At 61.2% G+C, this 57,351-nt stretch carries 49 protein-coding genes and 2 pseudogenes (1 of these 51 only partly in view); 24 read left to right on the forward strand and 27 right to left on the reverse strand.

Annotated features, from left to right (window positions below; translation table 11 throughout):
• Nucleotides 1-139: pseudogene (locus OKC30_RS00005) on the forward strand (IS630 family transposase); the annotation flags it as partial.
• Between the two features lie 78 nt (nucleotides 140-217).
• Nucleotides 218-1,144: a GGDEF domain-containing protein gene (locus OKC30_RS00010; RefSeq protein ID WP_160839279.1), complete on the forward strand. Its 927-nt coding sequence runs from the start codon at nucleotides 218-220 to the stop codon at nucleotides 1,142-1,144.
• Between the two features lie 42 nt (nucleotides 1,145-1,186).
• Here the strand turns inward: OKC30_RS00010 and tilS are convergent, their stop codons facing one another.
• Nucleotides 1,187-2,521, reverse strand: a complete 1,335-nt coding sequence (gene tilS, locus OKC30_RS00015; protein WP_160839281.1) for a tRNA lysidine(34) synthetase TilS — start codon at nucleotides 2,519-2,521, stop codon at nucleotides 1,187-1,189.
• Nucleotides 2,522-2,650: 129 nt separating this feature from the next.
• Between tilS and OKC30_RS00020 the strand changes: the two genes are divergently transcribed.
• From OKC30_RS00020 to OKC30_RS00035, 4 genes and pseudogenes are all read left to right on the forward strand, one after another.
• Nucleotides 2,651-4,681, forward strand: coding sequence for a M13 family metallopeptidase (locus OKC30_RS00020; protein ID WP_160839283.1), 2,031 nt, complete (start codon nucleotides 2,651-2,653; stop codon nucleotides 4,679-4,681).
• Nucleotides 4,682-4,793: 112 nt separating this feature from the next.
• Nucleotides 4,794-5,222, forward strand: a pseudogene (locus OKC30_RS00025) (PliI family lysozyme inhibitor of I-type lysozyme); the annotation flags it as partial.
• 360 nt (nucleotides 5,223-5,582) lie between these two features.
• Nucleotides 5,583-7,310 carry an ABC-F family ATP-binding cassette domain-containing protein gene (locus OKC30_RS00030; protein ID WP_270809507.1) on the forward strand — a complete coding sequence of 576 codons (1,728 nt, stop codon included), beginning with the start codon at nucleotides 5,583-5,585 and terminating at the stop codon, nucleotides 7,308-7,310.
• A 72-nt stretch (nucleotides 7,311-7,382) separates the two neighbouring features.
• Nucleotides 7,383-7,919, forward strand: coding sequence for a GNAT family N-acetyltransferase (locus OKC30_RS00035; protein WP_160839287.1), 537 nt, complete (start codon nucleotides 7,383-7,385; stop codon nucleotides 7,917-7,919).
• Nucleotides 7,920-8,177: 258 nt separating this feature from the next.
• Here OKC30_RS00035 and yjeH read toward each other — a convergent pair whose 3' ends face one another.
• Entirely contained in the window at nucleotides 8,178-9,458 is a 1,281-nt protein-coding gene (gene yjeH, locus OKC30_RS00040; protein WP_041211297.1) for an L-methionine/branched-chain amino acid transporter, read from the reverse strand.
• 342 nt (nucleotides 9,459-9,800) lie between these two features.
• Nucleotides 9,801-11,093 (reverse strand): HAAAP family serine/threonine permease, encoded by a 1,293-nt coding sequence (locus tag OKC30_RS00045; protein WP_049636279.1) that lies wholly within the window; start codon nucleotides 11,091-11,093, stop codon nucleotides 9,801-9,803.
• A gap of 496 nt (nucleotides 11,094-11,589) precedes the next feature.
• Between OKC30_RS00045 and OKC30_RS00050 the strand changes: the two genes are divergently transcribed.
• Both OKC30_RS00050 and OKC30_RS00055 read left to right on the forward strand, forming a co-directional pair.
• Nucleotides 11,590-12,495 carry a LysR family transcriptional regulator gene (locus OKC30_RS00050; RefSeq protein WP_160837542.1) on the forward strand — a complete coding sequence of 302 codons (906 nt, stop codon included), beginning with the start codon at nucleotides 11,590-11,592 and terminating at the stop codon, nucleotides 12,493-12,495.
• 106 nt (nucleotides 12,496-12,601) lie between these two features.
• Nucleotides 12,602-13,993, forward strand: coding sequence for an MATE family efflux transporter (locus tag OKC30_RS00055; protein ID WP_069785586.1), 1,392 nt, complete (start codon nucleotides 12,602-12,604; stop codon nucleotides 13,991-13,993).
• Between the two features lie 300 nt (nucleotides 13,994-14,293).
• Here the strand turns inward: OKC30_RS00055 and accA are convergent, their stop codons facing one another.
• The 17 genes from accA to rpsB form a co-directional block, all read right to left on the reverse strand.
• Nucleotides 14,294-15,244: an acetyl-CoA carboxylase carboxyl transferase subunit alpha gene (gene accA / locus OKC30_RS00060; RefSeq protein WP_270661494.1), complete on the reverse strand. Its 951-nt coding sequence runs from the start codon at nucleotides 15,242-15,244 to the stop codon at nucleotides 14,294-14,296.
• A gap of 16 nt (nucleotides 15,245-15,260) precedes the next feature.
• Nucleotides 15,261-18,740: a DNA polymerase III subunit alpha gene (dnaE, locus tag OKC30_RS00065; protein ID WP_102949240.1), complete on the reverse strand. Its 3,480-nt coding sequence runs from the start codon at nucleotides 18,738-18,740 to the stop codon at nucleotides 15,261-15,263.
• 53 nt (nucleotides 18,741-18,793) lie between these two features.
• Complete coding sequence (rnhB, locus tag OKC30_RS00070; RefSeq protein ID WP_039039433.1) at nucleotides 18,794-19,384, reverse strand: ribonuclease HII; 591 nt, start codon at nucleotides 19,382-19,384, stop codon at nucleotides 18,794-18,796.
• 78 nt (nucleotides 19,385-19,462) lie between these two features.
• Nucleotides 19,463-20,602, reverse strand: coding sequence for a lipid-A-disaccharide synthase (gene lpxB / locus OKC30_RS00075; protein ID WP_039039432.1), 1,140 nt, complete (start codon nucleotides 20,600-20,602; stop codon nucleotides 19,463-19,465).
• Nucleotides 20,595-21,386, reverse strand: a complete 792-nt coding sequence (lpxA, locus tag OKC30_RS00080) for an acyl-ACP--UDP-N-acetylglucosamine O-acyltransferase (protein WP_010673415.1) — start codon at nucleotides 21,384-21,386, stop codon at nucleotides 20,595-20,597. The genes lpxB and lpxA overlap by 8 nt, the downstream gene beginning before the upstream one ends.
• Nucleotides 21,387-21,388: 2 nt before the next feature.
• A complete protein-coding gene (fabZ, locus tag OKC30_RS00085) occupies nucleotides 21,389-21,850 on the reverse strand; it encodes a 3-hydroxyacyl-ACP dehydratase FabZ (protein WP_010673414.1) in 462 nt (153 codons plus the stop codon).
• 24 nt (nucleotides 21,851-21,874) lie between these two features.
• A complete protein-coding gene (gene lpxD, locus OKC30_RS00090) occupies nucleotides 21,875-22,894 on the reverse strand; it encodes a UDP-3-O-(3-hydroxymyristoyl)glucosamine N-acyltransferase (RefSeq protein WP_039039449.1) in 1,020 nt (339 codons plus the stop codon).
• 3 nt (nucleotides 22,895-22,897) lie between these two features.
• Nucleotides 22,898-23,410, reverse strand: a complete 513-nt coding sequence (locus OKC30_RS00095; RefSeq protein WP_029313943.1) for an OmpH family outer membrane protein — start codon at nucleotides 23,408-23,410, stop codon at nucleotides 22,898-22,900.
• A 146-nt stretch (nucleotides 23,411-23,556) separates the two neighbouring features.
• On the reverse strand, nucleotides 23,557-25,980 hold the full coding sequence (gene bamA / locus OKC30_RS00100) for an outer membrane protein assembly factor BamA (protein ID WP_029313941.1): 2,424 nt from the start codon (nucleotides 25,978-25,980) through the stop codon (nucleotides 23,557-23,559).
• Nucleotides 25,981-26,014: 34 nt separating this feature from the next.
• Entirely contained in the window at nucleotides 26,015-27,367 is a 1,353-nt protein-coding gene (gene rseP / locus OKC30_RS00105) for a sigma E protease regulator RseP (protein WP_270661441.1), read from the reverse strand.
• 76 nt (nucleotides 27,368-27,443) lie between these two features.
• Complete coding sequence (gene ispC / locus OKC30_RS00110; RefSeq protein ID WP_042864260.1) at nucleotides 27,444-28,640, reverse strand: 1-deoxy-D-xylulose-5-phosphate reductoisomerase; 1,197 nt, start codon at nucleotides 28,638-28,640, stop codon at nucleotides 27,444-27,446.
• Nucleotides 28,641-28,707: 67 nt separating this feature from the next.
• Nucleotides 28,708-29,565, reverse strand: a complete 858-nt coding sequence (locus OKC30_RS00115) for a phosphatidate cytidylyltransferase (RefSeq protein ID WP_039039428.1) — start codon at nucleotides 29,563-29,565, stop codon at nucleotides 28,708-28,710.
• Between the two features lie 27 nt (nucleotides 29,566-29,592).
• Nucleotides 29,593-30,369 (reverse strand): polyprenyl diphosphate synthase, encoded by a 777-nt coding sequence (uppS, locus tag OKC30_RS00120; protein WP_039039427.1) that lies wholly within the window; start codon nucleotides 30,367-30,369, stop codon nucleotides 29,593-29,595.
• Nucleotides 30,370-30,441: 72 nt separating this feature from the next.
• Entirely contained in the window at nucleotides 30,442-30,999 is a 558-nt protein-coding gene (gene frr / locus OKC30_RS00125; RefSeq protein WP_010673406.1) for a ribosome recycling factor, read from the reverse strand.
• 95 nt (nucleotides 31,000-31,094) lie between these two features.
• Nucleotides 31,095-31,829, reverse strand: a complete 735-nt coding sequence (gene pyrH, locus OKC30_RS00130) for a UMP kinase (protein WP_010673405.1) — start codon at nucleotides 31,827-31,829, stop codon at nucleotides 31,095-31,097.
• A gap of 71 nt (nucleotides 31,830-31,900) precedes the next feature.
• Nucleotides 31,901-32,782 carry a translation elongation factor Ts gene (tsf, locus tag OKC30_RS00135; protein ID WP_270809508.1) on the reverse strand — a complete coding sequence of 294 codons (882 nt, stop codon included), beginning with the start codon at nucleotides 32,780-32,782 and terminating at the stop codon, nucleotides 31,901-31,903.
• 104 nt (nucleotides 32,783-32,886) lie between these two features.
• Nucleotides 32,887-33,615 (reverse strand): 30S ribosomal protein S2, encoded by a 729-nt coding sequence (gene rpsB, locus OKC30_RS00140; RefSeq protein ID WP_010673403.1) that lies wholly within the window; start codon nucleotides 33,613-33,615, stop codon nucleotides 32,887-32,889.
• 358 nt (nucleotides 33,616-33,973) lie between these two features.
• Here rpsB and map point away from each other — a divergent pair, with 358 nt between their 5' ends.
• The 4 genes from map (at nucleotide 33,974) to OKC30_RS00160 (ending at nucleotide 39,133) form a co-directional block, all read left to right on the forward strand.
• A complete protein-coding gene (map, locus tag OKC30_RS00145; protein ID WP_010673402.1) occupies nucleotides 33,974-34,762 on the forward strand; it encodes a type I methionyl aminopeptidase in 789 nt (262 codons plus the stop codon).
• Nucleotides 34,763-34,826: 64 nt separating this feature from the next.
• The gene (gene glnD, locus OKC30_RS00150; RefSeq protein WP_270661427.1) at nucleotides 34,827-37,469 is read left to right on the forward strand and encodes a bifunctional uridylyltransferase/uridylyl-removing protein GlnD; all 2,643 of its coding nucleotides are present in this window, start codon (nucleotides 34,827-34,829) and stop codon (nucleotides 37,467-37,469) included.
• A 178-nt stretch (nucleotides 37,470-37,647) separates the two neighbouring features.
• Complete coding sequence (gene dapD / locus OKC30_RS00155) at nucleotides 37,648-38,475, forward strand: 2,3,4,5-tetrahydropyridine-2,6-dicarboxylate N-succinyltransferase (protein ID WP_010673400.1); 828 nt, start codon at nucleotides 37,648-37,650, stop codon at nucleotides 38,473-38,475.
• Between the two features lie 274 nt (nucleotides 38,476-38,749).
• The gene (locus OKC30_RS00160) at nucleotides 38,750-39,133 is read left to right on the forward strand and encodes a DUF3461 family protein (protein ID WP_039039426.1); all 384 of its coding nucleotides are present in this window, start codon (nucleotides 38,750-38,752) and stop codon (nucleotides 39,131-39,133) included.
• Between the two features lie 163 nt (nucleotides 39,134-39,296).
• On the opposite strand, the gene ptsG is transcribed toward OKC30_RS00160, so the two are convergent.
• The 3 genes from ptsG to OKC30_RS00175 form a co-directional block, all read right to left on the reverse strand.
• Nucleotides 39,297-40,730, reverse strand: a complete 1,434-nt coding sequence (gene ptsG / locus OKC30_RS00165; RefSeq protein ID WP_223933235.1) for a PTS glucose transporter subunit IIBC — start codon at nucleotides 40,728-40,730, stop codon at nucleotides 39,297-39,299.
• A gap of 429 nt (nucleotides 40,731-41,159) precedes the next feature.
• Entirely contained in the window at nucleotides 41,160-42,158 is a 999-nt protein-coding gene (locus OKC30_RS00170; protein WP_223933237.1) for a MalM family protein, read from the reverse strand.
• A gap of 77 nt (nucleotides 42,159-42,235) precedes the next feature.
• Entirely contained in the window at nucleotides 42,236-43,486 is a 1,251-nt protein-coding gene (locus tag OKC30_RS00175; protein WP_223933239.1) for a maltoporin, read from the reverse strand.
• 315 nt (nucleotides 43,487-43,801) lie between these two features.
• On the opposite strand from OKC30_RS00175, the gene OKC30_RS00180 reads away from it, so the two are divergent.
• Nucleotides 43,802-43,942, forward strand: coding sequence for a hypothetical protein (locus OKC30_RS00180; RefSeq protein ID WP_223933241.1), 141 nt, complete (start codon nucleotides 43,802-43,804; stop codon nucleotides 43,940-43,942).
• Nucleotides 43,943-44,013: 71 nt separating this feature from the next.
• On the opposite strand, the gene OKC30_RS00185 is transcribed toward OKC30_RS00180, so the two are convergent.
• The 3 genes from OKC30_RS00185 to OKC30_RS00195 form a co-directional block, all read right to left on the reverse strand.
• Complete coding sequence (locus tag OKC30_RS00185; protein ID WP_041214685.1) at nucleotides 44,014-44,454, reverse strand: flavodoxin; 441 nt, start codon at nucleotides 44,452-44,454, stop codon at nucleotides 44,014-44,016.
• Between the two features lie 183 nt (nucleotides 44,455-44,637).
• Nucleotides 44,638-45,414 carry a tRNA pseudouridine(65) synthase TruC gene (gene truC, locus OKC30_RS00190; protein WP_324046314.1) on the reverse strand — a complete coding sequence of 259 codons (777 nt, stop codon included), beginning with the start codon at nucleotides 45,412-45,414 and terminating at the stop codon, nucleotides 44,638-44,640.
• On the reverse strand, nucleotides 45,414-45,749 hold the full coding sequence (locus OKC30_RS00195; RefSeq protein ID WP_010673392.1) for a YqcC family protein: 336 nt from the start codon (nucleotides 45,747-45,749) through the stop codon (nucleotides 45,414-45,416). Before OKC30_RS00195 ends, truC begins: the two co-directional genes overlap by 1 nt.
• A gap of 197 nt (nucleotides 45,750-45,946) precedes the next feature.
• On the opposite strand from OKC30_RS00195, the gene OKC30_RS00200 reads away from it, so the two are divergent.
• From OKC30_RS00200 to OKC30_RS00220, 5 genes are all read left to right on the forward strand, one after another.
• Nucleotides 45,947-46,975: a DUF3549 family protein gene (locus OKC30_RS00200; protein ID WP_049636270.1), complete on the forward strand. Its 1,029-nt coding sequence runs from the start codon at nucleotides 45,947-45,949 to the stop codon at nucleotides 46,973-46,975.
• A 68-nt stretch (nucleotides 46,976-47,043) separates the two neighbouring features.
• Nucleotides 47,044-47,340 (forward strand): DUF3301 domain-containing protein, encoded by a 297-nt coding sequence (locus tag OKC30_RS00205; RefSeq protein ID WP_223933243.1) that lies wholly within the window; start codon nucleotides 47,044-47,046, stop codon nucleotides 47,338-47,340.
• 59 nt (nucleotides 47,341-47,399) lie between these two features.
• The gene (locus tag OKC30_RS00210; RefSeq protein ID WP_039039420.1) at nucleotides 47,400-47,636 is read left to right on the forward strand and encodes a DUF2789 domain-containing protein; all 237 of its coding nucleotides are present in this window, start codon (nucleotides 47,400-47,402) and stop codon (nucleotides 47,634-47,636) included.
• Between the two features lie 158 nt (nucleotides 47,637-47,794).
• Nucleotides 47,795-48,100, forward strand: a complete 306-nt coding sequence (locus OKC30_RS00215) for a DNA-binding protein (protein ID WP_069785579.1) — start codon at nucleotides 47,795-47,797, stop codon at nucleotides 48,098-48,100.
• 9 nt (nucleotides 48,101-48,109) lie between these two features.
• Nucleotides 48,110-48,895: a Zn-ribbon-containing protein gene (locus tag OKC30_RS00220; RefSeq protein ID WP_223933245.1), complete on the forward strand. Its 786-nt coding sequence runs from the start codon at nucleotides 48,110-48,112 to the stop codon at nucleotides 48,893-48,895.
• Nucleotides 48,896-48,968: 73 nt separating this feature from the next.
• Here OKC30_RS00220 and syd read toward each other — a convergent pair whose 3' ends face one another.
• Complete coding sequence (gene syd / locus OKC30_RS00225; RefSeq protein WP_010673386.1) at nucleotides 48,969-49,517, reverse strand: SecY-interacting protein; 549 nt, start codon at nucleotides 49,515-49,517, stop codon at nucleotides 48,969-48,971.
• Nucleotides 49,518-49,622: 105 nt separating this feature from the next.
• Between syd and queF the strand changes: the two genes are divergently transcribed.
• From queF to OKC30_RS00255, 6 genes are all read left to right on the forward strand, one after another.
• On the forward strand, nucleotides 49,623-50,471 hold the full coding sequence (gene queF, locus OKC30_RS00230; RefSeq protein WP_221435977.1) for an NADPH-dependent 7-cyano-7-deazaguanine reductase QueF: 849 nt from the start codon (nucleotides 49,623-49,625) through the stop codon (nucleotides 50,469-50,471).
• A gap of 116 nt (nucleotides 50,472-50,587) precedes the next feature.
• Entirely contained in the window at nucleotides 50,588-52,858 is a 2,271-nt protein-coding gene (locus OKC30_RS00235; RefSeq protein WP_223933247.1) for a hypothetical protein, read from the forward strand.
• A gap of 85 nt (nucleotides 52,859-52,943) precedes the next feature.
• On the forward strand, nucleotides 52,944-54,545 hold the full coding sequence (locus tag OKC30_RS00240) for a GGDEF domain-containing protein (protein ID WP_029313929.1): 1,602 nt from the start codon (nucleotides 52,944-52,946) through the stop codon (nucleotides 54,543-54,545).
• Nucleotides 54,546-54,703: 158 nt separating this feature from the next.
• Nucleotides 54,704-56,059, forward strand: coding sequence for a nucleotide 5'-monophosphate nucleosidase PpnN (ppnN, locus tag OKC30_RS00245; RefSeq protein ID WP_010673382.1), 1,356 nt, complete (start codon nucleotides 54,704-54,706; stop codon nucleotides 56,057-56,059).
• Between the two features lie 122 nt (nucleotides 56,060-56,181).
• Nucleotides 56,182-56,979, forward strand: coding sequence for a flap endonuclease Xni (gene xni, locus OKC30_RS00250; RefSeq protein ID WP_223933249.1), 798 nt, complete (start codon nucleotides 56,182-56,184; stop codon nucleotides 56,977-56,979).
• 142 nt (nucleotides 56,980-57,121) lie between these two features.
• Nucleotides 57,122-57,351, forward strand: the start of a protein-coding gene (locus tag OKC30_RS00255; RefSeq protein WP_010673380.1) for an isocitrate dehydrogenase. It continues 778 nt past the right edge of the window; only the first 230 of its 1,008 coding nucleotides appear in the window; its start codon is at nucleotides 57,122-57,124; its stop codon lies beyond the right edge, outside the window.

Genomic DNA, 57,351 nt, shown 5'->3' on the forward strand with positions numbered 1-57,351 from the left:
TGCCCTCCATGAAACGATCACCCGGAACCACCAATGCCGCACATTGGGTGAGTTATTACGTCGCGTGTTCTACTTCCTGGATCATGCCGCCCCGTTCCCCGGTAATGGACATGGGCTTATGCAACTGGAGCGAAATTAGGATCAGCTATTTAGCCAGCCCCCTTGTTTTTCATCGGACATATTTTAGGCACAGGGCTTGCAAGAGCCTGTGCAATGAATGGAGAGGTGTAAGGGCTGTAACGTGGAAAACACATCGTCATTGAACGGCTTCGGACATGGCATAGAGCAGTGGGTACAGCAGATGGAGCGGCTTGCGCCCTTGACCGGGCAGGACCGCTATCAGCAGATAGAGCAGTTGCTGGGGCAACGGGATCTTGACGCCCTGCTGGCAATCTTTGCCGAGCGGGTGGCAAACATTGTCCGGATCCACTCGCTCCAGTTCGACTGTGGCCAGCCCCACCCCCTCATCTCGCACCCGCCCCAGGCCAGGCTGACCCTGCATGCCTATCGCTTCGAGCTGCGGGGACGACACGAGCAGTTGCTCGGCCAGTTGCACTACGAGCTGGAGCACCCTCTGAGCGACGGCCAGAGGCGGTTGCTTGAGCAATATCATCAGCTGTTCAGCCTCCCCCTGCCCCTCTATCTGCGGCTGGATCGGCTGGAGCAGCAGGTGCGGCTAGACCACCTGACCGGGCTTGGCAATCGCGCCTACTTCGACGAGGCCATTGGCCGGGCGGTGGAGCAACACAGCCGGGAACCCCACGGCCTGGTGCTGGTGCTGCTGGATCTCGACAGATTCAAGCAGGTCAATGACACCTGGGGCCACCCGGTGGGCGACCTGGTGCTAAGCCGCTTCGCCCAGTTGCTGCAGGGGTGCATTCGCGGGACGGATCAGGCGTTTCGCCTCGGCGGGGACGAGTTTGCCCTGCTGCTGCAACCAGCGGACCCCGAGGCCTGGCGCCCGGTCTGGCTGCGGTTGCAACATGTGCTCCACAGCCACAAGGAGCTCAGCGCCTTCTCTGTGGGGTGCAGCCTGGGAGCCGCCAGCTGGCAGTCTGGCATGGATGTGCAGCGCCTCTACGAGACGGCCGATACCCATCTCTACGCCCGCAAGAAAGCCGGGAGCTCCGGCCTGCCCGAATAGGGCATCCCCCTTCCCCTCCCGGCCCCCTGTCACTCTGCGATGTCAATCCGCATCCTGGGGGACGGGGGGCCGCCACTCCCACGCCACCCCCTCTTCTGGCGCCAGAAATCCGTCGCAGACAAAGAGCCCGGCCACCAGAGCCACCTGTTCACCGTAGTAGAGGATGGGAATGCGCCCCCGCTGCCAGGAGGGCACCCCGTACTCTTGCAGCAGCTTCTTGAGCCGCCGACTGCCCACCCGCCCCACCGGTTTCAGCATGACGCCGGGGGCGACCTGAAAACGCACCGAGAGCAGCTCGTCCCCCCTCGGTGTCCGCAACCCTTCGCCATCCGTTCTCCAGAGCCTGAACTGCCCGAGCCCGTCCGGCAGGGTGAGCGTCTCTTCCATCCGGATGGGCAGCACCTCCTCGCGGGGGGCGAGATCTGGCGCTATCAGGTACAGGCGCCCCTGATAGCGGCGGCACGCCAACCCTTGCAGGCTCAGCCTGGGGTTGGCGTCATCGCGCGCCAGCGCCACCTCCTGCCACAGCAGGCCCAGCAGCTCGCGGGAGGGCATCTCTCCCCCCTGGCGGCGGATCCAGTGGCGCAGCAGGTTGTTGCGCCGCACGGGGGAGAGGGAGAGGAGTCCGTCAATGCGCAGCCCTTCTCCCTCACCCACCGCCTGCCAATCCGCCTCGGCCAGCTCGCTGATAAGCGCCTCCTGCTCGGCGCACAGGGCCATGGTGCGCGCCGTCGTCCGGGCCATGGCGGGCCAGCGGTCCTTGAGCAGGGGAATAATCTGCTGGCGCAGGAAGTTGCGGTCATAGCTCGGGTCCTCGTTGCTCTCATCCTCTACCCAGCCATAAGGAAGTGACTGTGCGGCTTGCGCCAGCTCGGCCCGGCTCATATCGAGCAAGGGGCGCAACAGATGGCCTGCGGCAAAAGGCTGGCTCGCCACCATACCCGCCAGCCCGCGCAGACCGGCACCCCGCTTGAGCGCCAGCAGCAGGGTCTCCAGCTGATCGTCCTGATGGTGAGCGGTGAGCAGCCACTCCCCCTCCCCCAGGTGGGCGGCGAGTCGCTCATAACGCGCCGCCCGCGCCTGGGCCTCCAGGCTCTCCCCGTTGCCCCGACAGAGCTGCACCCGCTCCACGATGAGGGGCACCGCCAGTTGCCGGCACACCCCTTCGCAGTGAGCCACCCAGTGGTCGGCATGTGGGCTCAGGCCGTGATGAACGTGCAGGGCGTTCAGGGCGAGGCCGTGGGCGCGTGCAAAACGGGCCGCCAGCACCAGCAAGACGGTGGAGTCGAGCCCGCCGCTGAAAGCCACCAGCAGACCGCGGGAACCTTCCGGCGCGGGCAGGGTCTGACAAAAACGAGAATAAATACGAGAAATCATAGGCTTCCCCAATACGACCAGGCCGATCTTAGCAGAGTCGGGCTTATCAAGCGCTAACCCGGCTGCTAGAGTGAATCGCTCCCTGCGTGGGCAAGGAAGCCATATAACCCGAATTGGAATAAAACCATAATGAACAACAAGAAACACATCCTGGCCACCCTCGTCGGGCTGGCCCTGCTGGCCGGTTGCAGTCAGGCACCGAGCCAACCGGACAAACACTCCGGCCTTGCGCTGGCCAACATGGACACCAGCGTCAAGCCTGGTGACGACTTCTTCCGCTACGTGAACGGCCACTGGCTCGCCACGGCCAAGATCCCCGATGACAGGCCCGCCGACGGCGCCTTCTACCTGCTGCGGGACAAATCCCTGGCGGACGTGCGAGTGCTGGTGGAGGGGCTGGATGGCAAAGCCGCTGCCGGCACCCCGGCCCAGCAGATCCACGACCTCTACCAGAGCTATCTGGATCAGGCCGCCCGCAACGCCAAGGGCACCACGCCCCTGCTGCCGATGCTGAGCGAGATAGAGCAGATCCGCACACCGCAGGATCTCGCCCGGGCCTTCGCCCAGAGCGCCCGCACCGGTGGCGGCTCCCCCTTCGGTTTCTGGATTGACGCCGACGCCAAGGCCCCTGACAGCTATGCCGTCTACCTCTACCAGGCCGGCCTCGGCCTGCCGGATCGGGACTACTACCTCAAGCGCGACCCCAACAGCCAGGCGCTGCTGCACAAGTACGAGCAACACATCGCCGCCATGCTGACCCGCTTCGGTGAGACGGATGCCCAGGCCAAGGCGAAACGCATCCTGGCCCTCGAGACCAGGCTCGCCCAGATCCAGTGGGACAACGTGGCCCTGCGAGACAGAGAGAAGAACTACAACAAGGGGCCGGTGAGCGAGCTGGGGCGCCTCGCCCCCGCCATCGACTGGGACGCCTACCTGGCCCAGGCTGGCCTTGCGGGGCAGCAGAGCCTGGTCATCGGCCAGCCCACCTACCTCTCGGCCCTGAACGAGGTGATGCAGCAGACCCCGGTCGCTGACTGGCAGGCCTACCTCAAGTGGCAGCTCATCACCGATTACGCCCCCTACCTCGACAGCCAGACCGATGCCCAGAATTTTGCCTTCTTCGGCACCGCTCTTAGCGGCACGCCCAAGCAGCGCGCCCCCTGGGAGCGGGCCCTTGGGGTACTGGACAACAATCTTGGGGAGGCGGTGGGCAAGCTCTATGTCGAGCGCTACTTCCCGCCTGCGGCCAAGGCCCGTATGGAGCAGCTGGTGGAGAACCTGCGCACCGCCTACGGCCAGAGCATCCAGGAGCTGGACTGGATGTCCCCGGCCACCAAGACCCAGGCCCTCGAGAAGCTCGCCAAGTTCAGACCCAAGATAGGCTACCCGGACAAGTGGAAGGACTACAGCGCCATCACCATTCGCCCCGACGATCTGGTGGGCAACCTGCAGCGGGCCCGCGCCTTCGAATACGCTGACAACCTGGCGCGCCTCGGCAAGCCGGTCGATCGGGACGAGTGGCACATGTCGCCCCAGACGGTGAACGCCTACTACAACCCGAGCAACAACGAGATCGTCTTCCCGGCCGCCATTTTGCAGCCCCCCTTCTTCGACATGACGGCGGACGATGCGGTCAACTACGGCGCCATCGGCGGGGTGATCGGCCACGAGATGGGCCACGGTTTTGATGATCAGGGGGCCAAATCCGACGGTGACGGCGTGATGCGTGACTGGTGGACGCCGGCGGATCTCAAGGAGTTTCGCTTCCGCACCAGCCGGCTGGTGGCCCAGTACAACCGCTTCGAGCCCATCAAGGGACAGTACGTCAACGGCCAGTTTACCCTGGGGGAGAACATCGGCGATCTCGGCGGCCTCACCATCGCCCACAAGGCCTACCTGCTCTCCCTGGATGGCAAGGAGGCCCCGGTGCTGGACGGTTTTACCGGCGAGCAGCGCTTCTTCCTCGGCTGGGCCCAGGTGTGGAAGGGCATGTATCGCCCCGAGCTGATGCAGATGCTGCTCGCCTCGGATCCCCACTCGCCGCCGGAATACCGGGTCAACGGCGTGGTACCGAACATCCCCGCCTTCTACGAGGCGTTCAAGATCCAGCCCGGCGACAAGCTCTATCTGGACCCGGCCAAACGGGTCAAGATATGGTGATGACAACCCGGGCAGGGGGCGGCCGACCAGCGGCACCCTGCCCGCTTCCGACGTGGCAGGGAAGCGTCCCCTGCCCGTCACAGACACACAAGCAGCAACAAGGGTCCTCTCCATGAAAGCCTTATTACTTACTCTCGGCCTGCTCAGCCTGCCCCTCGCCAGCCAGGCGGCGGACGGCTTCTTCAAACAGCTGACACTTCCCTCCGGCCAGGTGGTGACCGTCAGCGAAGGGCGCGGCGAGCCTGCCTCCACCGGCAGCTACGACGTGCGCCTCTACTCCGGTGCCAACCCCCAGTTTCCGCTGGATCAGTTCATCGACGGCAAGGTGCTGCCGCGCGATGGCAGCATCAAGGAAATCAAGCTGCTGGATCTCAACGGCGACAAGCAGCCTGAAGTCATCGTCGTGGTGGAGAGCGCCGGCAGCGGCAGCTACCTGAGCGCCGACGCCCTCACCATCAATCCCCAGGAGGGGGTGGAGAGCTTCAACCACGTGGAGGGACTGGCCCCCAGTGACGATGTGATTGAGGCCCTCAAGACCCCCGCGACTGACAACCCCCACGCCCCGTATCACGGGGCGTTTTTTTACCCCGCACCTACCGATGCGGTGCCCACGGCCCCCCACAGGGCGGATGGACGCCTGTTTTTTTCTGTGCCTATAATCGCCGCACCCTGCCATAACGAAACACAAGGAGGTAAAAAATGGTTATCCAAGCGTGTCCGATGTTCTCGGCTCGCCTGTTCGGCACATTCAAGTGCTCTTGCCTGCATACCATCGCGCTGCGATAGCGGGTTCGAGCAAAGCCGACTCCCTTCCATACCGAGACCTTTCTCGACTCTGCCGTTGTCGCCAGCGCTCCTGATGACAGGGATTTCCTATCCCGCGATTTAAGAGAGCAAGAGCATGACAACCCTGATGAGTACCCATTCCCTGCAGATGAGTGCGGGGCACCTTCCCTTATTTGACCACCTCGAACTCGGCATTCGCGCAGGCGACCGACTCGGCCTGATTGGCGCCAAAGGCTGCGGCAAGAGCACATTGCTCGCGCTGCTGGCGGGCGAGCGCACGCCCCAGGCCGGCCGGGTCGTGCAGGCCGCCGCCTGCCGCTGCGAGTTCGTGGCCCAGCAACTGCCCGCCGGGCTTTCCACCCTCAGCACCCGCGCCGTGCTGCTGGATGCCCTGGGCAACGACCCCGCCGCCGAATGGCAGGTGGACAAGCTGCTGGCCGAACTGCAGCTGGAGGCCCAGGCCACGTTGCCGGTCAGTGCACTGAGCGGTGGCCAGCACAGCCGGCTGCAGATAGGGCGCGCTCTGCTGCGCCAACCCAACCTGCTGCTGCTCGATGAGCCCAGCAACCACCTGGACTTGCCCGCCTTGCTCTGGCTCGAGCAGTTTCTGCTGGGCTGGCGCGGCGCCTTCGTGCTGGTTTCCCACGACGCTCGCCTGCTGGACCGCGTCACGGCTCAGACCCTGATCCTGCGAGACGGCCAGTTGCAGCGCTTCGCCCTGCCCTGCAGCCAGGCCAGGGCGGCGCTGGCTGCCGAGGATGAGCAGGCCCGCCTGCGCCGGGCGGACGAGCAAAAGGAGATAGACCGCCTGAGCGCCAGCAGCAAGCGCCTCGCCATCTGGGGGCGGGAGCATGACAACGAGAAGCTGGTGCGCCAGGCCAAGTCCATGGAAAAACGCATCGCCCGCCTGCAGGAGGAGCAGAGCCAGGTGGCGGCGCTGGCCCCCTGGCGGCTCGAGCTGCGCGGAGTGAGCCTGCCTGCCGACACCCTGCTGCGATTGGAGGCCCTCGACGTATCGCCGGCACCGGCACTGCCACCGCTGCTGCGTGCCGAGGGACTCTGGCTGCGGGCCGGGGACAGGGTCGCCCTGCTCGGTGCCAACGGCACCGGCAAGTCCTCCCTGCTGCGCCAGTACTGGCGCGAACTGACAGACCTGAGTCCGCAGGCGGGCTGGTACTGCCACCCCGGCGCGAGCATCGCCTATTACGATCAGTCCCTGCAGCAGCTGGCTGACGACGCCACCCTGAGCGACGCGCTGTACCCCCTGGCCCCTCTGCCTGAGGTGACGCGGCGACAGGCGCTGATCCGGGCAGGCTTCCCCTATGCCCGCCACGGCCAGCAGGTGCACACCCTGAGCGGGGGCGAGCGGGCACGGTTGCTGTTCCTCGCCCTGTCCCTCGGCAGCCACCACATGCTCTGGCTCGACGAACCCACCAATCACCTGGATCTGGCGGGCAAGGAGGAGCTGGCCGACGCCATTGCGGCCTTCCCCGGGGGCGTGCTGCTGGTCTCCCACGACCGGGAGCTGATCGAGCGCAGCTGCAACCGCTTCTGGCTGATAAAGGACGGGCGCATCCAGGAGGCCCACAGTGCCGCGCGGGCCTATGCCGAGCTGCTGGGCGATGCCCCCTTGCCGCAGGCGGGCAGCCCGGCTCGATCAGGTGACCCGCAGACCGCGGCCTCCACGGGGGATGACGAAGAGGCGCTGCTGGCGCGCTGGTATGAGCTCGATGCCCTGCTCGCCGCCGATCTGGCCCGCAAGCCCAGGCACCAGACCCCGCGCCTGCAGCAGCAGTGGCGTGACGAGCTGGCGCGCCTTGCCGAGCGGCTCGGGTTTGCCTGACGCCAGCCCGGATCATCCATCTCTTGTTACGCAACACACGCGGCCAGCCACGGCTGGCCGCAAGGAGTCATCATGACATCAGCACCACCCCACATCAGGCCGGATCCCGTCACCGACACCGACCTGCCTCACATCTATCGCGGCCTCTCCGATCCCCAGGTCGTCGCCTACTACGGCGTCAGCTACGACAGCCTGGCGGCATGCCGGGCACAGATGGATTGGTATGCCGAGCTGACCCGCACCGGCCGTGGCGCCTGGCACCTCATTCGCGACCGGCACACGGGCGAACCGCTGGGGGCCATCGGCTACAACGATGCCGACCCGACTCACCGGTGTGCCGAGCTGGGCTACTGGCTCTATCCCGAACACTGGGGCAAGGGGGTGATGAGCGCGGCGCTGCAACTCTGGCTGCCGCTCACTTACCGCACCACCGACCTGCACCGGCTGCTGGCAGTGGTGGAGGAGCCCAACCGCCCCTCCGCCCGCCTGCTGGAGCGGGCCGGTTTTCACTACGAGGGCACGGCGCGGGAGTGCGAGCGCAAGGGGGATGGATTCATCTCCCTGCGCCACTACGCCATCTTGCGCAGCGACCTGCCCGCCAGCCTGTGACCCGCAACAACAAGCCCCGCACTGCGGCAATGCTGTTCAGATAAGCACATTTTTGACTAATTATTCATAAATGCGACTTGAGTTGGGGGAGCAAGGCTGTTTCCAGTCGATGTTCCTTCAGCCTTTATCCAGCGTGGCTTGCAATAGAAAGAGGGAGGCATCATGCCTCCCTCATTTTTAGCCCTGATACTACGTGGACTGGAACTCAAATTCTCTTAAGTGAACAGCATTGCCGCACTGCGGGGCTTTTTTCGGGAGTTACTTGATGGCGCAGACACCCTCATCGGACGCCGAGCGGCGGCGTCTGCGCCGCCACAGGGAGAAGCCGCCATACCCCAGGCTCAGCACGACGGCATAGAGCACCTGAGTGGCGAGGGCCAGCAGCACCAGGGTGCAGAGCAGCACGCTGAGGCCCGCCAGCCCCTTGCCGGTCCCCGACAACAAGCGCCAGCCGGCCGCCATGCAGAGCAGATAGACCAGCACGAAGTTGCCATTGGCGTAGCGGATCAGCGCATCGAGGGGCAGACGCAGCCAGAGGATCAGGGTGATGGAGACGAAACAGATGGCGAGCACCCAGGCAAGGGCATGCAGGGGAGCGCCCCGGGCCGAGAGGCGAGAGAGGGAGACCGGCAGTTTGCCCTCCCGCGCCATGCTCCAGATAAGGCGCGCAAAACCTTGCAGGTAGATGTTGATGCTGGCGAAGCAGGAGAGATAGCCCAGCACCGCCACCAGCCACTTGGCGGTGGGGCCGAACAACAGGGAGAGCAGGGCCGGAATGGCGGTGGCATTGGTCGCCTCGTCCCCGTAGAGGTCATATTTGAGCACCACCAGCGAGTGAACCCAGTAGATGAGCCCCGCCAGCAGCACGCCCCCCAGCAGGGCAAGGGGGTAGTCCCGCTCTGGCCGCTTGAACTCCTCCCCCATGTGGGCGAAGGCCTCGAGCCCCACGAAACACCAGAACATCACCGCCAGCGCCGAGCCCATGGCGGGCCATTCGCTCGCCGTTGGCAGAGGCTGGGCGGCATCGCGCCAGCTGAGATCCCCCTTGACCCAGATAAGCAGGGTGAGCCCCAGAATGGCCAGGGCGATCAGCAGTTGCAGGTTGCCGGAGGAGCGCGCTCCCCGCAGCCCCAGCAGAAAGACCCCGAGCAGGGTGAGCAGCTGGATACCCCAGAGGGTCCACTCCCCCATGTCGAACAGGGCGTGCCAGAAACCGGCGGCGATGGTGAGGGCGGCAGGCAGGCCCACCGGCAGCACCGCCAGAAACAGGAAAGCGGAGAAGCGCTCGGCGCCGTTGCCAAAGGCGAGGCCAATCAGATGGGGGGCGCCCCCCGCGTGGGGATAACGCCGCCCGAGGCGGGCGAAGGTAAAGGCGATGGGCAGCACCAGGGCAATCAGCAGCAACCAGGCCCACAGCGACGCCCCTCCCGCCAGCGAGGCGGCGGTGGCCGGTACCACGAAGATCCCGGTACCGAGCAGGGAGGTGGCGAGCAGCCCCATCCCCTGCCAGAGCCCGAGATCCTTTTTCAACCCAGACATATCCTGTTGTCCCGTCTAGAAAAACATCCCGCCATGTTAGGCCGCCACCACCGCTTTGTTAAGCATTTGTGCCCATAAAAAAACCGCCCCGGGGGGCCAATGCTGTTCACTTAAGAGAATTTGAGTTCCAGTCCACGTAGTATCAGGACAAAAAAGCGAGGGAGGCATGATGCCTCCCTCTTTCTATTGCAAGCCCCGCTGGATAAAGGCTGGAGGAAGATCGACTGGACACAGCCTTGCCCCCTCAACTCAAATCCAATTTATGAATAATCAGTCAAAAAAGTGCTTATCTGAACAGCATTGCCCCGGGGGGCGGCTTTCTCACAGGGATGAACGCTGTCATCAGGCAATCAGCTTGTAGATGATACCGGACATGGCGATGAGGCCGATGAGGGTGACGAAGCCGTTGCTGAGGTTGCCGGCATATTTGCGCATGGCCGGCACCTTGGCGATGGCGTACATCGGCATCAGGAAGAGCAGCATGGCGATGATGGGGCCGCCCAGATCTTCAATCATGCCGAGGATGCTCGGGTTGATGGTGGCCACGGCCCAGGTGGTCAGGATCATGAAGACCGCGGTCACCTTGTTCAGCTGCTTGACGTCGACGTTCTTGCCCTTCTCGCGCAGGGACTTGGCCATCAGGCCGTTCATGCCCTCTTGCGCACCCAGGTAGTGACCCAGGAAGGACTTGCTGATGGCAACCATGGCGATGAGCGGTGCCACGGTGGCGATCACCGGGTTGTCGAAGTGGTTGGCCAGGTAGGAGAGGATGGAGATGTTCTGCTCCTTGGCCGCCGCCAGGTCAGCCGGGGAGAGGCTCAGCACGCAGCTGAACACGAAGAACATCACCGTCATCACCATCATGACGTGGGCGCCCAGCAGGATGTTGCTGCACTTCTTCTCGGCGTTGGCGCCGTAGCGGCCTTTGTTGTCCACCGCGAAGGAGGAGATGATCGGGGAGTGGTTGAAGGAGAACACCATCACCGGGATGGCCAGCCACAGGGTCTTGATGAAGTCGCCATTGAAGGCCTCACCCAGCGCCGGGGCTTCGGTGATGATGGCACCGTTCCAGTGCGGGATCAGGTAGAGCGCCAGGCCCATCAGAGTGACCACGAACGGGAAGACCAGCACGCTCATCGCCTTGACGATGACCTGGCCGCCCAGACGAACGATCGCCATCAGACCCAGGATCAGCACCAGGGAGAGGATGGCACGGGGAGGTGCCGTCATACCCAGTTGGTGCACCATCAGGCTCTCGACGGTGTTGGTGATGGCCACGGAGTACATCAGCAGGATGGGGTAGATGGCGAAGAAGTAGAGCAGGGTGATGAACTTGCCTGCGGTCTTGCCGAAGTGCTCTTCCACCACCTCGGTGATGTCGCCGTCACGGGTGGAGCCGGACAGCACGAAGCGGGTCAGGCCACGGTGGGCGAAGAAGGTCAGCGGCAGGGCCAGGATCAGCATGGCGACCAGCGGCCACAGGCCACCGACACCGGCATTGATCGGCAGGAAGAGGACACCGGCGCCGATGGCGGTACCGTACAGACCCAGCATCCAGACCACGTCGGCCTTGTTGATGCCACGGGAGGAGGCTTTGCTCAAGCTGCCTTCAACTGCAATGTTCATGTCAGACATAGGGGTATTCCTGTCATCAAGGAAAGTGGGATCTTAACTTGTCAGTGGGCCTGGGCCCGGTTCCTTTCCCTGGAACTCCAGCTATTCGTCCTGTTTGTTCCTCCGCCCCGGCCATCCGGCCGCCACTCCCTGTGGCAACCTGATTGCAACAAACACGGGCGGGGAGTCGTAATACAGAGGGGATCGTGCTCGCTCGTTAACAACGGGATAACGCTCACCTCATCCGATGAGATGACTCTAGTTAAAAGGCCCTATTAATCACAGCGTTTATTTGAATTAATCAACCAAAGTTTGATTGGAATCGCCTTTCCGTCGCTTCAGATCACACTTGAATCGCCATATTGCGATTTTTTTTTAACATATAAACTTTTTGGTGTGATCCACCTCACCCTTGAAACGCGCAACAATTTTGTCACAACCCCCTCATTGCCCCCCGATTGTCTCCCGTCGCCCCATGGCGTACCCTTTGTGTCCGCCCCTTTTCTGCGTACCGACCATGACCCTCTCCCGCACCGATCTCGCCGAGCTGGCCGTGTTTGCCGCCGTCGCCCGTCACCGCAGTTTCAGCAAGGCCGCCCTCGAGCTCGGGGTCTCCGCCTCGGCCCTGAGTCATGCCCTCAAAGGGCTGGAGAGTCGCCTGGCCGTCAGGCTGCTCAATCGCAGCACCCGGGCCGTGGTGCCGACCGAAGCGGGCGAACGGCTGCTGGCCCAGGTGCTGCCAACCCTGGGGCAGCTGGAGGCGGCGCTGGCGGAGCTGACGCGCCACGCGGGCGAACCCGTGGGCAGGCTCAGGCTCTGTGCCCCCCGAGCCGCCATCCAGGAGGTGCTGGCCCCGGTACTCATCGACTATCTGGTGAGCTACCCGCGCATGCAGGTGGAGGTGGAGGAACTGGAGCTGATGCCCCGCCTCATCGAGGATGGCTACGACGCCGCCCTCTTTTACGGCGACCTGCTGCCCCAGGAGATGATCTCGGTTCCCCTGGGCCCGCAGCAGCGCTATCTGGTGGTGGGCTCCCCCGACTATCTGGCGCGGCGTGGCACCCCTCGCCACCCCTCGGATCTGCGCCAGCACGACTGCATCGGCTACCGGCTCACGCCCCATCACCACTATCGCTGGGCCTTTGCCGCCGAGGGGGAGCTGCTGGAGATCGAAGTGACGGGCCCGCTCACCACCAGCACGCCTGCGCTCTACCTGGGGGCGGCCGAGGCGGGGCTCGGGCTCGCCTACTGCCACGAAGGGGAGGTGTTCGACGCCCTGGCATCGGGGCGGCTGGTGAGCGTGCTGGATGACTGGAGCCCCAGCTTTGCCGGGTTCAACCTCTTCTATCCGGGCCGGCACCAGCTGGGGCAAGGGCTGCGAGCCCTGATCGACATGCTGAAGGAGTATCACAGGATCCGTTGATTGATGAAATTTATTCAGCAATTCATCAAATGAAAGCCTGATTATCAATTAAACCATAAGAAACTAGACTGTCTGCTCGATTCCGGCCCTTTTCCCGAGTACAGATATGTCCGCCTACTTCCGCCTGCGTCAACGGGCCATGGCCCGCCGTTTCTGGGGCTATGCCCTCCCCTCCGTCATGGCCATGCTGGTCTCCGGCGCCTACTACCTGGTAGACGGCATCTTCGTCGGCCACTACGTGGGGGCCGCCGGCCTTGCCGGCATCAACCTGGTCTATCCGGTCATCATGGTGCTCATCGGCCTCGCCGCCATGATCGCCATGGGGGCCGCCACCGCCATCTCCTTCCAGCAGGGCGCCAGGAACCTCGCTCTGGCCCGCCAGGCTCTGGTCAGCGCCCTCTGGCTGCTGCTGATCCTGGGCACGGTAGCGCCGCTGCTGCTGCACCACTGGCACACCGATATCCTGCAGGCCCTGGGAATGGCCCCCGGCACCGACACCTGGCAGCAGGCCAGCGACTACCTCACCTGGATTGGCGGTGGCACCCTGCTGCTCGCCAGCAACCTGGCGGTGCCCTACCTGCTTCGCAACGACGGCCGCCCTCGCCTCGCCATGGTACTGGTGAGCGGCGGCGCCCTCCTCAACATCCTGCTCAACTACATAATGGTGGGCCGGCTCGGGCTCGGCCTCACCGGCACGGCCCAGGCCACCCTCCTCTCGGAGGCCATGGTCAGCCTGCTCGGCCTGGGGTACTTCTTCACCCGCCACGCCCGGTTGCGGCTGACCTGGCGCCAGCTGGTGCCCCGCTTCCCGGCCATGCCCGGCCTGCTCTTCACCGGGCTGCCGAGCCTCATCGCCCAGTTCAACCTGGGGCTGCTGTTGCTGCTGCACAACAGCCAGCTGATGGTGCACGGTACGGTCAAGGATCTGGCGGGCTTCACCGTGGCGGGATACACGGAGGCAGTCTTCATCGTCATCCTGCAGGGACTGGCGTTTGGCATCCAGCCCCTGGTGAGCCAGGCAGCCGGGGCCGGGCGCCATCGCGACCTCCAGTTCCTGATGGCGATGGGGCTCAAGATCACCCTGGTCTATGGCCTGGGGGTCTGGCTGATTGTCCAGCTGCTGCCGCAGCCGGTCGCCATGCTCTACACCGGGGATCAGGACGCAGAGCTGCTCGCCGCCGCCATCAGCAGCCTGACCCTCAACCTCGCTGCCCTGCCCCTGGAGGGGATCGTCATGTTCGGCATCGTGCTGTTGCAGGCCATGGCCCGCACCCGCCAGGCCCTCGTCATCTCCGTGGCCAAGACGGTGCTGCTGCTGCCCCTCATCTTCCTGCTGCCCCTCTGGTGGGGACGCGACGGGGTCTTGATGGCCCAGCCCGCCACCGTGCTGCTGCTGACGCCCCCCCTGTGCTGGCTGCTGTGGCGGGAGTGGCGGGCCCTGAGCCCTGCCGGAGGGCGTGCTTCCGCCCCCATGCACCGGGCGTTGACCGCCCCCTGAGACCCGCCCCCGGCGTCCCCCCACAAACGTCGCCCATAAAAAAAGTCCCCGCATGCGGGCAATGCTGTTCACTTAAGAGAATTTGAGTTCCAGTCCACGTAGTATCAGGACAAAAAAGCGAGGGAGGCATGATGCCTCCCTCTTTCTATTGCAAGCCCCGCTGGATAAAGGCTGGAGGAAGATCGACTGGACACAGCCTTGCCCCCTCAATTCAAATCCAATTTATGAATAATCAGTCAAAAAAGTGCTTATCTGAACAGCATTGCCCGCATGCGGGGACTTTTTATTGGAAGCGCCAGATCAGCAGTAGCCGTAACCCAGCAGACGCTGGTAGCGCTGCTCCAGCAGTTGCTCGCTGTCGAGGGGGCGCAGGGCATCCAGATCCTGTTTGATGCGCGCTTTCAGGTGCTTGGCCATCTTCTCCACATCGCGGTGGGCACCACCGAGGGGCTCCTCGACGATGTTGTCGATGAGCTTCAGCTCCTTCAGGCGCTGGGCGGTAATGCCCATGGCATCCGCCGCCACCGAGGCCTTCTCGGCGCTCTTCCACAGGATGGAGGCGCACCCTTCCGGGGAGATGACGGAGTAGGTGGAGTACTGCAGCATGTTGACCCGATCGCCCACGCCGATGGCGAGGGCGCCGCCGGAGCCGCCTTCACCGATCACGGTGCAGACCACCGGCACGGTCAGGCCGGCCATGACTTTCAGGTTGCGGGCGATGGCTTCGGACTGGCCACGCTCCTCGGCACCGACGCCAGGGTAGGCACCCGGGGTGTCGATGAAGGTGATGATCGGCATCTTGAAGCGCTCGGCCATCTCCATCAGGCGCAGGGCCTTGCGGTACCCTTCCGGACGCGGCATGCCGAAGTTGCGCTTGATCTTCTCCTTGGTCTCGCGACCCTTCTGGTGACCGATGATCATCACGGGCTCGCCGTCGAGACGGGCGATGCCGCCGACGATGGCCTTGTCATCGGCATAGGCGCGATCCCCGGCCAGCTCGTCGAAATCGGTGAAGATCTGCTCGATGTAGTCGAGGGTGTAGGGGCGCTGGGGATGACGTGCCATCTGGGATACCTGCCAGGCCCCCAGATCGCCGAAGATCTTCTTGGTCAGCTCTTCGTTTTTCTTCTCCAGCCGGCGAATGTCTTCGCTGAGATCCACGGCACTGTTTTGCTCGCTCACATGGCGCAGTTCATCGATCTGTGCCTGCAACTCGGCGATCGGCTGTTCAAAATCCAGAAAAAGACTCATAGGGACAATAGATCCTCTAATCAAAAACCAATTCAACCCGCTCTCGTCCAAGCAGGACTCGCAAGTCATCTATCAGTTGATCGGTGGGCGTCACCCGCCACTCGGTACCGAGCGTCAATCGCACCCGGGAACCGGGGCGACGATAGTTTACCTGAACCGGACAGACTCCGGCACGGGCGGGCTCCAAAATCTCGCACAAACGCGGGAAAAAGCGCTCGTCAATGCGTTGTTCATCGAGGGAGATGCGGATTGCCCTGGCAAAACGCTCCCTCGCATCGTTGATATCCAGCAACTCGCGGGCCGACATTTTAAGGCCACCGGAGAAGTCATCAAAGCTGACCTGTCCAGAAACCACTAAAATACGGTCTTTTTGCATCAATTCTTCGTATTTTTCCAGCGCTTCACTGAAAAGGGTCACATCCAGACGGCCGGATCTGTCGTCCAGGGTGAAGATCCCCATCTTGTTGCCGCGCTTGGTCACCATGCTGCGCGCCGCGATCACCAACCCCGCCGCCGTGGTCACCGTATCCCGGGAGGTGGGATGCAGATCGCACAGTCGGCCCGAGGTGTAGCGCCGCAGCTCGCTGCTGTACTGGTTGATGGGGTGACCGGTGAGGTAGAGCCCCAGGGTCTCGCGTTCCCCTTCCAGCCACACCTTGTCAGGCCAGTGCGGCACGTTGGCGAACGCCTTCTTGACGTCGTCGATCTCTTCGGTGAGCACACCGAACATGTCGACCTGCCCCACCGCCTGGGCCTTGGCGTGCTGCTCGGCGGCGCGCATCGCCTCCTCCAGGGTCGCCATCAGGGCGGCGCGGTGGGGGCCGAGCCTGTCCATGGCGCCGGAGAGGATGAGCTTCTCCATCACCCGCTTGTTGAGCTTCTTGATGTCGACCCGGTTGCAGAAATCGAACAGATCGCGGAACGGACCGTCCCGATCCCGCGCCTCCAGGATCGCCTCGATGGGCCCTTCCCCTACCCCCTTCACCGCGCCGATGCCGTAGACGATGTGGCCGTCCTCGTTGACGCTGAAGCGGTAGCGACCGGTGTTGACGTCCGGCGGGATCACGGTCAGCCCCATGCGCTGACACTCGTCCACCAGGGTCACTATCTTGTCGGTGTTGTCCATGTCCGCGGTCATCACCGCCGCCATGAACTCCGCCGGGAAGTGGGTCTTGAGCCAGAGGGTCTGGTAAGAGACCAGCGCATAGGCAGCGGAGTGGGACTTGTTGAAGCCGTAGCCCGCAAACTTCTCCACCAGATCGAAGATCTTCATCGCCAGTTCGCCGTCGACGCCGTTCTTGACCGCCCCCTCCTCGAAGCCCGCCCGCTGCTTGGCCATCTCTTCGGGTTTTTTCTTGCCCATGGCCCGGCGCAGCATGTCCGCGCCACCCAGGGTATACCCCGCCAGGGTCTGGGCGATCTGCATCACCTGCTCCTGGTAGAGGATGATGCCGTAGGTGGGCTCGAGTATGGGTTTGAGGCTTTCGTGCTGCCACTTCTCGTCCGGGTAGGAGATGGCCTCCTTGCCGTGTTTGCGCTCGATGAAGTTGTCCACCATGCCCGACTGGAGCGGGCCCGGGCGGAACAGGGCCACCAGCGCGATCATGTCTTCGAAGCAGTCGGGCTGCAGCCGCTTGATGAGGTCCTTCATGCCGCGGGATTCGAGCTGGAACACCGCCGTGGTCTCGAAGCGCTGCAAGAGGGCGAACGACTTCTTGTCGTCGATGGGGATGGCGGCGATGTCGACCGGCGGCTTGCCCTCTTTGGCAAGACGGGGGTTTATCATGCCAAGGGCCCAGTCGATGATGGTGAGCGTTCGCAGCCCCAGGAAGTCGAACTTCACCAGGCCCGCGTACTCCACGTCGTTCTTGTCGAACTGGGTGACCGGATGATGCCCCTCGTCGTCGCAATAGAGCGGCGCGAAGTCGGTGATCTTGGTAGGCGCGATCACCACGCCACCGGCGTGCTTGCCGGCGTTGCGCACCACCCCTTCCAGGCGGCGGGCCATGTCGATGAGGTCCTTGACCTCCTCGTCTTGCTCGTAGAGCTCCGGCAACTTGGGCTCGGCTTCGAACGCCTTGGCCAGGGTCATGCCCGGATCCGGCGGGATCAACTTGGAGATGCGATCCACAAAACCGTAGGCGTGGCCCAGCACACGGCCGACGTCCCGCACCACCGCCTTGGCCGCCATGCTGCCGAAGGTGATGATCTGGGATACCGCCTCCCGGCCGTACATCTCGGAGACGTGATCGATCACCTCGTCGCGCCTGTCCATGCAGAAGTCGACGTCGAAGTCGGGCATGGAGACCCGCTCGGGGTTCAGGAAACGTTCGAACAGCAGGTCAAATTCCAGCGGATCCAGGTCGGTGATCTTGAGGGCATAGGCCACCAGCGACCCCGCCCCCGAGCCCCGGCCCGGACCGACGGGGATGCCGTTGTCCTTGGACCACTGGATAAACTCCATCACGATGAGGAAGTAACCCGGGAAGCCCATCTGGTTGATCACTTTGAGCTCGATGTCGAGACGCTCGTCATACTCGGGACGACGCTCGGCCCGCACCGCCGGATCCGGGAACAGGAAGGCCAGCCGCTCCTCCAGCCCTTCCTTCGACTTCATGACCAGGAAGTCTTCGGTGGTCATGTCGCCGGTGGGGAAGTTGGGCAGGAAATACTCGCCAAGGCGCACCGTCACGTTGCAGCGCTTGGCGATCTCCACCGTGTTTTCCAGGGCTTCCGGGATGTCGGCAAACAGCTCCGCCATCTCCTCCTGACTGCGCAGGTACTGCTGGGGGCTGTAGCGGCGCGGTCGGCGCTTGTCCATCAGGGTGTAGCCGTCGTGGATGGCGACCCGGATCTCGTGGGCATCGAAGTCATCGGCGGTGAGGAACACCACCTCGTTGGTGGCCACCACCGGCAGTTCGAACTCGCTGGCAATGGCCACCGCCATGTGCAGGTAGACCTCCTCGTCCGGGCGGCCGGTACGCAGCAGCTCCAGGTAGTAGGCATCCGGGAAATGGGTCTGGTAGAAGGCGAGGCAATGCTCCACCATCTGGCGGTTGCCCTTGAGCAGGAACTTGCCCACATCCCCCTCGCGCCCGCCGGAGAGGACGATCACCCCCTTGGCATGTTCGCCAAGCCAGGCCTTGTCGATGACGGGGCGCCCCTGCACATGACCGCGCTGATAGCCGCGGGAGATGAGCAGGGTGATGTTCTGGTAGCCGTCGTTGTCCATGGCGAGCAGGGTGAGGCGGAACTGCTCGTCCCCAAGCTCGTCGCTCTGCACCCAGAAATCCGCCCCGACCAGGGGCTTGATCCCCTTGCCGTGGGCAGAGCCGTAGAAGCGCACCAGGCCGCACATGTTCATCTGGTCCGTCAGGGCCAGGGCCGGCATGTTGTTGGCGGCGGCTGCGGAGACGATGGGACCGATCTTCTGCAGGCCGTCGACCATGGAGAAGTCGGAGTGCACCCTCAGGTGGATGAAGCGGGGATCAGCCATGGTCACGCCCTCTCATTGCGCAAGCAGAAATCGTTCAGACAGATCGGCATCGGTTATTCGATCCCCAGGGCGCGGCGCACCGGCTTGAAGCTCTGACGGTATTCGGGCAGCGGGCCCCGTTCGGCCAGAATGGCGAGGTGCTCCGCCGTCGGGTAGCCCTTGTGGCGGGCGAAACCGTACTCGGGATGGCGGCTGTCCAGCTCGGTCATCTCGGCGTCCCGGGTCACCTTGGCGAGGATGGAGGCGGCGCTGATGGCGGCCACCAGGCTGTCACCCTTGACCACGGCGCGGGCCTCCATCGGCAATCTGGGGCAGCGGTTGCCGTCGATGAAGACCAGCTCGGGCGTCACCTTGAGCCCCGCCACGGCGCGCTGCATCGCCAGCATGGTGGCGTGCAGGATGTTGAGCTCGTCGATTTCCGCCGGGCTGGCGCGGCCGATGGCATAGGCCAGCGCCTTCTCTTTGATCTCGCCAAACAGGGCGAGCCGCTTCTTCTCGGAGAGCTTCTTGGAATCGGCGAGGCCAAGGATGGGATTGGCAGGATCCAGGATCACCGCGGCGGTGACCACGTCACCCACCAGGGGGCCGCGACCCACTTCGTCCACCCCGGCAATCAGCTTGTCTTCGGGAATATCGATCGTCATCTCATAGCCTTGAATCAAAACCGGCCCCGCAGGGCCAGTATCAGCACAACATCACGCCTGACACACAGGCAGAGCCCACTAGCGTTCCAGCAGCGCGGCAACCGCTTCCGCTGCCTGCACATCCGCATTGCAGCGGATCTTCTCGTGCAACCGGGTGAAGGTGGCGATGAGCTCGCTGTTGTCATGGTCCAGCAGCTTGCTCACCTCTTCCACCAGGTTGGCCGGGGTGCACTCGTGCTGGATGAGCTCGGGCACCAGCATCTTGTCCGCCAGCAGGTTCGGCAGGGAGACATAATCCGTCTTCACCAGCCACTGGGCCAGCAAGTAGCTGAAGGGTTTGAGCTTGTAACCCACCACCATGGGCTTTTTCACCAGCATGGCCTCGAGGGCCGCGGTGCCGGAGGCGAGCATCACCACGTCGGCGGCAATCATGGCCTCGCGGCCCTGGCCGTCCAGCAGCACCATGTCGAGCTCCGGGGCCACCTCGGCCTTGATGGCGAGGAACTGCTCGCGCCGTTTCTGGTTGACCAGAGGCACGATGAAACCGAGATCCGGGTTGTGAACCGTCAGGTGCTTGCACGCCTCGAGGAAGACCGGCGCCATGAAGCCCACTTCCGCCGTGCGGCTCCCCGGCAGCACCGCCAGCCAGCGACGGGCGGGATCGATGCCGAGGGCCTCGCGCACCGCCCCTTGATCCGGGACCAGGGGAATGTCGTCCGCCATGGTGTGGCCGACGAAGCGACAGGGGGCATCGAAACGGTCGTAGAAGGCTTTCTCGAATGGCAGGAAGGCGAGCACCATGTCGGTGGCGGCCTTGATCTTGTGAATGCGGCCCTGACGCCAGGCCCAGACGGAGGGGCTGACATAGTGGACCGTCTTGATACCGGCGCGGCGCAGTTTCAGCTCCACCCCGATATTGAAATCCGGTGCATCCACACCGACGAAGATGTCGGGGGGATTGGCGATGAAGTGGCGCAGCAGTTCGCGGCGTACCTGGAGGATGCGGGGCAGACGGCCCAGCACCTCGGTGATGCCCATGACGGAGAGCTCCTCCATCTCGAACAGCGCCTTCACGCCGAGAGCCTGCATCCGCGGCCCGGCGATCCCTTCGAACTGCGCATCCGGGTAGCGGGCTTGCAGTTCGCGCACCAGCCCTGCGGCCAGGATGTCGCCGGAGGTCTCTCCGGCGACGATGCCGATGCGAATGGGATCAGGCACGGATGATCCCGCGCTCGTTGTCCTTGAGGAAATCCACATAGAGCTGGATGGCAGGTTCGCTCTGGGCCATCTCGCTCAGCACGGGCAACACCTCTTCAATGGTCTTGCCGGAGCGGAAGATCTCCTTGTAGGCGCGCTTGACGGCAGAGATCGCCTCGGCGCTGAAGCCACGACGACGCAGGCCTTCGGAGTTGACCCCGAAAGGCTTGGCGTAGTTGCCGGCGGCCATCACGTAGGGCGGCACGTCCTTGTTCAGGGCAGCGCAGCCGCCGACGAAGGCGTGGGAGCCGACGCGGCCGAACTGGTGAATGGCAGACAGACCGCCGAAGATCACGAAGTCACCGATGTGCACATGGCCCGCCAGGGTGGCGTTGTTGGCGAAGATGCAGTTGTCACCGATGATGCAGTCGTGGGCCACGTGAACGTTGACCATGAACAGGTTGCCGCTACCCACCTTGGTCAGGCTCTGGTCCTGGGTGGTGCCGCGGTGCACGGTGCAGTTCTCGCGAAACACGTTGTTGTCGCCGATCTCGAGGAAGGTGCGCTCGCCGGCGTACTTCTTGTCCTGGCAATCCTCACCGATGGAGGTGTGCTGGAAGATCTTGTTGCCGCGACCGATCTTGGTCGGGCCCTTGATCACCACGTGGGAGCTCACCCAGGTGTTGTCACCGATTTCCACCTCGGCGCCGATGACGGTGAAGGGGCCGATTTCAACCCCTTTGCCGATGACGGCAGACTCATGGACGATGGCGGTGTCGTGGATGATGGCAGTCTGATCGATCACGGTTATACCTCGCGCTTGGCGCACATCAGTTCGGCAGTACAGACCACTTCACCGTCGACGGTGGCGACACCGGTGAACTTGGCGATGCCGCGACGCTCCTTCAGGAACTCCACATCCAGCACCAGCTGATCGCCGGGACCCACCGGGCGCTTGAAGCGGGCATTGTCGATGGAGGCAAAGTAATAGAGCTCGTTGGGGGACGGCTTGCCCACCATGGTGAAGGCCAGGATACCGGTGGCCTGGGCCATGGCTTCCAGGATCAGCACGCCGGGGAAGACCGGCTTGGCCGGGAAGTGGCCCTGGAAGATCGGCTCGTTGAACGAGACGTTCTTGATGGCGCGCAGGGTCTTGCGCTCATCGCTGATCTCGTAGTTTTCCACCTTGTCCACCATCAGGAACGGATAACGGTGGGGCAGCAGATCCATGATTTCCTGGATGCCCAGGCTCTTCTTTTCAGTAGTCAAAACAGTACCCTATACCAATCGTGATTATTCTTGATCCAGCTTTTTCTCAAGCTTGCTCAACCGCTTGTGCATCTCTTCGATACGCATCACCCGGGCGGCGGTCTTGCGCCACTCTTTATTGGTTTGCAGGGGGATGCCGGAAGAGTAGATACCGGGCTCGGTGATGGGACGCATCACCATGGCCATGCCGGTGACGGTGGCCTGGTCGCAGATCTCCATGTGCCCGTTAAAGACGGAGGCACCACCAATGATACAGTATTTGCCGACCTTGAGACTACCGGCCATCACGGTGGAGCCCGCCACGGCAGTGCCGTAGCCGATCTCGACGTTGTGGGCGATCTGGCACTGGTTGTCGATGATGACGTTGTCAGCGATGCGGGTATCTTCCAGCGCACCGCGGTCGATGGTGGTGCAGGCACCGATCTCGACCCGGTTGCCGATGGTCACGCCACCAAGCTGGGGGATCTTGATCCACTCGCCGCGCTCGTTGGCATAACCGAAACCGTCTGCCCCGATCACGGTGCCGGCCTGTACCAGACAGTCCGTGCCCAGGGTCACGTTGTGATAGAGGGTGACGTTGGCCCACAACCGGGAGCGCGCTCCCAGTCGGGTATCCTTGCCAACGAAACAGCCCGGGCCGATGCGCACATCGTCACCCAGCACGACGCCGGATTCGATCACCGCATTGGCACCGATGGCCACTCTCTCGCCCAGTTGCACGTCAGCCGCGATGACGGCGCTCGGATGGATATCCATGGCCGGCTGCGGGGTGGTGTCCAGCAGTTGGGCAACCCGTGCAAAGCCCACGTAGGGGTCCTTGAGCACCAGGGCGTTGGTGGGGCAAAACGGCAGGTCTGCCTCGGTGATGAGCACGGCAGTGGCCTTGCTCTGCTCCAGAAAATGCCGGTACTTCTTGTTGGACAGGAAGGCTATCTCCCCCTCCCCGGCTTTTTCCAGTGTCGCGACCTTGCGAATTTCCCGGGTCCCATCCCCATGGACCTCGGCCCCCAGTTGCTGGGCCAGCTGTGCGAGAGTGAATGCCATCAATTAGTTGCTCTTGCTAACCTGAGAAATAACCTGGCCGGAGATGTCCAGCTTGCTGGCTGCATAAGGGGCGGCGTTGCGCTCCAGCACCAGATCGTAGCCATTGCTCTTGGCGATGGCGTCAATGGCAGCCTGCACCTTGGTCAGGATCTTGTTGCGCTCTTCGGACTGACGGCGACCGTTGTCCTGTTCAAACGCCTGACGCTTCTGGTTGAATTCCATCTGCAGCTTGGCCAGCTTCTCCTGGCTCTGCTTCTTCTGTTCGGCGCTCATGAAGGCTTCGTCCTTCTTGAACTTCTCGACCAGTGCCTGACCGTCAGACTCCAGCTTCTGCAGTTCACGCATGCGCGGCTCGAACTCGCCCTTCAGCTTCTTGGCAACGGCTTCACGCTGGGGCAGCTTTTGGAAGACTTCGCCCATGTCGACCACGGCAATCTTGGTCTCAGCGAAGGCAGAACCCATGCCGGCAGCCATCAGTGCAAAGCTCAAACCAGCTACTTTCAACGCTTTATTCACACTTACTCCTTGGTCCCTCGGTCGAGGGCTACCTGATTTACCTGATTGTGCAAGCGATCCACGAGATCGTCTTGTTACCTGGTGAGGCACGCAAACGCGCGACCCATCATGCTTCCCCCGCCATGGCGGGGGGGCGTCCGCTCCCCTTAGAAGGTACGGCCGATGTTGAAGGAGAAGACTTCGGTGTCGTCCCCTTCGTATTTCTTGATTGGTCTTGCCAGCACGAACACCAGCGGGCCCATGGGAGAGAGCCACTGCAGCGACAGGCCGGTCGACATCCGGATGTTGCTCGGGTCGGAGTAGTCCATCAGATAGTTGCAACCACTGAAGCAACGGTTCTGATACTGGCTGTAGTCGAAGTGGGTATCCCACACGGAACCGGCGTCGATGAAGAAGCTGGTCCGCAACTGGGGCTGATAGGTCTCGGAGGCAAAGGGCGTCGGCACGATCATTTCCAGCGAGGCCACCGCCAGGGCGTTGCCCCCGACCGAGCTGTCAGTGCCCTGGATGACGTCGTTACCACTCAAGTTGTAGTAGTAGAGCGCCTTCGGACCGACTGTGTTGCTCTTGAAACCACGCAGGGTGTCGAAGCCACCGGCGTAGTAGTTCTCGAAGAACGGCAGAACGTGCTCGTAATCGCCATTGGTGCCGTAGCCATCGCCGTAGGAGGCACGGGCCTTGGCCAGCATGACCCATTTGTGATCGGCATCAAACGGGAAGTAGTGGGCATCTTCTGCGTTGAGCTTGAAGTACTGCAGATCCATGCCGGGCACCGTCACCTTGGCGTTCACCCGCTGGCGGTCACCGGAGGTCGGGAACTGACCCTTGTTGAGGGTGGAGCGGGTCCAGCCGGCGGTGACGTCCACGGTGTTGAACACCATGCGGTTGTCGCCATCCAGATTGCCGTTGTAGACCTTCCAGAACTCGTCCACCTGTACATAGGGGTTGGGCTGGGACAGTTTGTTGTTTTCGTAGCCCAGGCTGAAGTCGAGACGGTTGTTCTCGTTGACCGGGAAGCCGCTGGAGAGACGGAAACCGACGGTGGTGTTCTCGTAGTCCACGATGTTGGCGTCGGCCGCACTGAACTTGTTGTAGTAGAGACGGCCGCCCAGGCTCACCCCGTCCACGGTGAAGTAGGGGTCGTTATAGCTCAGGTCGACGCTCTTGGAGTAGTCGTTGGTGCTGGCGTTGATGCCGATCTTCTTGCCGGTCCCCATGAAGTTGTCCTGCTGCAGACCCGCCTGCAGGCTCAGACCCGACTCGGTGCCGTAGCCGATACCGGCGTTGATGGACCCCGCCGGCTGCTCCTTGACCTTGAAGTCCAGATCGACCTGGTCATCGCTGCCCGGCACCCGCTTGGTGTCAACCTCCGCGGTCTCGAAGAAGCCGAGGCGGTTGAGACGGGTCTTGGACTGCTCGACGTTGTCGGAGGAGAGCCAGGTGCCCTCCATCTGGCGCATCTCGCGACGCAGCACTTCGTCCTTGGTGGTGACGTTGCCGCTGAAGTTGATGTTGCGCACATAGACCCGGGGACCCGGCTCCACGTTGACGATGAGCTCCACTTCCTTGGTCTGGTCGTTGATCTGGGGGAAGGTGACCACTTTCGGATAGGCGTAGCCGTAACGGCCGAGGAACTTGGAGAGCACCTCTTCGGTATGGGTCACCTGACTGGCGGAGTAGACGCTGCCCGCCTCGATGGGGATGAGGCCCTTCATCTCGCCGCCGCGGTCGATGAGGTCGCCCTTGAGCTGGATGCCGGAAACCTTGTACTGCTCCCCTTCCTTGACGTTGAGGGTGACATAGACCCCCTTCTTGTCCGGGGTCATGGAGACCTGGGTGGACTCCTGGGTGAAGCGGATGTAGCCGCGGTCCATGTAGTAGGAGCGCAGCACTTCGATGTCACCGGCCAGCTTCTGCTTCTGGTAGCGCTGATCGCCGGTGAAGTTCCACCAGGGCACGTCGTCCTTGAGGGAGAGCTGGGCCAGCAGCTTCTCTTCCGGGAAGACGTTGTTGCCGACGATGTTGATCTGCTGGATCTTGGCCGCTTCCCCTTCCACGAAGGTGAACTTGAGGTCGACCCGGTTGCGCGGCAGCGGGGTGACGATGGCCTTGACCTTGGCGGAGTACTTGCCCACGCCGTAGTAGAAATCTTCCAGCCCTTTCTCGAGGGAGCTCAGCACGGTGCGATCCAGCGGATCACCCACGCGGATCCCGGAGGATTCCAGGCTCTGGGTCAGTTGCTCTTCCTTGATATCCTTGTTGCCGGAGAACTCGATGCTGGAGATGGTCGGGCGCTCCTTGACTACCACTTGCAGCACCTGACCGTCGCGATAGACCTTGACGTCCTCGAAGTTGCCGGAGGCATAGAGCTTCTTGATGGCGTTCGCCAGGGACACGGAGTCGACGGAATCACCGACCCGCACCGGCAGATTCAACAGGGCGGCACCCAGGGTCACCCGCTGCAGGCCCTCGACCTGAATGTCTTGCACCACAAAAGAGGCCGGGGCAGCCTGAGCCAGGAAGCTGGCCCCCAGCAGGCAACTCAACACCAATGCTTTTTTAACAGCCATTTTGTTCTTATGTGTCCTTGTTGATGCTCTGGCCTCAGAGGCGAGCGAAATCATTAAACAGCGCAATGCCCATCAGTAACATCAGAATGGCGGCGCCTATCCTGAACCCAACTTCCTGAATTTTTTCCGATACCGGCTTGCCGGTGATCGCCTCGATGAGGAAATAGACCAGATGGCCACCATCGAGCACCGGCAGGGGGAACAGGTTGATGATCCCCAGGTTGACGCTGATGAGCGCCAGGAATCCGAGGAAATAGACCAACCCGTAATCGGCGCTGCTGCCGGCCCCCTTGGCGATGGAGATGGGGCCGCTCAGGTTGTCCAAAGAGACAATGCCACCGATCAGCTTGCCTATCATGTCGAAGGTCAGGGTGATCAGGCTCCAGGTCTTCTGGACCCCATGCCACAGGGCTTGCAAAGGCCCATACTGTAACAGAGTTCGATACTCATCCGGTAATGGAACCAGTTGCGGCGACAAGCCCACAAAACCGACCAGCTGGCCCTTCACTTTCTTCCCATCCGGGGTCAGGGTCAGGGTCATCTCGCTTCCCCCGCGCTCCACCGTCACCTGCAGCGGCTGCGCCGGTGACTGCTGGACACGCTCGACAAACTGGGCCCATTCGGTGATGGCCTCTCCATCGACCCCCTTGATGCGATCCCCTATCTGAAGGCCGGCCTTCTCGCTGGCGCTCGACGGTACCACGGCCTCCACCACGGGCAGCACCTTGCCACCGAGGGGCACTATCCCGAGGCTCCCGATGGGTGACTCTTTGTCCGGATCGAATTTCCAACCTGCCAGCTGCAGGGTCTTGTCCACTGCATAGCTGGTGTTGGCCGCCTTGAGCTTGAGCTGGACCGAGTCATCGCCAAGGTGGCTGATGAGGGCGTAGGTGACGCTCTCCCAGTCACCGGTCTCCTCGCCGCCGACGCCGACGATCTCCATGCCTGGCAGGATGCCGGCCTCTGCCACGATGGAGGCGGGACGCACCTCGCCCACCACGGGTTTGACGCTCGGCACCCCTATCATGAACATCAGCCAGAAGGCGAACAGGGCGAACACGAAGTTCGCCATGGGGCCGGCCGCGACGATGGCCATCCGGGCCCAGACGCTCTTGTGGTTGAAGGCCTGCACCTCCTCCCCAGGTTTGAGTGCGTCGACCCGGCCATCCAGCATCTTGACGTAGCCGCCAAGGGGGATCAGGGCCAGCACGTATTCGGTACCATCCTTGCCAAGGCGACGCCAGATGGCCTTGCCAAAGCCGATGGAGAAGCGCTCCACCTTGACGCCGCAACGACGAGCCACCCAGAAGTGGCCAAATTCATGCACCGCCACCAGCAGCCCGAGGGCCACGATGAAGGCGCCGATATTCCACAGAAGCCCGCCCATCAGCCGCGTACCTCGCGGTCATGTCCAGTCCTGCGCTCGAGAGCATGGAGAGGGGCTGGCTGCCACCACAGTCCGTTCATACGGCAAGCTCCTTTATCAGTTGCTGGGCACGGGCTCGGGCCGTACCGTCCAGGGCGATGAGATCCGCCAGAGAGCCGGCAGCACTGCTGCCCAGCTCGGCCATGACGGATTCGTTGACTCTGGCAATATCCATAAATCCGATCCGCTCTGCAAGAAAAGCCGCGACGGCCTCCTCGTTGGCGGCATTGAGGGAGGTGGTCGCCCCCTGCCCCTGCTGGCACGCCCTCATGGCCAGCGCCAGACAGGGATAGCGCTCATAGTCGGGCCGGATAAAGCTGAACTCTCCGACACTGAAGAAATCCAAAGGTTCCACACCGGACTCAATCCGTTCCGGATAAGCCAGAGCGTGGGCAATGGGAGTGCACATGTCCGGGTTGCCGAGCTGGGCCAGCACGGAGCCATCCTTGTACTGCACCATGGAGTGAATGACGGACTGGGGGTGGATCACCACCTGGATCTGCTCGGGGGCCGCATTGAACAGCCAGCGCGCCTCGATGTACTCCAGCCCCTTGTTCATCATGGTGGCGGAGTCCACCGAGATCTTGGCCCCCATGGACCAGTTGGGATGGGCAATGGCTTGCGCCGGGGTGACATGGTGCAGTTCACCCACATCGGCATAGCGGAAAGGTCCGCCGGAGCCGGTCAGCAGGATCTTGCTGATCCCCGCCCCGGCCAGATCGCAGAAACCGGGCTGGCGCTGCACGTCGACCGGCAGGCACTGGAAGATGGCGTTGTGTTCGCTGTCGATGGGTAGCAGCTCGGCACCGTGCTCGCGCACCGCCTCCATGAAGAAGGCGCCGGACATCACCAGCGCCTCCTTGTTGGCCAGCAGAATGCGCTTGCCGGCGCGCACGGCAGCCATGGTGGGTGCCAGACCCGCCGCACCGACAATGGCCGCCATCACGCTGTGGGCATCGGGGTGAGCAGCCACGTCGCACAGGGCTGCCTGACCGGACAACACCCGGGTGGTGCTGCCGTGAGCCTTGAGCCGACCCGCCAGATCGCTGGCGGCGCCTTCGTCCACCATGACGGCGAACCGGGGGGAGAATTCGAGACAGTCGCGCAGCATGGCATCCACGCTGCGGGCAGCGGTCAGCGCCAGCACCTGCCAGCGCCCGGGGTTGTGGCGCAGTACCTTGAGGGTGCTCTGACCGATGGAGCCTGACGCTCCCAGGATCACCAGGTTTTGCATCAAGACTCCTGATTGGGTAACAGACTGATGGAGCGGGACGCTCCCGGGATCATCAGTGCGCGAAACATCAAAACTCCGGACCGAGCAACAGGTAGCTGAGCAGGAAGACGGGCAGCGCCGCCGTCAGGCTGTCGATGCGATCGAGAATGCCCCCATGGCCCGGCAACAGGGTGCCGGAATCCTTGATGCCGGCTTCCCGCTTGAACATGCTCTCGGCCAGATCGCCGAGCACGGAGGCCAGCACCGCCAGCAGAGAACAGAGCAGCACGGTGCCCATCTTGGCAGGCACGAAGCCCATGAACCAGGTCACGCCGATGGCCAGCAGGCTGGCGGTAAACAGCCCACCCAGCATGCCTTCGATGGTTTTACCCGGGCTCACGGCCGGTGCCAGCTTGTGTTTGCCGAACGCCTTGCCGAAAAAATACGCGCCAGAATCTGCCGCCCAGACCAGTCCCATCACGAACAGCAGTATCCAGGCTCCCATCATGGGGTCGTGGTAGAAGTTGTAACCGCGAATGGCCACCAGGGACCAGAAGAAGGGAACCAGGGTCACCAGACCGAACAGGGATTTGAGCCAGATGGATTCACGCCACAGCCTGGCACTTTGCGGGTAGCGCAGCACCAGCAGCAGCCCCAGCAGCCACCAGCTGACAGCGGTCCAGAGCACGCCCATCACCAGCGGATGCAGTTGGGGGATCCAGAGTTGCTCCACGGGCACCCAGAAGAGGCTGGCCCCCAGCAGCAGACAGAACACCAGCGGCAACCACTGTTGCGGCTGGGCAGTGACGAAGGCACTCCACTCACGGCTGGCCAGCAGAAAGACCAGGGCGGCGAGCAGGGCAAAGAATTTCAACGGCAGAAAAAACAGCGCCCCCAACACCAGGGGTACTAACAGTAATGCGGTAATAATTCGTTGTTTTAGCAAAAGAAACCTCTCTCTTGGGAGCGGGGTTTAGCCGGTCTGTTGCGCGGCGATCAATTCCCGGATCTGTTCACCCGTACACCCGAAGCGACGCTCGCGAGCAACGAAGGAGGCAACTGCCCCACTGAACTCGGCCTCGTCAAAATCAGGCCACAGGACCGGGGTAAAATAGAGTTCGGCATAGGCGAGCTGCCACAGGACAAAGTTGCTGATGCGATGATCCCCGCCAGTGCGGATCAACAGATCCACGGGGGGCAGATCAGCCATGCAGACATGACGACCCAATGCCGCCTCATCGACCGCCTCGGCATCGAGTTCACCCGCAGCCACGGCCCGTGCCAGGGTCCGGGCCGCCTGGGCGATGTCCCACTGACCGCCATAGTTGGCGGCGATATTGAGGGTCAATCCCTGATTGTTGGCGGTCAGGGCCTCGGCCTTGGCGATTTTGGCCTGCAGCCGCTCGCTGAAACGGGCAGTGTCGCCAATCACCCGAAGGCGAATGCCGTTGCTGTGCAACTTGCTCACCTCGCGACCCAGCACCGTCATGAACAATTCCATCAGGGCGTTGACTTCCCCTTCCGGACGGCGCCAGTTCTCGCTGGAAAACGCAAACAGGGTCAGCGCCTCCATCTTGGCACGGGCGGCAAAGGCCACGGCCTCACGCACGGATTTCACGCCCGCCTTGTGCCCGGAAACCCGCATCTTGCCGCGGTTCTGGGCCCAGCGACCATTGCCATCCATGATGATGGCGACGTGACGGGGCAAGGACGAGCTGGCGCTATCGCCTAGCGCTGCCAAAAGCGACATTCATTTCTCCCACAAAGACAAAAGCGCCGTGCAGGGGCACTACACGGCGCTCGTAATATACCTGTCGGAGGCTTAGATTTCCATTAGCTCCTTTTCCTTCACAACCAGGGCGTCATCCACCAGCTTGATGAAGGTATCGGTCAGCTTCTGGATCTCTTCCTGGGCGCGACGGTCGTCGTCTTCGGAGATCTCTTTCTCTTTCAGCAGGGCTTTCAGGTCGGCATTGGCATCGCGACGGATGTTGCGAATGGCAACCCGGGCACCTTCGGCTTCGGCACGGACGATCTTGGTCAGATCACGGCGACGCTCTTCGGTCAGCGGCGGCAGCGGCACGCGCAGAGTCTGGCCGTTGCTGGACGGGTTCAGGCCCAGATCGGAGGTCAGGATGGCTTTTTCCACCGCCTGGATCATGGAGCGATCGAAGATGGAGATGGAGAGAGTACGGGCATCTTCTGCCACCACGTTGGCCAACTGCTTCAGAGGAGTGGCAGCACCGTAATACTCCACCTGGATGCCGTCGAGCAGGCTCGGGTGAGCACGGCCGGTACGGATCTTGGACATCTGGGTCTTCAGCGACTCTACGCTTTTGCCCATGCGGTCCTTGGCGTCGTTTTTAATCTCGTTGATCACAGTGGTTTTCCTTTTGGCGAACGAGCCGACAGGCGGCTCGTATCTATCTTGTTGACTGGCGTAATGGACAAGCGAGCCTGGGGCTCACACTTGCCTTACTTGCTGGCCTGGTGGATCAGGGTACCTTCCGGCTCACCCATGATCACGCGGCGCAGCGCGCCCGGTTTGTTCATGTTGAACACCCGGATCGGCAGATCGTGGTCGCGGGCCAGGGTAAAAGCAGCAAGATCCATCACTTTGAGTTCTTTTTCAAGAACTTCATCATAACTCAGTTCCTGATAGAGCACGGCATCCGGGTTCTTGACCGGGTCATCGGTGAACACGCCATCGACCTTGGTGGCTTTCAGCACGACGTCGGCTTCGATCTCGATACCGCGCAGGCAGGCTGCCGAGTCAGTGGTAAAGAAGGGGTTGCCGGTACCGGCAGAGAAGATCACCACCTTGCCGGCGCGCAGCTGGCTGATGGCTTCGGCCCAGCTGTAGGAGTCGCAGACCCCTTGCAGGGAGATGGCCGACATCAGGCGGGCATTCACATAAGCACGATGCAGGGCATCACGCATGGCCAGGCCGTTCATGACGGTCGCCAGCATGCCCATGTGGTCACCCACCACGCGATTCATGCCTGCCTTGGCAAGGCCGGCACCACGGAACAGGTTGCCGCCACCGATGACCAGACCGACCTGAACACCCAGCTCAACCAGCTCTTTGATCTCTTGGGCCATCCGTTCCAGCACCGCCGGATCAATGCCGAAACCCTCGGATCCTTGCAGGGCTTCACCACTCAACTTCAGAAGAACACGTCTGTATGCAGGCTTGGGATTGGTACTCATGTCACTGATTCCTGGTCATATAAAGACCGCGACATAAGTCGCGGTCTGGGGAAACGGAAAAACCGGTTCGATTAGGCCTTCTGAGCGGCCGCGATCTGGGCTGCTACTTCAGCAGCAAAGTCGGTCTCTTGCTTCTCGATGCCTTCGCCCACTTCGAAACGGGTGAAGGAAACAACGTCAGCGCCTTCTTTCTTCAGCAGCTCGGCAACGGTCATGGAAGGATCTTTCACGAACGGTTGACCAGTCAGGGAAACCTCACCGGTGAACTTCTTCATGCGGCCTTCAACCATCTTCTCGGCGATCTCTTTCGGCTTGCCGGAGTTGATGGCGATGTCGATCTGGATTTCGCGCTCTTTGGCAACGACTTCGGCAGACACGTCTTCCGGTTTGACGAATTGCGGGCTGTTGGCAGCAACGTGCATGGCCAGATCTTTGGCCAGCTCGTCGGTACCGCCAACCAGCTTGGTGATAACACCGATGCGGGAGCCGTGAACGTAGGTGCCCAGGTTGTCACCTTCAACCAGCATCACGCGACGCAGGTTCATGTTCTCACCGTTCTTGGCGATCAGGTTGGTGATGGTCAGCTCGACGGACTCGCCGTTGCCGAAGTCGGCGGCTTTCAGCGCGTCAACGTCAGCGATTTTCTGGGTGGCAGCGATCTCGACGATCTTCTGACCCATGGCCAGGAAACCGGCATCCTTGGAAACGAAGTCAGTCTCGCAGTTCAGCTCGATCATGACGGCAACGTTGCCTTCGGTACGGGCGAAGATCACACCTTCAGCGGCGATACGGCCAGCTTTCTTGGCGGCCTTGGCCTGACCGGATTTACGCATGTTCTCGATAGCCAGCTCGATATCACCGTTGGCTTCTTCCAGCGCTTTTTTGCAATCCATCATGCCAGCGGCGGTGCGCTCGCGCAGTTCTTTTACCAGGGCGGCAGAAATGTTTGCCATGTCCAGTATCCTCGGTCTTGAATTGACAAGAAACAGGGGCCACAAGGGCCCCTGCTAACCAATTACATCAGCTTGGTTAATAAGGGCTTTTCAGTCCTTATCAATTACTCAGCTTCAACGAAGCCATCTTGTTCGGCTTGAACAACGATGTCCTGCTCGCGGGCTTCCAGAACGGTGTCAGCAGCAGCGTTCAGGTACAGCTGTACGGCACGGATAGCGTCGTCGTTACCCGGGATGACATAGTCAACGCCGTCCGGGTTGGAGTTGGTATCAACGATGGAAACTACCGGGATACCCAGGTTGTTGGCTTCTTTGATAGCGATGTGCTCGTGGTCGGCATCGACAACGAACAGAACGTCAGGCAGGCCGCCCATGTTCTTGATACCACCCAGGCTCTTCTCCAGCTTTTCCATTTCGCGAGTACGCATCAGCGCCTCTTTCTTGGTCAGCTTGTCGAAGGTACCGTCTTCGCTCTGGGTTTCCAGATCTTTCAGGCGCTTGATGGACTGACGAACAGTTTTCCAGTTGGTCAGCATGCCGCCCAGCCAGCGGTGGTTAACATAGAACTGGTCGCAACGCTCAGCGGCTTCTTTGACGGCTTCAGACGCGGCACGCTTGGTACCTACGAACAGTACCTTGCCTTTCTTGGCAGCTACGGAGCTGATGAAGTTCATGGCATCGTCAAACATCGGAACGGTTTTTTCCAGGTTGATGATGTGAACTTTGCTGCGGGCGCCGAAGATGTAGGACTTCATTTTCGGGTTCCAGTAACGAGTCTGGTGACCGAAGTGAACGCCGGCTTGCAGCATGTCGCGCATAGAAACTTTAGCCATTTTATACCTCTGTATTGGGGTTAGGCCTCCACACATCCCATATAACCGACCCGTTAAGGCACCCCGGCATATGTGTCGATGTGTGTGTGTTGTTGAGTAAGGGTGATGGTATGAGGACACGAGTTCCCCATTCCGGCGCGCTTTATACCATAACTTTGGTCATGACACCACCAGCCCGGGTGCTAAAAATGGATCCCGGACCATGGTGCGACCGCCTGATGACGTTGCGATGACGATCACACTGGAAGTAAACGGGGGTTGGGGATAAAATTTCGCCCTGATTGCAAACGCATCTATTTTTCATTACCTGGTTGTTGGGCATCGGCAGGATGCGCAATCAGGCCCCAAGAGAGATCCCATGTCCATTAAAATCAAGACACCGGAAGAGATTGAAAAAATGCGTGTCGCCGGCCAGCTGGCCGCCGACGTGCTGGTCATGATCGCCCCCCACGTCAAGGCGGGCGTCACCACAGACGAACTGAATACCCTCTGCCACGACTACATCGTCGACGTGCAGCAGGCCATCCCCGCGCCGCTCAATTACCACGGCTTCCCCAAGTCCATCTGTACTTCGGTGAACGATGTCATCTGCCATGGCATCCCGAACCACAAGAAGCTGCGGGAAGGGGACATCATCAATCTGGACATCACCGTCATCAAGGATGGCTATCACGGCGATACCTCCGCCATGTTCATCGTGGGCCAGACCACCCCCCTGCGCCGCCAGCTCTGCAAGGTGGCCCAGGATAGCCTCTATGCCGCCATCAAGCGGGTGCGCCCGGGCATGTGCATCACCGAGATCGGCGCTGTCATCCAGCCCATCGTCGAGCAGGCAGGCTTCTCCGTGGTACGCGACTACTGCGGCCATGGCATCGGTGCCGAGTTCCACGAAGAGCCGCAGATACTCCACTACCGCAACGGCGGCAAGCTGGAGCTGAAAGCGGGCATGTGCTTCACCATCGAGCCCATGGTCAACAGCAAGAAGTACCACTGCAAGGTCAATCCGAAGGATGGCTGGACCGTGACCACCAAGGACGGCGGCGACTCCGCCCAATGGGAGCACACCCTGCTGGTGACCGAGGATGGCTGCGAGGTCCTGACCCTGCGCCCCGACGACACTATCGAGCGTTTTATCCGCCACGTTTGACATTCAACCCCGGCCGCGCGCCGGGGTTGCTCTTTACCCGGCCCGACCGAGAGTGTGACATGCCATGGATGCCAGCCTGCTTTCTCCCCATCTGCTCCCAGACGATCAGCTCACCCGTGACAACTGCAAGGAGTATCTGAGCCGCTTTCTCGCCTGGCTGCATGAGCGTTTCGACGCCGGTGACAACATCATCGAACTGGTGGCCACCCGCTCCGAATACATGGACGCGCTGCTGACCAGGCTCTGGCACAAGTTCGGCTTCGACAGGACCGAGCTCACCCTGATCGCGGTAGGCGGCTATGGCCGCGGCGAACTCCATCCCCACTCCGATATCGACCTGCTGATCCTCTACGAAGGAGATGAACTGGACGAGGTGCTGGGGCTTCGCATCGGCGAGTTCATCACCCTCTTGTGGGATCTCAAGCTGGAGGTGGGCCAGGCGGTGCGCAACGTGGCCGAGTGCATCGAGCAGGGTCGCAACGACATCACGGTTGCCACCAACCTCATCGAGGCCCGTTACATCACGGGTCGCCTGGTGGGATTCGAGCAGTTGCAGGCGGCCACCCAGCCCCAGCACTTCTGGCCGAGCGAAGCCTTCTTTCGTGCCAAACGCGAAGAGCAGGCCCTGCGCCACCAGCAGTTTCTCGGCACCGCCTACAAGCTGGAGCCGGATCTCAAGAACAATCCCGGGGGTCTTCGCGACATCCAGACCCTGGCCTGGGTCGCCCGACGCCACTTCGGCGCCACCACCCTGTTCGAGATGACCAGCCACGGTTTTCTCAACCGGGCCGAGTACCGGGAGCTGCTCGACTGTCAGAATTTCCTGTGGAAGGTGCGCTTCGCCCTGCACATGGCCATCAACAAGGGGGACAACCGCCTCTTGTTCGACCGCCAGCGCACCGTGGCCCAGATGCTGGGGTTCGAGGGGGAAGGAAACGGCCCGGTCGAGCAGATGATGAAGCGCTTCTACCAGACGGTGCGACGGGTGGCCGAGCTCAACGAGATGCTGCTGCAACTCTTTGACGAGGCCATTCTTGGCAACACCGCCATGGACATGCGCCGCATCAGCGACGAATTCCAGCTGCGCGGCCGCCTCATCGATGCGGTGGACTCCGAGCTGTTCGGCCGGGATCCTGCCGCCATCCTGCGACTCTTCTACCAGATAGCCCAGCACCCGGAGATTGCCGGCATCCACTCCGCCACCTTGCGCCAGTTGCGCGAGGCCAGACGCACCCTCAACTGCTGGCTGCAAGATCTACCCGAGTGCCGTCGTCTCTTCATGGCGCTCCTGCGCCACCCCAACGGCATCGGCCAGCCGCTCACCCTGATGCACAAGTACGGGATCCTCGCGGCCTACCTGCCCCAGTGGAACCTCATCGTCGGCCAGATGCAGTTCGACATGTTCCACGCCTACACGGTGGACGAGCACACCCATCGGCTGCTGCAGAACATCCATCGCTTCCCGAATCCAGCCAGCCGCCAGACTCACCCGCTCTGCCACGAGGTGTTCACCCAGTTGCGCAAGCCCGAGCTGCTCAGCATCGCCGCCCTCTTCCACGACATCGCCAAGGGCAGGCGTGGCGATCATTCCGAACTCGGGGCCGTGGATGCGCTGGAGTTCTGCCAGTTGCACGGGCTGGATCGCTACGAGAGCCGACTGGTCGCCTGGCTGGTGCGCCACCATCTGCTGATGTCGGTCACCGCCCAGCGCCGCGACATCTACGACCCGGACGTGGTCACCGACTTCGCCCAGAAGGTGCGGGATGAATTGCACCTCGACCTGCTCTATTGCCTGACCGTGGCCGACATCTGTGCCACCAACGACAGTCTGTGGAACGACTGGAAGGGCACCCTGCTGCGCGAACTCTACTTCGCCACCCAAAAGGCCCTGCGCCAGGGGTTGGAAAACCCGCCGGACATGCGCCTCAAGATCCGTGAAAACCAGCGCCAGGCCAGGCAGATCCTGACCCAGCGCGAGGTGCCACAGGAGGCGGTCACCGCCCTCTGGAACGACTTCAAGGCCGATTACTTCCTGCGCCACAGCCCGGAGCAGATCGCCTGGCACTGCCGCAAGATCATCGCCCACGGTGACAACCCGGCCCCCCTGGTGCTCATCGGCAAGCATCCCATACGGGGCGGTAGCGAGGTGTTCATCTATTGCCGCGATACCCCCAACCTCTTTGCCACCGTGGCTTCGGCACTGGATCAGAAGAACCTCAGCATCCACGACGCCCAGATCATGAATTCGCGCAACGACTACGTGCTCGACACCTTCATCGTGCTGGAACCGAACGGCGAGCCCATCAGCCCCAACCGTACCGCCACCATCAAGAAGGCGCTGGAGAAAGCCCTTCAGGAGCCGGGCAAGCTGGTGCTGCGCAGCAAGCCCCTGTCCAGACGCCACCGCCAGTTCAGCGTGCCGACCAGGGTGGTCTTCCTGCCCCACAAGGGGGAAAACCGCCACACCCTGCTGGAGCTGACGGCCCTGGACACTCCGGGCCTATTGGCCCGTATCGGTGCCGTGTTCCAGCAGTGCGGCCTCTCCCTCCATGCCGCCAAGATCACCACCATCGGTGAGCGGGTGGAGGACTTCTTCAGCCTCACCACCCTGGCCGGAGAGCCGCTGAACCCGGAGGAGCAGCAAGCCCTCGAGGAGAGGCTGGTCAATCAGCTCAACCCCCAGGAACCGCTTGGCGAGAGCGCCTGACACGCTCGGATGAAGCCTCGAAAGAGGCTTTTTGACGTATTGATTCCTCAATCAGAACAAATGGTTGGACCACTCAAGTACAATAAATCGCCCTGATTCTGAAGAAATCGGCGAGAGCCCTTAAAAACGATTGGAAAAGTGTGATACAACAAACAGAATTTTATAAAGGAAACCTGTCATGACCCAGTTGCAACAGACCATCGAAGCGGCCTTCGAGCGCCGTGACTCCATCACCCCCGGCTCCGTCGATGCCGCCACCAAGGCCGCCATTCTGGAAGCCATCGACCTGCTGGACTCCGGCAAAGCCCGGGTTGCCGAGAAGATTGCCGGCGAGTGGGTCGTCCACCAGTGGCTGAAGAAGGCCGTGCTGCTCTCCTTCCGCATCAACGACAACGGCATCATCAAGGGCGACGATGCCCAGTACTACGACAAGGTTCCCCTGAAGTTCTCCAACTACACCGAAGAGCAGTTCAAGGCTGCCGGTGTACGCGTCGTGCCGCCCGCGACCGCGCGCAAAGGCTCCTTCATCGCCCCGAACACCGTGCTGATGCCCTCCTACGTCAACATCGGCGCCTTCGTCGATGAAGGCACCATGGTCGACACCTGGGCCACCGTGGGCTCCTGCGCCCAGATCGGCAAGAACGTGCACCTCTCCGGCGGCGTCGGCATCGGCGGCGTACTGGAGCCACTGCAGGCCAACCCGACCATCATCGAAGACAACTGCTTCATCGGTGCCCGTTCCGAGGTGGTTGAAGGGGTGATCGTCGAGGAGGGCTCCGTCATCTCCATGGGGGTCTTCATCGGCCAGTCCACCCGCATCTATGACCGCGAAACCGGTGAAATCCACTACGGCCGCGTCCCGGCCGGCTCCGTGGTCGTTTCCGGCTCCCTGCCCTCCAAGTGCGGCAAGTACAGCCTCTACGCCGCCGTCATCGTCAAGAAGGTGGATGCCAAGACCCGCGCCAAGGTCGGCATCAACGCCCTGCTGCGCTCCATCGACGAGTAATCCACGCCGATGTCATCAAGGGCACCTCTGGTGCCCTTTTTCATGCCCGCTCTCATGGGTGGACGCCAACTCCCCTGCCCCACCAGCACTGCACCCCCCCATGAGACGATACCGCTTATGGCAGTGCTGGCAAGGCGTTCACCCCTCCCCTTGGCTCATTGATTAAAGAAGACCTTTTTGACACCAATTTGAATTTGGCGCGCCTGTCACAGGCAAGGCGTCCGGACTCGGGTAAGATAGAGGGGTCAGGATCGTTTCAAACCAAGGAAGCCCGATGTACGAGAATCTCAAGAGCCTGGGGATCCAGGAACCCACCTCGGTGGACAGCTACACCCTGCGCCAGGAAGCCAACCACGACATCCTCAAGATCTATTTCAAGAAGCAGAAGGGTGAATTCTTCGCCAAGAGCGTCAAATTCAAATACCCCCGCCAGCGCAAGACCATGCTGGTCGACTCGGGGACCCATGAGTACAAAGATGTCACCGAGATCAACGCCAACCTCAAATACGTGGTGGATGAGCTGGACAATCTGACCCAGGGCGGCCAGCCTTCCGCCGATCCGGACATCAAGCAGAAAATACTGCGCGACTTGCGTCATCTGGAAAAAGTGGTGCAGAACAAGATCAGCGAGATAGAACGGGATCTCGAAAAGCTTTAAGCCGGTCTGATGCAGCAAAGGCGCCCAGGGGCGCCTTTTTCATTGGGTCACACCATGCTGGCGCCGCCAGGAAAGCCCCCGCACATGTCCCGCCACCAAACGCAACCCAGCAAAAAGGGAGGCTTGCGCCTCCCTTTTCGGAACTCGGATATTGGAGCGACAATCAGTTGCTCTTCATCCAGATGTCCATTTCAGTTTTCAGGTTGTCGGACTTGGTGCCGAAGATGGCTTGTACACCGGAACCCGCCACCACCACACCGGCGGCGCCCAGCTTCTTCAGACCAGCCTGGTCAACCTTGGCCACATCCTTCACACCGACACGCAGACGGGTGATGCAGGCGTCCAGAGAGGTGATGTTCTCTTTGCCACCGAAGGCGGAGACCAGTGCAGCAGACATCTCGTCCTTGCTTTGACCGGCAGAGGACTCTTGGGCAGCTTCGTCTTCACGACCCGGGGTTTTCAGGTTCATGGCACGGATGACCACGGTGAAGACCACGTAGTAGATGACCGCGTAGACCAGACCCAGACCCACCAGCAGCAGCATGTTGTCGGCACGCGGGGATTGCACCACGAAATCGATGAAGCCGTTGGAGAAGGTGTGACCGTGAACGACACCCAGCATGTTGGTCAGCACGTATGCCAGACCGGCCAGCAGGGCGTGGATGGCGTACAGAACCGGGGCCACGAACAGGAAGGAGAATTCGATAGGCTCGGTGATACCGGTCAGGAAGGAGGTCAGGGCAGCAGAAGCCATGATACCTACGATCTTGGCGCGGTTTTCCGGCTTGGCGGAGTGCGCAATGGCAAACGCGGCAGCAGGCAGACCGAACATCTTGAACAGGTAGCCACCCGCCAGCTGACCGAAGCCGTTGCCGGCAGCACGGGAAACGTCATCAGCAGTCAGGAAGCAGGTCATGATGCCGTGTACGGTTTCACCGGCGGCGTTGACGCAGGTACCAGCCTGATAGAAGAACGGCACGTTCCAGATGTGGTGCAGACCGAACGGGATCAGGGAGCGCTCAACCACGCCGTAGATACCGAAGGCCAGGACCGGGTTCTGGTTGGCAGCCCAGTCGGAGAAGGCACCGATGGCACCACCAATCGGCGGCCAGATGAAGGAGAGCACGACACCCAGACCGATGGAAACAAAACCGGTGATGATGGGCACGGCGCGCTTGCCAGCGAAGAAGCCGAGGTACTCTGGCAGCTGGATCTTGTAGAAGCGGTTGAACGCCCAGGCAGCCACGCCACCGGCGAGGATACCACCCAGCACACCGGTATCGATCTTCTCGACACCCATCACAGGCGCCATCACAGTCAGGGTGGCGGTCATGATGCCGTAGCCGACGATGGCGGACAGGCCGGAAACACCGTCGTTATTGGTGAAGCCAAGGGCGACGCCCACGGCGAACAGCAGAGCCATCTGGCCGAATACGGAACCACCGGCCTGCTCCATCAGTTGGGAGACGATTTCCGGCAACCAGCTGAAGTGGGCAGCACCCACCCCCAGCAGAATACCTGCAACGGGCAAGACCGATACGGGCAGCATCAGCGCCTTACCGACCTTTTGCAGATTAGAGAAAGCATTTTTTAACATGTGTGCGCTCCTGAATGGATTTTTTTCCGACAACGACTCAGGGCAGTTTATTGATGACGATGTGCTTCATCCGTCACTGCGCCAAATGCGTTTTCCGGGTTGCTTATTTTGACCAGCAGAATATAACCCAGCGGAGGTGGAAATGCCTCTGTCGGAAACAAGGGAATAATAAATTTGGAGGAGAGATCACAAGATAATAAATAAGCAGAGAGGGGACTGTCTTGAATATTATTTCGTATTGTTATAGCTTCGCCGCAAAAAGAAATAAATCACTTCAAAATAAATCACAAAGAAACCAAATAATACCCAACGATACCCACTGTAACTAAATGTAACTTATTGCGGATTTATATTATCCAGTCTACCGATTAAAAAGGCCTCCAACAAGGGAAGCCTCCAATAAATATCGATTTTAATAAACCGAGATATTTAGTTCTTCTGTGAACGTTTCACTGCATCAATAAAGACCGATTTCGCCTTGGTTGAACCGGCACGCTCGGCTTCATTCACGAGCTGCATCGCCTTGTCGATATCACCGGCCTTCACCGCTTTCTCGATCTGGGCGTTGTAGAAGCTCTCGGTCTCGCTCAGCATGGCGGGAGCCGGCTTGCTCGGCGCTGCGGCAACGGCTGCCGTGGTGGCCGCCGTCGCAGCCGGCACGGTCAACTTGTTCGGCGTCGGGTTCACGATTGGTGTACTAGCATCAATTGCTTCCTGGTAAACCGGTTTATAGAAGTTATCGCCCAACTTGCTCGCGCTCATGTCTTCTACTTCAAGCGTGAGCACCCCCCATGCGGAGTGAGGGATCAATGGATCCTTGGCACCATAGTCCTGCACACTCAAGGACTTTGCCATCAGCTTGGATGGGCTCATGGCTTGCGTGGTCTGGCTCAAGGTTGCCTGTGTGGTAAAGATCACCATGTAAGATTCGTTGTTTGGGTTGCCGACATAGGAACGATCGACGGTAAAGACCCCCTCTACCCGGTCCCCATCCAACATGCGCGCAGGCTTGTAGGTAATGATGTCTGACCCTATGGTACGGGTCGGTTTGAACTGGGAGTCCAGCAGCAACACCGTGGGGTTGAACAATGTCTTATCGATCAGACCCGCTACGGTAATTTTGAGATCGCCTGAGTTGCTCGGTAACTTGAAAGCAGCAAAATAGCTCTTCCCTTCTGGGAAGGTGAACACCGGAGAGTTGCCATCAATGGCCACAATACGCTTCTGGTCAGCTGTCAGCGGCTGATACGTCAAACCACTAAGGCTGTTACAGCACACACTTGCAGCACCAAGCTGCTGCAGTGCATTGGAACGACTATCGAGGATAGTCTTGTACTCCTGGGTGGGAGCTACAGTTTCCTCAAGAGACGTACATGCCGTCATCAAAGTGGAACACAAAACCGTCAACGCTACCTTGGTATATTTCATCTGTAAGCCCTACACGCCATCTTGAAAAAAAGAGCCCCCGACAAGCGGGGGCGACTCGATATCAGGTGATGGTGAGATTACCACCAAGCTTCCGCTTGTACACCGAAGTTCCAAGCATCGTCTTGATTAACTCCGTTGCTATCAGTACGGAATTTCCCATCTTGCTGAACATAGGAGGCAAATACCCGAATTTCAGGACGAGCCCAGAAGCCAGAACCCGCAGACCAAGCCTGTGCCAGAGTGAACTTGCTACCATCAGTAGATGTCTCAGATGCACCCTTCTGAGTTTCATGATCCTTGAAGTAGCCCACTTCGGCAATGGTCTTCATGACATCAGTCCATTTATACATCGGGCGAACAACAACAGAGAAGGTATCTTTGTCGTCGTACTGGGTGCCCCATTCAGTAAAATCGCTAGCCTGTGCGTAAATCAGCTGATGGCCAAACTCAACTTTCTCACCGGCGGGCAGAACACCCCAGTTGATGATCCGGAAGCCATCACCGCTGCTGGAATTAGACTGCAGACCGCTACCAGAACCAGAGCCATAGCTGACACCTTGAGCAGCGAGACCATCAATAAAGTACTGAACTACAGTCTTGTTGAAACCACCCAGCATAGATTGAGTGAGTTCGGCAGTCAGCATGTGGCCGTCATTGATATCCGGGTTCAGCTGGTCTTGCTCGTCGGTCGGATTGGCCATTGCAAAGTCATAACCAACTTCCAATGTCGCATCAGTCCACAGCGGAATTCCCGCATAACGAATATCAAAGACGTTGGTATCGATAGTATCACTGCTACCGGTCACGGCTTCCCACGGGTCATTACGAGTAACCGCAACAGAGAGCTTGCCGGGCCCCACGGAAATGTTCTCAATGCCAGCACCGGCACCGGATACATCCCAGTAGTAGGTATCGGAGATATGAATGTCATGACGCTGATAGAAACGCTTACCAGCCCAGAGAGTTTCGCCGCCACCAAACAGGTTTTTGGCTTGTACGTTAAACTGGCGCAGCGCAAAGTTCGATGCGTCGCTAGATGTATCTTCCCAATCGCGACTCTGGAAATCAGTCTTCATGGTAAACATGGAGTCTACATAGAAGGTTTTATCGTCCTTGTTGTAAACTTCCTGCCCCAGCTGGATCTCGCCATATGTATCATCTTCGTTACCCAGACGACCAACTTTGTTTTTGGCATTGATCTGCAAATCACCATTGTCGGAAACACCGACACCTGAACGCATGTAGCCGTGGAAATCAACGGCGAAGGCGGCTTGGGAAGCCAGGGCTGCGGTTACTGCTGCAGCGATCGGGAGCCACTTTGCTTTCATTTTCATTTTCCTTATTCCCGCTGAGAGGAGTGTGATCCTGATATTCAAGTTCTTATCACCGGAAAAACGTTTTGGTGATAACCGAGGTCGATTATAGGTACCCAAATTCCCTGCAAACATGAGCTGATTCACAAAACGATGACAAATCGCACGCCACCCACAACCGCAGCAACAACAACCCAATAAATTTTCATTTTATGGCATTAAAAACCCCATGAACAACAAAAAGAGGAGCAACAACACCAAAGAAAGCGCTTTCAAATATTAATTCGCGACGAGAGTTAAGTGACAAATCCGTGTCGCAGTAGCAAAAACATGACTGAAATCGCTTTCAATGTGGAACTTTTAATTTTTCAATTTGTCGTGGGTGATGATGAATATGGCCAACCGGTTATCATCATTGGCGAGAAAAATAACCGGACGAAAGAGAGGATATATTTGGGGGCTGAGGCGTGACGCCCCAAAAACAAAACACCCCCGTCAGCACACTCACGGAGGTGAATTTATTCTCGGGTAGAAGGGGCTGGCTACAGTCTATTTTCCCAGGTTTTCAACCAGGCCAGCGCTGCCACTTCAGGCTCATCTTCTACCGTCGCATCGATTTCCAGGTGCACAACCAGTGGCTCGGCAGCCAGCTCCTGCAACAGGGCATCCAGCGTTCGCCCCGCTCCGCAGAAGTGTTCATAGCTGCTGTCTCCCATGGCGATGAGGGCATAGCGCCATCCCTTCATATAAGGAGCACGATCGGCCAGGGCACTGGCAAAGGGCTGCAAATTGGGCGGTATATCCCCCTGCCCCGTGGTGGCGGTCACGATGAGCAGAAAGCGTGAGGCATCGATGTCGGTCAGCGCCGCGTCATCGAAGATCTGGCAGACATGGCCATTGGCTTGCAGGTGATCAGAGAGGGTCTCGGCCACCAGCATGGCAGAGCCGTAGACGGTGCCGACCAGGATGTCGATCTCGGCCATCAGCGACTCCTCAGGGACAGACATTGGGCCCGGCAAGACCGGGATGGGTAGGAAGAGCCCCCCTGAACGGGCGGGGGCACGCGATTGCGCAGGCGATATCTCGTTGAGCCATAAGTCATTCCTCTGACGTACCTGGGCTACAGCATGCCACAGCCCTGTCAGAGGCAACAGATGGAAAGAGGCTCAGGCGCCGTAGTCTTGCTCGCTGGCAGGCCAGCCCAGACGGGCGAACAGACCCAGCACCTCGGGGCCCAGGGGCGCCTGGATCCGCATCGGCACCTTGAGCACCGGATGCTCGAAGCTCAGACGGTGCGCGATCAACAGCAGGCGGTCGCACCCGTAGTGCTCGCGAAAGAAGCGGTTGTGCCGGCCATCCCCGTGGGTGGTATCACCAACGATGGGGTGAAACAGGTGATCCAGATGGCGGCGCAGCTGGTGCTTGCGCCCCGTCTTGGGAAAGAGGCGGACCAGGCTGTAGCGACTGGTGGGATGCTTCTTGGAGACGGCGAAGGGCAGCTCGACCTGATGCAGACGACGAAACGCGGTCACCGCCTCCTGGGCGGGGCGATCCGGGTCGCTGAAGGCATCGGCAATCTTGTCCAGCTGCTCCTTGAGCGGATAGTCGATGAGCCCCTCTTCGGGGGCCCATCCCCGCACCAGTGCCAGGTACTCCTTGTGGACCTGACGGGCAGCAAAGGCCTCGGTCAGGGTACGGGCCACGGCAGGATCGAGAGCAAACAGCAGCACACCCGAAGTGGGCCTGTCCAGTCGGTGCACGGGGTAAACATGACGACCCCCGATCAGATCCCGGGTCATCTGCATGGCGAAACGGGTCTCGGCCTTGTCGAGCCAACTGCGGTGCACCAGGAGACCGGACGGTTTGTTCACCGCCACCAGCCAGTCATCCTGATAGAGCAGAGTCGGCTGCAAGGCATCCGCTGTCCGGGTCTGCTCGTCCATCATTGTTCGACCACTTTGCCGGAGAGCAGCAGATCGAAACGGGCGATCAGACGAAGCAGGGCCTCGACCTCCGCCAGCTCCTCTTTATAGACCTCACTCGCCATGGGATAGAGGGAGACGCTGGTCGGCAGCGGAGCCTGCAGCAGCACCAGCTGCTCCATGCGCGGGATCAGCACGAACTGCAGCCACTGATCGAAACTCAGGGTATCGACACAAAACGGCAGCTCGCTTGCCAGCGCCTCGCTCCCCGGATGGTCGGCTTGCCAGCGTTCCAGACGTTGCAACTCGGCAGTCAGCTCTCCCAGCAGACCGGCAACCAGCAGATATTGATTCATCTCGCTCACTTCCTCATCGCGGGCCCGGTCTGCGACGGGGCCCCACTCAATACGGCCATCAAAAAGGGGCGCTACTATACACCGACCCCGCAATGGCTGCCATGTTGCCGTCACCTTCATCCCCTGCATCACCGCCTCTGGCTATCTGGTGCAGCCCCCTTATAATCGCCCGCATTATCTTCAAGCGGGATCTCTTCATGTCTTCCATCAACACCCTGACCGAGTTTCTGACCCAGGCCGATACCCAGTTCCAGCTGTTCGATCTGGGCCGCCAGGTGCGCCCGCTCCCCAGCGACCTCTTCGTGCGCATCGAGCAGCAGCAGGAGCCCTACCCCTGGCCGTTGCAGCAGCACGCCTGGCTCGGCGTGCACTTCTTCCAGCCGACCGAATCCAGGCACTACCTCTGGTTCCTCAAGTTCGCCCTTGATGAACGCGGCCTGCTCATCTCCAGCGGCCCCAAGCATTTCATGGATCAGGTGGTAGAGACTCTGGGCTACAAGCTCACCGGTGAACTGGACGAAGAGAAGGCCCAGCGTCTGGCGGACAACCCCTACACCTTCCGTCCGGCCGAGGCCAAGATGGCCAGTGTGCACGCCAAGCTGGCCCGCCAGCTGGAACAAGCCCCTTCCGCTTACTACGAGGCCCTCTGCCACTATCTGGCGGCGCCGGGGGAAGAGGGGTGGCAGGCCCTGGGACTGCAAGGGTTTGCAGATCTCGCGGAGCAGCTGCAGGTTGAACGCAACCTGGCACTGGTCTGCAAGGCCTTGCCCGTACTGCCGCAGGCCCCCCTCTACGCCCTGTGCCAGAGCCTGGAGAACGCCCCCCTGCCTCCTGCCCTGCAAGGCGCATTGCTGGAGCGCATCGGCAAGGAGCAGGAGTGCGCCGAGCCTGACCCCGAAACCCTGGCCTATCTGTGCCGGGCACTGGCCTCCTGCCCGGGCAACGGACTGCGCACCAACAAGCTGCTGACCCTGCTGCAAACCCGGCCAAGCCCCTCCCTGCTCCTCGCCATCGCTGGCCGCCTCTGGCCCGATCTGAAACACCCCGAACTGCTCGGCCTGTTTCTGGAGCAGCTCGCCCTGCAACCCACCCAGTTCTTCAACCAGGTATTTGCCGAGCTCGTCACGCTACCGGCCTTGCGCAATGATATGCTGGCAAAACTGCGTGACCCCGAACGCAGCGAGGCCCTGGGTCTGGCCATCGGTCGCCTGTTCGCTGCCACCTAGGCCCGGCACGACGGCCCTGTTGCCTGGGGTGAACAGAGCCCCACACACATCACAGAAGGAACCCGCTGATGGGAGAAATGCTTGGGATCTTGCTGCTCGGCCTCGTTGGCTGGGCCTTCTGGCAACAGCGCCGCCAGGCGGAGCTGGCCTGGCAATACATGCGCCGCTACTGCCAGCACCACGACCTGCAACTGCTGTCGCTGGCGCGGACACACCGCGCCCTGGGGCACAAGCCCCTGCGCCTGCTCACCTACTACCAGTTCGAGTTCTCCAGCGACGGAGAGAGCCATTATCAGGGACAGCTCTGCATGCAGGGGCTGCATGTCGCCAGTGTCGAGCTGCCACCCCATCGTCTCCCCTCCTAGATTTGAGAGCACGGGGGCTGGCTATACTCTTCCACAGCCCCCTTCCAAGGAGTACCAACATGGAATTGCTCACCCATGACATGGCCGCCCTGTTTGCCCAGCTGGGGCTGGCCAGTGACGACATCAGCCAGCAGCGTTTTATCCGCGACCATCCCATCGATCGCCATACCCAGTTGCCCGACGCGCCGTTCTGGACGCCTTCCCAGGCAGGCTTTCTGCGCGATGCCCTCAGCCACGACGCCGACTGGGCGGAAGCCATCGACCAGCTGGATGTGATGCTGCGCCAGGGGACCTGATCCCCGCACTCCCGGCGGCCAGCGTTGGGTAGACGCGGAGCCGCCAATCCCCTCCCTCTCGCCACCTACGCCCTTCGCTCCGCTTTCCTGATAGACAGGCTTTGATTAAGCTCTGTGCCACTATCCACCCGCAGCAAGACGGCCGTGCAGGAGCCAAGATGTCAGCCCAAGAGATCATCCAGATAGCCAACGAACTCAGTGCCAGGGGGATCACCCCCTCTACCGCCATGGTCAAGGCCCGCCTCAGCCATCCCGTGCCCATGGCCGAGCTGCTCAAGGTGCTGAGCCAGTGGAAGCAACAACCCCAGCCCGCGTCGACAGCGCCCGCCCCCGCCATTGTCCCCGAGGCGTCCCCCTTGGCCACGGAAAGCGTCACTCTTCAGCAACTGAGCGAGCAGCTCGCCCGGCTGGAGCAGAAGGTCGATCGCCTCACCGATCTGCTGCTCAACCAGAAGCCGGATTGACCCATCGCCATGTATATCCTCGAACTCACCTTTGAGTGCTACCGCGATACCTCCCTCGGGGAGGCCGAACGGGCCATCGTCCACTACCTCGACATGCTGCGCTATCAGGGTCAGATCCTGGGGCGGGAGTTTCCCACCAGCATGCACGAAGGCTATTTCGTCAGCCGGGTGGTCTGCCCGGAGCAGGACAGCCTGCACCCTGACAACCAGAGCGAGCTGGTCGCCCTTGCCGAGCAAGGTCTGCACCAGGCGGGCCTGCTCGCCCCCAAACTCCACCTGCAAGGAGCGGATCTGCTCTCGGACAGCACGGACCCGTGCGCAGAGCAGGGGAAGCGTCCCAGCTGGATGCTGCTCTACACCAGCTTCCTGCACAGTTGCTCTCCCCTTCGCTGTGGCGATCACTTCGCCCCCATCCCGCTCTATCGGCTGCCCGCCGTCGCCAACGGTGACCACAAGCAGATCATCAAGTGGCAGGAAGATTGGGAGGCCTGCGATCAGTTGCAGATGAACGGCTCCATCGCCGAACACGCCGCCCTGCACGAAATCGGCGAGGTGGGCAGCCGCCTTCATCGCCGGGGCAGCGATCTCGCCAGACGGCTGGAGCTCCTGAGCGGCATCCCCACCTATTACTATCTTTACCGGGTAGGTGGCCTGAGCGCTACCGAAGAGCGGGCTCGCCCCTGCCCTGGCTGTGGTGGCCCATGGGCGCTGGCCGCCCCCCTGCACGAGATCTTCGACTTCAGGTGCGAGCCTTGCAGGCTGGTGTCCAACCTCTCCTGGGACTTCAAGGAGTAGGTGCCCACCGCACACAATGGCGCAATAAAAAGAGAGGGCCTTGCCAGGTGGCAAGGCCCTCTCTTTTGGGGCATCACTGGGGCAAGGTTTCCAGTCGCGCCAGAAAGGCCGGCAACGAGGGGGCCAGCGTCAGTCGCCGTCCGGAGTCCAGCCACTCCAGCCACACCTGGCCGCTCTCGTTATCGAGGGAGACCAGCGTCATCTCGTTGCGGGTCGTGGCAATGAAGAGTGAAGGGGATCGCTTCAACTTGCGCAGCATCAGCAGGTGGCCGATGAGGTTCTCCTTGAGCAGATCCAGATCGGCGTCGTTCCACGGCAGGATGAGTTCGATGCGCAGCCCCTTGAAAGAGCAGGGCAGAGGGCGGCTGAACCAGTGGCCAAACAGGGCGATGGCGCTGGGATGCAGGGTCAGCTCCAGGGCGTTCGCCATGGCCGTGAAGTCGGCTGCCTGCTCTCGCTGGAACGGACGCCAGGCGACCCGCCCCTCCCTGGGTTCATCCAGCTCGCAAGGAGAGCGCCAGTCGGCCTCCCAGTCACACAGGGGCAGCCCCCGCCTTCCTTCGCCATCGCGCTGCCAGCGTAAAAAGAACTGCTCCAGGGCAGACAGGACTTGATCCGACATCGATATTCCCCACAATAGCGGCCTCTGATGGCCGCAAGTACCTGATCGAAAAATCGGGCCATTGCACCATCAAACCCCTTATCAGACAAGCGTGAGCAAACCAGCATGAGCAAACAAGAGAGATACGCCGGCGCCAGTGCGCTGCAAGGCCTGAGCTTGGGGCAGCAGTCCGCCTACATCAGCCAGTACACCCCGAGTCTGCTGCAGCCCGTGCCACGCAGCCTAAACCGCGACGATCTTGGCCTGAGAGGTGAACTGCCGTTCCAGGGGTGCGACGTCTGGACCCTGTATGAACTCTCCTGGCTCAATGCCAAAGGCAAGCCCGTGGTTGCCATCGGGGAGGTCTTTGTGCCGGCCACCAGCCCGAATCTCATCGAGTCCAAGTCGTTCAAGCTTTACCTGAACTCCTTCAACCAGACCCGTTGCGACTCCCTGGAGGCGGTGCAGGCGCTGCTGGTTCAGGACCTGAGTGGCTGCGCTGGTGCCCCGGTGAGCGTCACCCTCTTCACCCTCGACCAGGCCCCCCACCAGATAGCCCAGTTGCCCGGTGAGTGCATCGACAGCCTGGATATCGAGGTGGACGGCTACGAGTTTGACGAGACCCTGCTGCAAGGGGCCGCCGGTCACGAGATCGTGGAGGAGACCCTGCACAGCCACCTGCTCAAGTCCAACTGCCTGGTGACCAGCCAGCCGGACTGGGGATCCGTGGTGATCCACTATCGCGGCCCGCGTCTCGACCGGGAGAAGCTGTTGCGCTACCTCATCTCGTTCCGCCAGCACAACGAGTTCCACGAGCAGTGCATCGAGCGCATCTTTACCGATCTCAAGCACTTCTGCGCCCCGGAAAAACTGACCGTCCATGCCCGTTACACCCGCCGCGGCGGTCTGGACATCAACCCCTTCCGCAGCGACTGGGAGCCGGTTCCGGCGAACCTGCGCCTCATTCGCCAGTAATCACCGGCGCAGCCATCCTGCGGGCTGCGGCCCGCTGCGCATCACCTCAGTAAACTCTGGACGGGCGGGGGTGGGCTTGGATAACATGCCTGCACCTCCGTGCCGTTCTTAATCCAATGAATCAACTGTTTTTTCTGGCAATGATGATGTCCTCCCTGTCGGCTCCTGATCTGGATCTGGCCAAGGAGCAGTTGTCCATCGACCTGCAGCAGGCCCAGACCCTGGTGCTGACCGATCCCGCCAGATGTGCCCAGATTGCCACCTCCTTCCTCGAACGCACGGCCAACAATCCCAAGCAGATCATCAGCAACCGTCAGGAGTACGGCTATCGCGAGCCGATGCTTAACTACGGTACCGCCACCCAGACCACGGGCGCCTATCTGCTCAAGGGGGAGTGTCTGCAGCAGCTAGGGCAGTTCGCTCAGGCACAGGAGTCCTTTGAGCAGGGCATCGCCATGGCCGAGAAAGAGCAGCAGTTCGAGCTGCAGGCCCATGGGCTCTATCTGCTGGTTCGAAGCCGCAACCTGCAACAGCATACCCATGGCGCCGCGGCCCCCCTGCTCGACAAACTCGACAAACTGCTGGCCAATCCCGACCTCAAGGAGAGCCAGTTGCAGGTCTACAGCCGCTTGCTGCGCGTCAACGCCAGCATAGAGGAGCGGCAATTCGATCTCGCCAAACAGCAGCTGGCCGAGACCCGCAAATGGGCGGATCACGCCAAACAGCCTCTGGCCAGGGCCTGGACCAGCGCCGTGGGCGGGGATCTCTATCAGGCTCTGGGTCAGCCCCAGCTTGCACTGGGGGAGTACATCGAAGCACAACAGCAAGCCAAGCCCCTGCAGGATCCCCTCTTCCTCGGCCTGCTCTCGAACCAGATGGTCAGCCTCTATCAGGAAGAGCAGGAGCCACAAAAAGCGCTGCAATACGCCAGCGAGGCGGCCAACTATTTTCATGCTCTCGGCAATCCTTCCATGCTGAGCGACGCCCTGATCGTGCTCGCCCGCCTCAACCGCGATCAGGGCGAGATGAACATGGCGCTGGTCTATTTCTTCAATGCCCTCGACCTGCTGGACGAGAGCAGCCACCGTACCCGCATCGCCCACCTCAAGTTCGAGATAGGCAAGACCTACCTGCAGACCGGCAACCTCAACCTGGCGCGAAACTACCTGAACGCCGCACGCCAGTCCCATGAGCTGGGGGATGACAAGGAGTCGCTCATCGACACCCTGCTGTTGCTGGGAGAGCTGCACCTCAAGCAGCAGGAGGCGGGCATCGCCATCCTGCAGTTGGAGAACGCTCTCACCCTGGCCAACCGGATTGGGGACATCCGGCGCCAATTCGAGATCTTCCGCCTGCTCTCCGTCGCCTATGAGCAGAAGGGTTACCTCCAGCAGGCCCTGGAGAGCTACAAGAATTACCACCAGCGCAGCGAACTGGTTCGCCAGCAACAGCTAGCGCTGGAGCAGGAGGCGGTGCGCGACAACTACGCCCAGGTGGAGCGGGTGCAACAGGTCAAGGAGCTGGAACAGCAACTCGACGCCAGCCAGCACCAGCAGGAGCGATACCTCTGGACCAGCGTCAGCACCGGGCTGCTGCTGGCACTCTTCATCTATCTGTTCTTCACCCTCTGGCTGAAACTGCGGGTCGCACGCCTTCATGCCAAACAGCTGGGAGAGGCCCTGCTGGTAGAGCCGCGCAGCGGCCTAGCCAACTGGCAGCGACTGATGAGCCGCTGGCCGCGGGAGATGGCCAAGCGCCAGCAGAAATCCGAGCGCTGGTACCTGAGCGAACGCCCCACCAGCGAATTTGACGACAAGCTGCACTACCTGCTGTTCCGGGTTCCCTTCCTGATCAACAGCCTGGAGCAACACGGCTATCAGGTCAGCCGCGAGATAGAGCAGGCCTTCGGCCGCTACGTCAACGAACTGACCCCGCAGGATGGCCGCATCTACGACCTGCGCGAAGGCCACTTGCTCTATGTGGTGCCCCAGCGCCACGTGGCCCAGTTGCATCAGCTGGCCCAGACCCTGCTCGACACCCTGGCAGCCTTCCCCTGCGAGCACACGCTGGACAGGCGCATCAGCCTCGGCATCGTCAGCCATCCCTTCCTGCCCAAGGCAGCAATGGCCCTCGATCACCACGGCCTGTTCGATCTCTGCTACCTGGCCCTCTCGGGTGCCATTCAGCTCAGCGAAAAATGCCAGCAGAGCGTCTGGCTTGAGCTGGCCGCCATCGATTGCCAGCAGGCCGCATTTTTTAACGGAGATGTGTGGCAATGCTGCTTGATGGCAATTGACAAGGGACTGGTAAAAGTAAATTCTTCTCATGAAAAGCAATGGGTTAACTGGCTTGCGCTTTCACGGACGAAGGTTGCGGACAATCCGTGACAAAAAGGTACTCAACGGGGTCTTTGATTGGCTTTCTGTTGCTGGACGAAACAAAAACGATAATGACAACAGGGCGACCTGAAGAATGAATGATATGGCTGCCGTAACAGGACAACTGGCAAGACTCAGGGAATCCCTCCAGCAGAAACAGCAGGAGCTTGACGGCATGGCGAGCTTCTCCGATGCCGAACGCACCCGCAGTATCCAGTTCATCGGCAAGCTGATGCAAGCCTGTCGTGGCCACGATCGCGAGCTCGACAACCGGCTCGCCAAGCTCAAGCAGAAACTTGAAGGCAACCCTCCGCTCACCTCCATCGATGCCGATCTGATCGCCATCGAGAAGCTGTTGCAGCAGCACAGCCACACCATGGAAGAGTCCATCAGCCTGACCCGGGCAGCCATCGATCTCGGCAGCAAACAGCTCAAAACCATCAAGGGGTTTCCGGAAGATACCCGCCGCGCCCTCAAGGAGTTTCTCGCCAGCCCGGAGAGTTACGGCATCGGCGATCACCAGAAGAAGGTGATCCGGCTGCTGGAGTTCTACCAGCAGGCGATCAAGATCCAGCTGCTGCCGCGCAAGCCGCTGATCCCCCCTTCGGCGGAGATCCCCACCGAGCTCTCCAGCCCGGCCCCTACCGACTCCTTTGACATCAAGGCACATGCCCAGATTTCAGACGAGTTGCAGCGTCTCATCACCGAGCTCGACTTTGCCGGCGCCGTGGGCGAGAGCCTCGCAGACATCCGCCGCCAGTTGCTCGGGGGCATCACCCCTGCCCTGCTGGCCGAAGTCTGCCTGCAGATCATCGAACTCATCATCGAGGGTACCCGGGAAGAGCGCAAAGCCTCCCAGGCGTTTCTCAGCACCCTGAACGAGAGTCTCTCCTCGGTCCATTACAGCTTTACCGAATCCCTGGATGAAGGGCGGGCGCTGCAAAATGCCGCCCATCTCAGCGGACAGGCGCTGGAGCGGGAACTCGCCGCCATCGATCGCGCCATGGCAGCCCATGACTCGCCACAGATACTCAGGGGCGCCATCTCTGGGCATCTGGACACTATCCGCCGGCTGCAGCAGGAGCGGGAGGAGATGGCCAACCGCGAGCGCCACCTGCTCACCCACCTCTCCAACATGGAAGCCAAGCTCAGGTTGATGAAGGACGAGACCGCCGAGTACAAGAAGCGGCTCACCATCCAGAAACACAAGCTCTTCCTCGACAGCCTGACCCAGGTACACAACCGGGCGGCCCTGGACGAGCGGCTCGAGCTCGAATACAAACGCTGGCTACGCTATGGCACCCCCCTGTGCCTGGCCATCATCGACATCGACCACTTCAAGCACATCAATGACAATTACGGCCACATGGCCGGCGACAAGGCATTGAAGGTGGTTGCCAAGGCCCTGCAGAACGCCTTGCGCGACACCGACTTCATCGCCCGCTTTGGCGGTGAGGAGTTCGTGGTCCTGCTGCCGAACATCAATCCGGACAAGTACCAGAAGCCGCTGGAGAACCTGCGTCAGACCATCAAGAGCATCCCGTTCCGCTTTCGCGATGCCAGGGTAGAGATTACCATCTCCATCGGCGCCACCCTGTTTCGGACCGGCGACCATACCACGGATGCGTTCGAGCGCGCCGACAAGGCGCTCTACAGTTCCAAGCACTCCGGCCGGGATCAAGTCAATCTCGCCTGAATCCGCTTTGAGGGGCGGCTAAAAAAGCGGCAAACGCACAGTCCCCCTATTCCCCTGCCCACCCCCTTGCCTCTACTATCGAACCCGAGGGATGCCAAAGCATCCCGTTTTCTCCCCAGGGAAAGCACAACGATAACAAGCGAGTGAAAGGGGAAATTATGATTACACACATCAATCCCGTGGGCAGCATGGACCTGCTGTCCCAGCTTGAGGTGGATCGCCTCAAGCAGACGGCCTCCAGCGATATCTATCAACTGTTTCGCAACTGCTCGCTGGCGGTCCTCAACTCCGGCAGCCATACCGACAGTTCCAAAGAGATACTGGAACGTTTCAAATCCTTCGATATTCACGTGATCCGGCGCGAGCGCGGGGTCAAGCTCGAGCTGTTCAACGCCCCCGAGCACGCCTTCGTCGACGGCGAGATCATCCGCGGCATCCAGGAGCACCTGTTCTCCGTGCTGCGGGACATTCTCTATGTGTCGACCCAGCTCGAGTCCAATCGTCTGGTCAACCTGACCAGCTCCACCCATATCTCCAACGTGGTGTTCGCCATCCTGCGCAACGCCAAGGCGATCCTGCCCGGCGCCGATCCCAACCTGGTGGTCTGCTGGGGCGGCCACTCCATCAACGAGGTGGAATACCAGTACACCCGGGCAGTGGGTAGCGAGCTGGGTCTGCGCGAGCTCAACATCTGTACCGGCTGCGGTCCGGGCGCCATGGAGGGCCCCATGAAAGGGGCCGCCGTCGGCCACGCCAAGCAGCGGGTGCGCAACGGCCGTTACATCGGTCTCACCGAGCCTTCCATCATCGCCGCCGAACCGCCGAACCCCATCGTCAACGAGCTGGTGATCCTGCCGGACATCGAGAAGCGGCTGGAAGCCTTCGTGCGTCTGGGTCACGGCATCATCATCTTCCCGGGCGGGGTCGGAACTGCCGAGGAGCTGCTCTACCTGCTCGGCATCATGATGCACCCGGCCAACGATCGCCAACCCATCCCCATCGTGCTGACCGGCCCGAAAGAAAGTGCCGACTACTTCCGCGCCATCGACGACTTCGTCAAGGCGACCCTGGGGGAAGCCGCCACCAGTCTCTACCGGATCATCATCGGCGATGCGCCCGAGGTGGCCCGCGTGATGAAGGAGGCGATGCCGAAGATCCGCGAATACCGCAAGTCGGTGGGAGATGCCTACTCCTTCAACTGGTCCCTGCGGATCGAGCCCGAGTTCCAGCTGCCGTTCGAGCCGGATCACGCCAGCATGGCCAGCCTGGATCTGCATCGCAACCAGCCGCCCCAGCTGCTGGCAGCCAACCTGCGCCGCGCCTTCTCAGGCATCGTCGCAGGCAACGTCAAGGAAGGGGGCATCAGGGCCATCGAGAAGAAGGGTCCCTTCAAGCTGCACGGCGACAAGGAGCTGATGCACCTGATGGACAGGTTGCTGGAAAGCTTCGTCAAGCAGCAGCGCATGAAGCTGCCGGGCAGCCAGTACGTTCCCTGCTACGAGATAGTCAAATAGCCGGGACACCACAATGCACCGGAGGGGCCCATGGGCCCCTCTTTCATTGACTGGTCTTCTACGGGGTTAGCAGAAGACGCCACCATTGTTACAATGGTACTCCCCGACGCCCGGAGTGCCCCATGCCACACCTGCTCATCATCGATGCCCTCAACCTCATCCGCCGACTGCACGCGGTGCAGAGCCAGCAGGGACTGACCCCGGCCCAGGCCCTGCTCGCCACCCGAGCCAACCTCATCAACACCTGCAAGAAGCTCCTGGCAGCCAGCGAGCCGACCCACGCCATCGCGGTCTTTGACGGTGAGGTCCACAGCTGGCGCAAGACGCTCTATCCCCCCTACAAGGAGGGCCGCACCCCCATGCCGGATGAGCTGAGGGAAGGGCTTGCCGACCTGCAGGACGCCTTCTGGGAGTGCGGTGTGGATGCCCTGCTCTCCCAGACCGACGAGGCGGACGATCTCATCGCCACCCTGGCAAGCGGCATTGCCCAGCACGGCGCCAGCGCCACCATCATCTCCACCGACAAGGGGTTCTGCCAGCTCATCTGCCCGCAGATCCGGGTGCGGGATTACTTCAACAAACGCTGGCTGGATGCCGCCTTCGTCCAGCAGCAGTACGGCGTTACACCGACCCAGCTTGTGGACTTCTGGGCCCTGACCGGTATCAGCGGCTCCAACATCAAGGGGGTGCCCGGCATTGGCCCCAAGACCGCCACCCAGTTGCTGCAGCAATACGGGGACCTGGCTGCCATGCTGGAGGCCTGTGAGCGGGAGGAGGCCACCAGACCCCTGCTCAAGCTGCACCAGCACCGGGAAGAGGCCCTGCTGGCCCAACGCCTGGTCCGGCTGCAGCACGATATCCCGCTCGGGTTCAACCTGCGGGAGATCCGCTACCCTCCCGTCCCTGATGCCGGGGCGTGATCCCCAGCACACCATTTCCCAAGACAGGCCGTACCTGTTGACATAAATGGGTAAAATGTAAAGAAACATGGAGGATGTGGTGCAAAAATGGTATAAAGCCGACGAATCCTCCCCCTCTGTTCCCTAGAAGTGGATACGCCTCATGTCAAAAAGAAAGATTACCGTCATCCCGGGCGACGGCATCGGCCCCAGCATCATCGAATCCGCCATCCAGATCTTGACCCACGCGGGTTGTGACTTCGACTACGAATACGCAGACGCCGGTCTGGTAGCCCTGGAAAAACATGGCGAGCTGCTGCCCCAGGCCACCCTCGATCTGATCGAGAAGAACAAGGTCAGCCTGAAAGGCCCGCTCACCACTCCGGTCGGCGG

Source organism: Aeromonas sp. QDB18 (assembly GCF_027705325.1).
GTDB classification, from domain to species: domain Bacteria; phylum Pseudomonadota; class Gammaproteobacteria; order Enterobacterales; family Aeromonadaceae; genus Aeromonas; species Aeromonas caviae.

What these genes read in the sequence shown, in the direction of transcription:
- OKC30_RS00010 (WP_160839279.1), top strand. Translation starts at nt 218, where the DNA reads ATGGAGAGGTGTAAGGGCTGTAACGTGGAAAACACATCGTCATTGAAC.
- tilS (WP_160839281.1), bottom strand. Translation starts at nt 2,521, where the DNA reads ATGATTTCTCGTATTTATTCTCGTTTTTGTCAGACCCTGCCCGCGCCG.
- OKC30_RS00020 (WP_160839283.1), top strand. Translation starts at nt 2,651, where the DNA reads ATGAACAACAAGAAACACATCCTGGCCACCCTCGTCGGGCTGGCCCTG.
- OKC30_RS00030 (WP_270809507.1), top strand. Translation starts at nt 5,583, where the DNA reads ATGACAACCCTGATGAGTACCCATTCCCTGCAGATGAGTGCGGGGCAC.
- OKC30_RS00035 (WP_160839287.1), top strand. Translation starts at nt 7,383, where the DNA reads ATGACATCAGCACCACCCCACATCAGGCCGGATCCCGTCACCGACACC.
- yjeH (WP_041211297.1), bottom strand. Translation starts at nt 9,458, where the DNA reads ATGTCTGGGTTGAAAAAGGATCTCGGGCTCTGGCAGGGGATGGGGCTG.
- OKC30_RS00045 (WP_049636279.1), bottom strand. Translation starts at nt 11,093, where the DNA reads ATGTCTGACATGAACATTGCAGTTGAAGGCAGCTTGAGCAAAGCCTCC.
- OKC30_RS00050 (WP_160837542.1), top strand. Translation starts at nt 11,590, where the DNA reads ATGACCCTCTCCCGCACCGATCTCGCCGAGCTGGCCGTGTTTGCCGCC.
- OKC30_RS00055 (WP_069785586.1), top strand. Translation starts at nt 12,602, where the DNA reads ATGTCCGCCTACTTCCGCCTGCGTCAACGGGCCATGGCCCGCCGTTTC.
- accA (WP_270661494.1), bottom strand. Translation starts at nt 15,244, where the DNA reads ATGAGTCTTTTTCTGGATTTTGAACAGCCGATCGCCGAGTTGCAGGCA.
- dnaE (WP_102949240.1), bottom strand. Translation starts at nt 18,740, where the DNA reads ATGGCTGATCCCCGCTTCATCCACCTGAGGGTGCACTCCGACTTCTCC.
- rnhB (WP_039039433.1), bottom strand. Translation starts at nt 19,384, where the DNA reads ATGACGATCGATATTCCCGAAGACAAGCTGATTGCCGGGGTGGACGAA.
- lpxD (WP_039039449.1), bottom strand. Translation starts at nt 22,894, where the DNA reads ATGGCATTCACTCTCGCACAGCTGGCCCAGCAACTGGGGGCCGAGGTC.
- bamA (WP_029313941.1), bottom strand. Translation starts at nt 25,980, where the DNA reads ATGGCTGTTAAAAAAGCATTGGTGTTGAGTTGCCTGCTGGGGGCCAGC.
- rseP (WP_270661441.1), bottom strand. Translation starts at nt 27,367, where the DNA reads ATGGGCGGGCTTCTGTGGAATATCGGCGCCTTCATCGTGGCCCTCGGG.
- ispC (WP_042864260.1), bottom strand. Translation starts at nt 28,640, where the DNA reads ATGCAAAACCTGGTGATCCTGGGAGCGTCAGGCTCCATCGGTCAGAGC.
- uppS (WP_039039427.1), bottom strand. Translation starts at nt 30,369, where the DNA reads ATGTCGCTTTTGGCAGCGCTAGGCGATAGCGCCAGCTCGTCCTTGCCC.
- pyrH (WP_010673405.1), bottom strand. Translation starts at nt 31,829, where the DNA reads ATGAGTACCAATCCCAAGCCTGCATACAGACGTGTTCTTCTGAAGTTG.
- tsf (WP_270809508.1), bottom strand. Translation starts at nt 32,782, where the DNA reads ATGGCAAACATTTCTGCCGCCCTGGTAAAAGAACTGCGCGAGCGCACC.
- rpsB (WP_010673403.1), bottom strand. Translation starts at nt 33,615, where the DNA reads ATGGCTAAAGTTTCTATGCGCGACATGCTGCAAGCCGGCGTTCACTTC.
- map (WP_010673402.1), top strand. Translation starts at nt 33,974, where the DNA reads ATGTCCATTAAAATCAAGACACCGGAAGAGATTGAAAAAATGCGTGTC.
- glnD (WP_270661427.1), top strand. Translation starts at nt 34,827, where the DNA reads ATGGATGCCAGCCTGCTTTCTCCCCATCTGCTCCCAGACGATCAGCTC.
- dapD (WP_010673400.1), top strand. Translation starts at nt 37,648, where the DNA reads ATGACCCAGTTGCAACAGACCATCGAAGCGGCCTTCGAGCGCCGTGAC.
- OKC30_RS00160 (WP_039039426.1), top strand. Translation starts at nt 38,750, where the DNA reads ATGTACGAGAATCTCAAGAGCCTGGGGATCCAGGAACCCACCTCGGTG.
- ptsG (WP_223933235.1), bottom strand. Translation starts at nt 40,730, where the DNA reads ATGTTAAAAAATGCTTTCTCTAATCTGCAAAAGGTCGGTAAGGCGCTG.
- OKC30_RS00170 (WP_223933237.1), bottom strand. Translation starts at nt 42,158, where the DNA reads ATGAAATATACCAAGGTAGCGTTGACGGTTTTGTGTTCCACTTTGATG.
- OKC30_RS00175 (WP_223933239.1), bottom strand. Translation starts at nt 43,486, where the DNA reads ATGAAAGCAAAGTGGCTCCCGATCGCTGCAGCAGTAACCGCAGCCCTG.
- OKC30_RS00180 (WP_223933241.1), top strand. Translation starts at nt 43,802, where the DNA reads ATGACTGAAATCGCTTTCAATGTGGAACTTTTAATTTTTCAATTTGTC.
- OKC30_RS00185 (WP_041214685.1), bottom strand. Translation starts at nt 44,454, where the DNA reads ATGGCCGAGATCGACATCCTGGTCGGCACCGTCTACGGCTCTGCCATG.
- truC (WP_324046314.1), bottom strand. Translation starts at nt 45,414, where the DNA reads ATGGACGAGCAGACCCGGACAGCGGATGCCTTGCAGCCGACTCTGCTC.
- OKC30_RS00195 (WP_010673392.1), bottom strand. Translation starts at nt 45,749, where the DNA reads ATGAATCAATATCTGCTGGTTGCCGGTCTGCTGGGAGAGCTGACTGCC.
- OKC30_RS00200 (WP_049636270.1), top strand. Translation starts at nt 45,947, where the DNA reads ATGTCTTCCATCAACACCCTGACCGAGTTTCTGACCCAGGCCGATACC.
- OKC30_RS00205 (WP_223933243.1), top strand. Translation starts at nt 47,044, where the DNA reads ATGGGAGAAATGCTTGGGATCTTGCTGCTCGGCCTCGTTGGCTGGGCC.
- OKC30_RS00210 (WP_039039420.1), top strand. Translation starts at nt 47,400, where the DNA reads ATGGAATTGCTCACCCATGACATGGCCGCCCTGTTTGCCCAGCTGGGG.
- OKC30_RS00215 (WP_069785579.1), top strand. Translation starts at nt 47,795, where the DNA reads ATGTCAGCCCAAGAGATCATCCAGATAGCCAACGAACTCAGTGCCAGG.
- OKC30_RS00220 (WP_223933245.1), top strand. Translation starts at nt 48,110, where the DNA reads ATGTATATCCTCGAACTCACCTTTGAGTGCTACCGCGATACCTCCCTC.
- syd (WP_010673386.1), bottom strand. Translation starts at nt 49,517, where the DNA reads ATGTCGGATCAAGTCCTGTCTGCCCTGGAGCAGTTCTTTTTACGCTGG.
- queF (WP_221435977.1), top strand. Translation starts at nt 49,623, where the DNA reads ATGAGCAAACAAGAGAGATACGCCGGCGCCAGTGCGCTGCAAGGCCTG.
- OKC30_RS00235 (WP_223933247.1), top strand. Translation starts at nt 50,588, where the DNA reads ATGAATCAACTGTTTTTTCTGGCAATGATGATGTCCTCCCTGTCGGCT.
- OKC30_RS00240 (WP_029313929.1), top strand. Translation starts at nt 52,944, where the DNA reads ATGAATGATATGGCTGCCGTAACAGGACAACTGGCAAGACTCAGGGAA.
- ppnN (WP_010673382.1), top strand. Translation starts at nt 54,704, where the DNA reads ATGATTACACACATCAATCCCGTGGGCAGCATGGACCTGCTGTCCCAG.
- xni (WP_223933249.1), top strand. Translation starts at nt 56,182, where the DNA reads ATGCCACACCTGCTCATCATCGATGCCCTCAACCTCATCCGCCGACTG.